This window comes from Cryobacterium sp. TMT1-19 (genome assembly GCF_004403055.1).
GTDB lineage: Bacteria > Actinomycetota > Actinomycetes > Actinomycetales > Microbacteriaceae > Cryobacterium > Cryobacterium sandaracinum.
In genome coordinates this window covers 1-56,461 of sequence record NZ_SOHB01000032.1, presented here as the reverse complement: position 1 = coordinate 56,461, position 56,461 = coordinate 1, and the positions used below count along the sequence as shown (strand labels likewise).

Below are 56,461 nucleotides of genomic sequence, written 5' to 3'. Positions count from 1 at the left end.
CGGCGTGCGCGTTGACGATCATCTGCACCATGAAGGACCCCCAGCTGTGGCCGAGCAGCACGAGCGGCAGATCAGGGTGAGTGGCGCGGATGATCCCACTCAGCTGGCGTACGCCGGCCACTGCCGCACGCAGTCCGCCGGGGCCGAGGCGGCCGAGGCGGGACAGGTCGCCGTCGTACTGGTGCACTCCGGTCTGGCCGTGGCCGCGGTGGTCGTCGGCGTAGACCGTGTAGCCGGCCGTGTTCAGTCGGGTGGCGAGCTCCGCATACCGCTGCGCATGCTCACCGACCCCGTGAACGAGCTGCACGATGGCCCGCGGGCGATCGACCGGCCAGGTGAAATACGTGATCGAGACGCCAAAGTCATCCGTGTAGGTAGGCACGAGGCCAGTCTGGCAGGACTCGCCCCGCGCGTCTCTGGATTCCGGTTCTTTGCCGTCGATCCTGAACTAGGCTGCGAGCAGGGAATACTTAGCAAGGCTAAGTGGTTAGGGTGGGTAGCTATGGAATCTTCACCGACATCTCACGTGCTTGCGCCGGAAGTCTCCCTTGGTCGACGTGCGACGGTAGCCGAGTTGAGTCACGATTTCCGGCTGGCCAACGGCCGGCTGGCCCGCCGCCTGCGGCAGGAGAAGGCCGACAATGAGCTCAGCTCGAGCCAGTTCTCGGCACTCGGCACCCTGTTTTTCCATGGCCCGTTCACCCTCCGCGAGCTCAGCGAACGCGAGCGGGTCACGCCGCCGTCGATGAACCGCACGGTCAACGCGCTGGTCGAGGCTGGCCTCGTGAACCGGGCCGGCTCTGCCGACGACGGCCGCAAGGTGGTGCTCACGGTGACCGACCAGGGGCGCACCCTGATGCGGGAGACGCGCAAACGCCGGGATGCCTGGCTCGCCCAGCGCATCGTCACGCTCAGCCCCGACCAGCGCCGGATCCTCACCGAGGCCGTCGACATCATGAAGGAACTCGCCAACAGTTGAACAACATGTTCCGCTCCCTGAGCATCCCGAACTATCGAATCTGGTTCGCGGGGGCCCTCGTGTCGAACATCGGAACCTGGATGCAGCGCACGGCCCAGGACTGGATCGTGCTGACCGAACTGACCGATTACAACGCCACCGCGGTGGGCATCGTGATGGCTTTGCAATTCGGGCCCCAGCTCGTGCTGATGCCCTGGTCCGGCCTCATCGCGGACCGGTTCAACCGGCGCAGACTGCTCATCCTGACGCAGACCCTGATGGGCCTGCTCGCCCTCGGCCTCGGTGTGATCACCGTCACCGGCGTCGCGGAGCTGTGGCACGTCTACCTCTTCGCCCTGGGCCTCGGGATCGTCGCGGCGATCGACGCCCCCGCTCGCCAGACCTTCGTGTCGGAGCTGGTCTCCGACAACGACCTCCCGAACGCCGTGGCCCTCAACTCCGCATCGTTCAACGGCGCCCGGCTGATCGGGCCGGCCGCCGCGGGGCTGCTCACGGTCGCCGTCGGCGCCGGCTGGGTCTTCATGATCAACTCGGCGACGTTCGCGGCGACGGTGCTCGCGATGACTCTTCTGCGCACCGTTCAGCTGAGGCCGCAGCCGCGGGCCTCCCGCGAGCGGGGACAGCTGATGGCTGGCTTCCGGTACGTGTCCCGCCGGCCAGACATCATCGTCGTGTTGATCACCGTCTTCCTGGTGGGCACCTTCGGCTTCAACTTCGCGATCTTCACGGCGACGATGGCCACGGTCGAGTTCGGCATGGGTGCCAGCGAGTTCGGGCTGCTCAGTTCGATCATGGCCATCGGCTCCGTCGCGGGGGCGCTGATGGCCGCCCGTCGCGGCCGGCCGCGGCTGCGTCTGGTCATCGTCGGATCCTTCGCGTTCGGCCTGTCCTGCGCTGTGGCCGCGGTGATGCCCAACTACCTGACCTTCGCGATCTCCCTGACCTTCGTCGGCCTGTCCTCGCTGACCCTGATGACCACCGCGAACGCCTACGTGCAGACCACGACGCGGCCGGCCATGCGCGGCCGGGTGATGGCGCTCTACATGGCGATCTTCGCCGGCGGCACGCCACTCGGGGCGCCCCTGGTGGGCTGGGTAGCCGACCAGTTCGGCCCGCGCTGGGCGCTCGGCGTGGCCGCGCTCTCGGGCCTCCTCGCGGCCGGGGCGGTGCTCTTCTGGATGGTGCGCTACCGCAGCCTGCGGGTACGGTTCCGCCGGGGCGTGACCCCACGAGTGCGGGTGCACCACGACGGAGACGGCCGCACCGCCGAGACCGCCACCCGCGAAATCGCGATCGTCGAGGCCACGGCGACGCGCTAGCGGAGTGAGACCTGACGGGCACGGCGGCAGTTCTCCCCGAACGAATTCGACGGAGATTCTGCCCAAATCGTTGCCATAAGGCCCGAAAAAGCAGGTTTCGCTCAGATTCTCCGTCGAATTGGTTCAACACCGGACACCGCCCCCCCCCCCCTGCTGAACAGAGTCCGCGCGGTGCAGCCAGCTCTGAACCTGTGGGGCGCAACACAACGAATCGCTTGGCACCCACTCGGCTGACGGATGCCGGTCAGCGCACGCCGTTCATCAGCCGCAGGATCGGTCGGGCGATCAGTGCGAGCAACAGCCCGAGCACGATCGCGACCCCGCCGATCACGCTGAAGTAGACCGTCTCCGACACCGATGTGTACCACTCGGCGAGCCAGCCGGACACCGCGGTGCCCAGGGCGATCGAGAGGAAGAACAGCGCGACCATCTGGGTCTTGAAGGGTTCCGGGGCGAGCCGCGTCGTGACGGCCAGGCCGACCGGCCCGATCAGAAGCTCCGCCACCGTGAGCACGAACAGGATCGCGATCATCGCGATCAGTGGCGTCGAATTCGCGCCGCCGTCGACGAACGGGAGGAACAGCAGGAACGCGGAACCCATCAGCACGGTGCCGAACGCGAACTTGACCGGGGTGGACGGCTGACGCGAACCCCAGCGCGTCCACAGCGCGGCGAAGGCACCCGAGAGCAGGATGATGAAGACCGGGTTGAACGACTGCACCCACGACACCGGCAGCTCCCAGCCGAACACGTCGCGGTTGAGCCGTTCGTCGGTGTAGATGGTCACCACCGTGAACTGCTGCTGGGAGAGGGACCAGAACGCGGCACTGGCCACGAACAGCGGCATGAACGCGTAGACGCGCTTGCGCTCGAGGGCGGTGATCTGACGGTTACGCAGGATGACCACGAAGTAGGAGACCGTGGCGATCAGGGTCAGCGCGATAACGATGCTGACCAGGCCGGATGCCGTGATCACGCCGAGCAGGACCAGCACCACGATCACGACGATCGTTGAGATCGCGGCCCAGAGGTAGCCGGCGTGGCGCGACGCCGGCAGCGGATTCGGCACCTCGTGCACGATGGCCGGCAGGCGCTTGCGGCCGAAGGAGTACTGCACCAGGCCGATCGCCATTCCCACGGCGGCGAGCCCGAACCCGTAGTGGAAGCCGAGGGTCGTCTGCAGCAGGCCGGTCAGGACCGGCCCGAAGAAGGCACCCAGGTTGATGCCGAGGTAGAAGAGCGAGAAGCCCGCGTCGAGCCGAGGGTCGTTCTTGGCGTAGAGCGCGCCCACGACGCTGGTCGCGTTGGCCTTGAGCCCGCCGCTGCCCAGTGCGATCAGGATGAGCCCGGTCGCCACGCCGCCGAGGCCCGGCAGGAGCGCGAGCGCCACGTGCCCCACCGCGATCACGATGGCGCTGAAGAAGAGCACCCGCTCCGAGCCCACCAGGCGGTCGGCCACCCAGGCGCCCAGGATGGTCGACAGGTAGACGCCGCCGCCGTAGGCGCCCACGATGCCTGCCGCGGTGGCCTGCGGGATCCCGAGGCCGCCGTCGGCCGCGGAGTAGTACAAATAGAGCAGCAGGATGCCCTGCATCCCGTAGAACGAAAACCGCTCCCACATCTCGACGCCGAACACGTTGGCGAGGGCGCGAGGCTGTCCGAGGAAGCTTCGGTCGTCACGGGTGGGGGATCGTTCAACAGCCGAGCTCATTGCTTGACCTTACCGTGTGCCCCCAGACCTGGGGGCATCGGCCGGGTCGCGGCATCCGGCCCGGTGGCGCGGTACGATTTTGCCCGTACCGTTACGACGACCGGGAAGGGGCCACGTGGACGCCTACTCGCTCATTTCCCTCCTCAGCGAGGTGCTGACCCTGGTCGGCCTGGCCGTCGGCGGGGCACTCTTCGCGGCCGGTCTCGTCGCGCGCGGCGTGAAGGGTCGCTGGGTACTGACGGATGGCGTCATCGCGTCCTCCCGGGCCGGAACGGTCATCCGCTGGTTCGACCGTGACGGCGAGGTGCACGAGTGCCCGGCGAACACACACGAGACGCACGGGCTCGCGCCCGGCGACGACGTGCCGGTCTGGTTCAACCGCCGCACCCCCTCCCGGTGCCGCACCCACACCCCGGAGGCCGAGGGCCGGGCACTGCGCCTGACCGGCCTGATCCTGCTCGGCATCGGTGCCGCGTCCGGCGTGCTCGGCATCGTGCTGCTCTTCATCTGAGATCCTCTGCGTTCGCACGGAGCCCGCCGCCGTGACCAGGCCCGGTCAGCGCTCGGAACGACCTCTCCACCCCGGCCACGTCCGGTTCACAGCGTGGAGAACCGGAGGCAGACTGCCGCCGGTTCACGCAACTCCAGGGGAACCACGCAATGTGCACAATCCTGATCTCGGCGGCCGCCGCCGCCATCCTCGCCGGGGCCGTCGCCGGGACGTTCGGGGCCTCGCCGGCCCGGGCCGCTTCCTCCGATCCGGGCACGCCGGCCGCCACAACCGCCGATCCGTCCGGCTCCGAAACGACCGGCACGGTGAACGCCCTTCGGTCCAACCAGCGCAATGGATCATTCGATCTGCAGTCGCACCGCGGTGGCCGCGGCCAGTGGACCGAGGAATCACTGACCGCCTTCGCCGGGTCTCTCGAGTTGGGTGTGAGCACACTCGAGCTGGACACCCATTCGTCCAGTGACAACCAGGTGGTGGTGTGGCACGACGACGTGATGACGTCCAGCAAATGCGCCGACGCCGCGCCCGCGTTCCCCGGCGACCCGGCCTTTCCCTATGCCGACGACCGGGTGCGCGACCTGAGCCTGGCCGAAATCCGCACCCTGGACTGCGGCTACCAGCAGTTGCCTGGCTTCCCTGAGCAGGCGAACACCCCCGGCAGTCGGATCGGTCAGTCCTGCAGAGCTTCGACTGGGCGTCACTGAACCTCACCCGGCAAATCGCCCCGGATCTGACCCTGGGGGCCCGATCGAGCGGGGATTCCTGGCCGAGCGTCGGGCAGCCCGGATCCAGCCCGAACCTGGGCGGCATCGGCCTCCCGGTCGTCCCGTGGACGGCGAACGAGACCGCGAACTTGACCACCCTGATGGAGGAGGGAGTGGACGGCATCATCACCGACTACCCCGACCGCCTCCGCACGGTCCTCGAGGAGCGCGGCCTGAAGGTGCCGGCGGCGTACACCCGGTGACGGATGCGCCCCGGGCGCTGGTGCGCACCGGGCGCGTCGTGTAGCGTGTGGTCAGACCACACCGCCCGACGCGTGATCCCCCGTCGGGCACACCGCATGCCACCCCAACGTCGAGGAGGAGCCCGTGAGCATTGAACGCCGTGCCTGGGAAGTCGTGTTGCAGAGCATCGAGCTGGATCTCCTCAGTGGGCGACTACGCCCGGGTGACCATCTTCCGCCCGAGCGGGCCCTCGCCGCCGAGCTGGGCGTCGGACGGTCCAGCGTGCGCGAGGCCATCCGGGTGCTCGAAGTGCTCGGGCTGCTTCGCACGTCCGCCGGGTCGGGGCCCACGGCGGGTGCGATCATCGTGGCCCTGCCCGGCGGCGGCATGTCGGCGCTGATGCGTCTGCAGGTGGCGGCGCAGGGGTTCCCCGTCGCTGACGTGGTCAAGACCCGGCTGGTGCTCGAGGCCTCGGTCGTGACCGAGCTGGCGGAGGCATCCGCCCAGGCCAGTTCCACCATGGACGCCAACGCCTCCCTGCACCCCGACCTGACGACGCCCGAGCTGCTGCTCTGCGCCATGGAGTCTCCCGCGCTGACCGAGGGGGAATTCCTGGCCCTCGACGCCGCGTTCCACCTGGCCCTGGCCACCGCATCGGGCAACCAGGTCGTGACCGCCACGATGGCGGGGCTGCGCAGTGCCATCGAGGGCTATGTGCGGGCGGGCGCGACCAGCCTCGCTTCCTGGCCCGACACCTCCGCCCGGCTCCGCACCGAACACCGCGCGATCCTCGGCGCGATCGAGGCCGGCGATCCCCCGGCCGCCCGCAGCCTCGTGCAGTCCCATATCGCCAGTTACTACGCCGAAACCCACCTTGCCAACCACCTGCCCGACCTCTTCGCCAACGACCACACGGATGCCAACGGGCACCCGGTGGCCCGATAGAAAGGACCCTTCGACCATGGTTCAACGACGCATCCCGAAGATCAAAGACCTTGCCCCGCTGATGCACTTCAAGACCCCCGAGCTGAACGCGAAGAGGCGCCGCCTCGAGGGCGCGCTCACCATCTACGACCTGCGCGACATCGCCAAGAAGCGCACCCCCAAGGCCGCGTTCGACTACACCGACGGCGCCGCCGAGGCCGAGCTGTCGCTGGGCCGTGCCCGCCAGGCCTTCGAGGACATCGAGTTCAACCCGTCGATCCTGCGGGACGTGTCGGCCGTGTCGACGGGCTGGGACGTGCTCGGCGCCCCCGTGGCCCAGCCCTTCGGAATCGCCCCGACCGGGTTCACCCGGATGATGCAGACCGAGGGTGAGATCGCGGGCGCTCACGTCGCGGCCCGGGCCGGCATCCCCTTCTCCCTGTCGACCATGGGCACCACGTCGATCGAGGACGTCAAGGCCGCGAACCCCCACGGGCGCAACTGGTTCCAGCTCTACATGTGGAAGGACCGCGACCGCTCGATGGCGCTCGTGGACCGGGCCGCGAAGGCCGGCTACGACACCCTGCTGGTGACTGTGGACGTGCCCGTAGCGGGCGCGCGCCTGCGCGACAAGCGCAACGGTTTCTCGATCCCGCCGGCCCTGACCGCCGGAACGGTCATCAACGCACTGCCGCGGCCGGAATGGTGGATCAACTTCCTCACCACCGAACCGCTCGCCTTCGCCAGCCTCGACCGCTGGAGCGGCACAGTCGCCGACCTGCTCGACACCATGTTCGACCCCACCGTCACCTTCGAGGACCTGGCCTGGATCAAGGCGCAGTGGCCCGGCAAGATCGTCGTCAAGGGCGTACAGAGCCTGGCGGATGCGCGCACGCTCGCCGACCTCGGCGTGGACGGCATCATCCTCTCCAACCACGGCGGGCGCCAGCTCGACCGCGCCCCGATCCCGTTCCACCTGCTGCCGAACGTCGTGCGCGAGGTCGGCAGCGAATACGAGGTGCATCTGGACACGGGCATCATGAGCGGCGCCGACATCGTCGCGTCCGTCGCCCTCGGTGCCCGCTTCACCCTGGTCGGCCGCGCCTACCTCTACGGCCTGATGGCCGGCGGCGAGGCCGGCGTCGACCGGGCCGTCCAGATCCTCTCCGAGCAGGTCTCCCGCACCATGCGACTGCTCGGCGTGAACAGCCTGGAGGAGCTCGAGCCGGGCCACGTCACCCAGCTCGCACGCCTCGGCCGCATCGCGCAGCCGGTGGCGGCATCCGTCGGCGTGTAGCGCCGTGGCCGCCCGGCCGGTCGGACCTCGCCGAGTGTCGCCGTTTGTGCCGAGCTGACCCGTTCCAACGGGTCAACTCGGCACAAACGGGACAACTCGGCGGCTCGGCTACGTGGCGGCGAGCTCCGCGAGCACGGCGGCCAATTGCTCGACCGCCCAGTCGAGGTCGGCCTCGGAGACCACGATCGGCGGGGCCAACCGGATGGTGAAGCCGTGGGTGTCCTTCGCGAGCACGCCGCGGGCCAGGAGGGCCTCGCAGACCACCCGGCCGGGGGCGAGCGTCGGGTCGATGTCGATGCCGGCCCAGAGGCCGGCGCCACGCACGGCCACGACGCCCTGGCCGATCAACCCGGTCAGACCGTCGTGCAGGCGGGCGCCGAGAACGCGCGCGCGCTCCTGCTGCTCGCCGGTGGCCAGCAGTTTCACCACGGCGAGGCCGACGGCCGCCGCCAGCGGGTTGCCGCCGAAGGTCGAGCCGTGCTCGCCGGGGCGGAGCACGCCGAGGATGTCCCGATTGCCGACGACCGCCGAGACCGGCACGATGCCGCCGCCGAGTGCCTTGCCGAGCAGGTAGAGGTCAGGAACGACGCCCACCAGGTCGCAAGCGAAGGTCGCTCCCGTGCGGCCGAGGCCGGACTGGATCTCGTCGGCGATGAACAGCACATTGTGGCGGTTCGTGATCTCGCGCACGGCCGGCAGGTAGTCGGCCGGCGGCACGACGATGCCGGCCTCGCCCTGGATGGGCTCGAGCAGCACCGCGACCGTGTTCGCGTCGATCGCAGCCTCGAGGGCCGCGGCGTCTCCGTAGGGAACCGTGCGGAACCCCGGCGTGAACGGCCCGAAATCCTTACGGGCCGACTCGTCGTCGGAGAAGCTGATGATCGTGGTGGTGCGGCCGTGGAAGTTCTCCCCGGCCACGATGATGTTCGCCATCCCGGCGGCGACGCCCTTGACCCGATAGCCCCAGGCGCGGGCCACCTTGATGCCGGACTCCACCGCCTCGGCGCCCGTGTTCATCGGCAGGACCATGTCCTTGCCGGAGAGCTCGGCGAGCGCGGTCACGAACGGGCCGAGCTGGTCGTTGTGGAAGGCGCGGCTGGTGAGCGTGATGCGGCCCAGTTGCTCGCGAGCGGCGTCCAACAGGAGCGGGTTGGAGTGGCCGAAGTTGACCGCGGAGTACGCGGCCAGACAGTCCAGGTAGCGGCGGCCGTCGACATCCGTCACCCAGGCGCCGTCGCCGGACGCGACGACCACGGGCAGCGGATGGTAGTTGTGGGCCGCGTGCTCGTCTTCCAGCGCGATATACGCGGCCTGTCCGAGCGCGACAACCGGGGCGGTGGCCCGGTCGGTCATCGGCGCAGCTCCAGGGTGCAGCACTTCACGCCTCCTCCACCGAGCAGCAGCTCGGACAGGTCGACCCCGATCGGGTTGAAGCCGCGGGCGCGCAGTTGGGCCTCGAAGCCCTTCGCCCGCGCGGCGATGACCACGTTGTAGCCGTCGGAATAGGAGTTGAGGCCGAGGATGGCCGCGTCCTTCTCGGCGACGATGATGGCGTCCGGGAATCGCTCGCGCAGGATGGCCAGGCTCGGCTCGTCGAACGCGCTCGGCAGGTAGGCGATCTCGCCGTTGCCCGTGGCCGGCGACGCGTCGAGCACGGCGATGGCCGTGTCGAGGTGGTAGAAGCTCGGATTGATCAGGTTGAGCGTGATCACGGGGCGGCCGTAGATCGCCGACACCTCTTCATGGCTGTTCGAGGCGCTGCGGAACCCGGTGCCCGCGAGGATCACGTCGCCCACGAGCAGGAAGTCGCCCTCGCCCTCGTTGATCTCCGCCGGCACGCGCACGTCGAATCCGTTGGCGCCGAACCAGTCCATGTAGGCCGGACCTTCCGGCTGGCGTTCGGCGTAGGTGAAGGCCGCGCCGTAGGAGATGTTGTCGATGACGAATCCGCCATTGGCCGCGTAGACCATGTCCGGCAGGCCGTCGACGGGGTCGATCAGGTGCACGTCGAAGCCGAGGCCGACATAGGTGTCGTGAAGCGTTTGCCACTGGGCGACGGCGAGCGCGGTGTCCGTCGGGATGGCGGGATCCATCCAGGGGTTGATGCGATAGACGACGGAGAAGAAGTCGGGCTTGCACATCAGCACGGTGCGCTTGACGGGCGTGCGCACGGGGAGGGCCGGCGAGACGAGCTCGTCCAGGTTCGGGGCGGTGAGGTTGGTCGACATGGTGACTCCTTCGGCGGCCATCCGCCCCCTTCGGGTGAGGTCGGCTGGCGGGGTGGATGGCGGACCAGGTCACTCACGAGAGCTCTGCCGGCACGAAACGCCTGGACAGAGACGCCATCTTTAGTCTTACACAGCACGAATCGGATGTGCACCCCACTCTGCGCCGAAAACGTGCGCGCGTCCGGCCCCTCACGCAGTTTTCCGCCACAACGGGCGATGACGGATGCCGCACGTCCGCCCGTTGGTCCGCTCGCCACGGCGCAGCTATCCAGTGAATTGCGCTATCGTGCGCGGGTTTTCTGCGTTCATGAGTGCGCCAGCGCAACGATGCCCCTTAGACTCTCGGCATGGACAACCTCGACCGTGGCATTCTCGACCTGCTCCGCCAGAACGCCCGGGCGGGCTACGGCGATATCGGCTCGGTCGTCGGACTCTCGGCGTCGGCCGTGAAACGCCGGGTCGACCGGCTCGTGGCCGACCGCGTCATCCGCGGTTTCACCATCCAGGTGGATCCGGCCATCGACGGCATGAGCACCGAGGCCTACGTCGAGCTGTTCTGCCGCGGCACCGTTGCGCCCGAGGAATTGCTGCGCATCCTGTCCGGGGTGCCGGAGGTCGTGGACGCCGGAACCGTCACGGGCAGCGCCGACGCCATCGTGCACATCCGGGCCCGGGACATCCCCGGTCTGGAGGCGGCGCTGGAAAAGGTGCGTTTGGCACCCAACGTGGACCACACCCGCAGCGCGATCGTGCTCTCCCGGCTGATTCACCGCTCCGCCGAGTAGCCGCCCGGCTCCCAGCAGGATCGGACCGGCCGGCGCCGAGGACATCAGCGCGGCGCGTGTCGCTAGCCCGGCACCGGGACGGGGCGCCGGGTCACGGGGGCGAGCAGGTGGATCAGGGCGACCGCCGCGATCGATCCGGCGCAGAGGATGCCGGCAAGCACCACGATCTGGAACCTCCCTGCCTCGAGCGGAGAGGCTCCACCGAAAATCGCTCCCACGAAGGCTCCGGGCAGCGTGACCAGCCCGGTGGTCTTCGTCTGGTCGGTCGAGGGGATCAGGGCGAAGTACACCGCGCGGCAGGCCAGTTCCCGGGTGGACTGGCGCGGGGTGGCGCCGAGGGCCAGCCAGCCCTCGACCTCCTCCCAGTGCTCGGTCACGCCCTCGGTGAAGCGCCGGCCGGAGAGCGTGGCGATCGACATGGCGTTGCCGATGATGATGCCGCCGAACGACAACACGTAGCGCGGCGTGAACTCGAGCGCGCCGGTGCCGAAGACCACGAGGAGGGTGACCATCACGCCCAGGCCCATCGAGGCGGCCACCCAGGTCGCGTGCCGCCGGGTGGCGCCGATCCGGCGGGTGACCGTGCCGACCGCAGCGGTGAACATGACCGCCAGACCCACGCCGACCCAGAACGGGTCGGAGATGATGCCGCTGAGGATCAGGCTGATCGCGGCGAGCTGCAGGGCGCCGCGCAGCACGGCGAGGGCCGGTGCGAACGGATGCGGCACCCGGTAGCCGTGCAGCACCAGCGTGACGATCGCGATGAGCAGCGCGATCCCGAGCAGGGTCGGCGCCAGTCCGGCCAGCTGGGCGGGGAGGTCGCGGGGCCAGGTCACGTGACGAGCCTAGCGAGCCGCCGCGCCCGGCAGGCCCCGGTGATCGGAATCCGTCAACGACTGGGCTCCGTCAGCACGCGGAAGGGGCGCTGGCGATCGCACGGACGGCCCTGGGCATCCGTTGAGGCCGCCAGTGCCCGAGAAAGCTAGCCGTCGTACGAGGCGGCGAGGCGGCGGAAGCCCTCATCGAGGCTCACCACGGGCGTCCACCGCAGCTCGGACCGGGTGCGGCGCTGGTCGAACCAGTGCGCGGTCGAGAGCTGCTCGGCCAGGAACCGGGTCATCGGCGGCTCGTCGGCGCCCGGACGGATGCGCCAGGCCGCCTCGATCAGCGCCCCCGCACCGCGGGCAACCCCGGCCGGGACCCGCCAGGCCGGCGCCGGCACGCCGGCGGCCCGGCACATGCCCGCGAGCAGTTCGGCGACCGGCCGCGGCTCCCCGTTCGTGATCACGTAGGAGCGGCCGTGCACGGCGTCGGCCTGATAGAGGGCTGCCGCGATGGCCGTGGCAGCGTTGTCGATGTAGGTGGTGTCGATCAGGGCGGCGCCGTGGCCGAGCAGCGGCAGGCGTCCGGCGCGGGCGCGCTCGACGATCCGGGCCACGAGCTGGGTGTCTCCCGGGCCCCAGACCAGGTGCGGCCGCACGGCGACCACGCGCAGGGCGGCCGAATCCGCGGCGAGGGCGACCAGTTCGGCCTCGGCCTTGGTGCGGGCGTAGGGACCGCGGGCCCCGGCCGGGTCGGCCGGCTCGGCGTCGCTGCCGACAATGGATGCCCCGGCGTGGGCGACCGAGGGCGACGACACGAAGACGAAGCGGGAGGCTCCGGCATCCGTGGCCGCGGCCAGCAGGGTGCGCGTGCCGCCCACGTTCACGGCGGCGAACTCGGCCGGGCTGCCGGCCAGGGACACCTTGGCGGCCAGGTGCACGACCGCGTCCATTCCGGCGACGGCGCGCCGGGCCTCGGCGGGCGCGGTGACCGAGCCGAGCAGGTCGGTCACGCCGGGCACGCCCGACGGGCGCCGCTGGAAGGCGCGCACCTCGTGTCCGGCGGCCGCGATCTCGGCCGCGACGGCGCGGCCGAGGAAGCCGCTGGCCCCGGTGACAAGCACCCTCACGGCAGCACCGTCGGCGAAAATGCGCTGCGCGGGTGCTGCGCCGCTGCGCGCGTGGCCTGCCGGCAGCGGAGGGGCGCAGCCTGCGCGTGACGCGAGAGGCGCCTCACGGGCGGGTCATCCGCGCGCCGGATAGGATGCCGCCGGCCCAGCGCCCCAGCCGGGTGCGGTCGATCTTCGAGTTGTGACGGATGTCCGTGGGCAGATGCGGCACGACCAGCACCGCGGCCAGCGGCAGCCCCGCGACGGCACGCACGGCGGCGGCCAGCCCGGGGTCGGCCAGCGCGACCCGGCGGGTCGGCGTGCGGGTCTCGACCACGGCGACCACCTGCTGGGTGCCGGTCGGCCCAACCCCGACGACGGCGGCCCGGGCCACCGCTGCGACGGACTCGATGCGCTGCTCGGGACCGACCGGGGTCACGACGCCGGTCGCCGTCGTGATCACGTGCGGCAGGCGCCCTTCCACCCAGAGGCGTCCGGCGGCGTCGAAGTGCCCGACGTCGCCCGTGCGGTGCCAGCGTTCACCGGGCACGGCGCCGCTGCGGGCGGCCCGGTCGGTCAGCCACAGGCGGTCGTAGTGGTCCTCGACGTGCGGCGCGGAGACCACGATCTCGCCGGTGACCCCGGCGGCCTCCGACAGCTCGCCGGTGGCGTGCCCCTGGGCGTCGAGGGCGCTCGTGCGGATGCGCGTGGTCGCCGTCGCGCGGCCGACGCAGACCCCGCCGGGGCCGGCCGGGGCATCCGTCGCCGTCGCGGCAGAGGACAAGGCAGACGGCGAGACCCCCGGCGTGGTCGCCGTGGCCATCGCCTCGCGGATGCCGTCGAGCGAGATGTCGGCCATCAGCAGCCCCTCGGTCATGCCGTAGGGCGTGTGTGCGGAGGCCGACGGCATCAGCCGGGCCGCGGCCGCGAGCAGCGGCTCGGAGACGGGGGCACCGGCGGAGAGAAAACTCGACACGCCGGCGAGGCTGACATGGTCGGCGGCGGTCAGGCTGCCGGCGGTGGCAACGACGTTGGCCAGCGCGGCCGGCGACAGGAATACCACGGTCGCGTCGATGGCGGCGACCGCGGCGGCGACGGATGCGGCGGTCAGGGTCTTCGGCTTCGTCACGTCCATGTCCGGGGTCACCGAGCGGGCGCCGAGGGCCGGGCCGAGCAGCGCGAACGGGGCGAAGCCGGCCACCAGGCCGGTGCCGCGGCCCACGCCGTACTGCGCGAACAGCGCGTCGCTGACCGCGGCGAGCTGGCCGTGCGTGTAGACGACGCCCTTGGCCGGCCCGGTCGAGCCGGAGGTGAACAGCACGGCGGCAGTGTCTCCGGGTTCCGGCGGCGACGGAAGCTGCTCGTCCACGCCGAGCGCGATCAGCTCGGCGAGGGTGGCGGAGATGTCGAGGGCGCGCATGGCGGCGCGGGGAAACCGCGCCACGGAGATCTTCTGGCCGGGCCAGTCGAGGGCCCGGGCGGCGAGCAGCCCGGGGGCGGCGCCGATCACGTGGTCGGGGCGCGCGCCGCGCACGGCGCGGGTCAGCCCGCGTAGGCCGAGGCCGGCATCCGCGACCACCACGATCGCGCCGATCCGCACGCAGGCGTAGAGCACCGCGGTCAGGTCGGCGCCGGGTGGAACGAGCAGCGAGACCCGGTCGCCTTTCCGCACGCCGATACGATCGAGGCCGCAGGCGAGCTGCCGCACCCGCCGGGAGAGCAGGCGCCAGCTGACGACGCGGGGTGCGCCGCCCCCGGGCGGGGCCATGTCGACCAGCGCGGTCTCGTCGCTGTTCTGCAGTTCGTCCAGGTAGTGCCAGAGCGGATGCCGCTCGCCGGCCGCCCAGCCGCCCACACCCTGTTCGACCGAAACGGCAACCTGAGGGGCAGCGGAGGAAGCGGCGGAGGCGACAGCAGCGATTGCAGCGGCAGGCACCGCGCGGTCGCCGAGCCAGGTCAGGGCGGCCGCGGCGTAGTCGACGTCTTCCATGACGAGATGCCCGGCACCCTCGAAGCGATGCACGTCCGCGTGCGGCAGGCGGTCCACGAGGTCGTCGAGGTAGCGATCGCTGAAGATCGGGTCGGTCGGGCCCCAGAGCATCAGGGCCGGTACGGTCAGGTCGCGGATGCCGCCGGAGATGCGGGCGATTTCGGCCGCGCTTTCGTGTGCGCCATGCACCGGGATGTCGGCGACGAACGCGCCGATCCCGCCGCGGCGGGCCGCGCCGCGGTAGGGCGCGCGATACGCCTGCTTCACCGCGGCCGGAAGCGGCGGGTGCGCCAGTGCCAGTGTCGTCTCCAGAAACGCCGGCGTGGCCACGGTGCCGGAGCCGAGCACGCTGCTCCGCAGTGCCAGCCGCAGCGGGGCAGGCACCGGCGCATCGCCCGGCTGGTGCACGGCCGTGTTCAGCAGCATGACCCCGGCAAGCACGTCCGGGTGGTCGACGGCCCAGCCGAGCGAGATCGACCCGCCCCAGTCGTGACCGAAGGTGACCACCGGGCCGGCCAGGCCGAGGGTGTCGGTCAGCTCGCCCAGGTCCCGCACGCGCGTGGCGAGCGGGCGCACCGCGCCGCTTCGCTCGGAGAAGCCCATCTCGAGCTGGTCGACGGCGATGACGCGCCAGGCCTCGCCGCCGTGACAGGCCGCATCCGTCGCCGCCGTGACGAACTCGCGCCACAGGTAGGACCAGGTGGGGTTACCGTGCACGCAGAGCACCGTGCCCACGGGGGTGACGCCCAGCTCGGCGAGACGCTCCGCGTTGTCGAGCAGGTGCCAGGTGCGGGTGACCGGATGCCCGGAGGCGGTCGACACGACCGGCACCAGGCGCGAGAACGCGGCATCGAGCCCCGACAGGCCGGCCGGCGGCAGGGACGCGGGCGCCGGCGTCGCCGCGGCGCGCGGGAGACGGTAGGACACGGGAGCAGAGCCGCGCTTCACCAGGCGAGTTCCATCATGGCCGTGTTCAGGCCACTGCCGACGCCCATCAGCAGCACCCGGTCGCCGGTCCTGAGCCGCGCGGCTTCCTCGGCCAGGGTGATCGGGATCGACGCGGGCCCCACATTGCCGTACAGCGGGTAGGTGAGCGGCACCCGGCTGCGGTCCAGCCCGGTCGCCTTCACGATCGCGTCGGTGTGCACATCCGACACCTGGTGCAGGATGTACCGGTCCATGCCCGACCAGTTCCAGTCGCGTTTGGCCTCGGTCCAGGCCGAAACGACGAGCTCCATGCCGCCCTTGAGCAGCGCCTTGGCGTCGGTGAACATGCCGTCGACGCTGCCGACGCAGAGGCCGTTGAACTCGGTGGCGGCGCGGGTCACGCCGCCGAGGATGCGGTGCCCTTCCGGATGCGCGTCGGCCCGACCGAGCACGGCCGCGGCCGCGCCGGAGCCGAGCGTCAGGCTCGCGAACTCGCTCATGAAGTCCTTGCGGTTGATGTCCGGGCGGCCGAGGCGCTCGATCGTGTTGGTCTGGATCTCGTCGGCGTCCTCCCCGTCGATGATCACGGCGTACTGCACCTGGCCGGAGTCGATCAGCTGTGCGGCCAGGGTCATGCCGTTGACGAAACCGAGGCAGGCGTTCGCGATGTCGAAGTTCGTGGCCGAGGAGGGCAGGCCGAGGCCGTGGTGGATGCGCACGGCCACCGAGGGCTCGAGGTGCTTGCGGGTCACCGAGGTGTTGATCATCAGGCCGACCTGGCCCGGCTGGATGCCGGCGGCGGCCAGGGCGCGCGTGCCGGCCGCGACGGCCGCGTCGTCGAAGGCCTGGCCGGGCGCCCAGTTACGGCGCTCGTGCACGCCCGCCACCCGCTGGAGCAGGCCGCTCGGCAGCTTCAGCCGTTTGAGGGCCGGCTGCAGGCGACGATCGATGTCCACCGAGGTCGTGACCTGCGGGGCGAGCTCGGTCGCCACCGACAGCAGGGCGACATTGCGGTGCGTCGTCGTTGCGTTACCGTCCAACTGTGGATCCCCTGTCGAATTGCAGCAGTGGTCAGCCGCGCCTCGATCATTGTGCACCAGAAGCCTGATCGTTGTCCGCACTCCTGCTGGTGCAGTCGACCGCAGACTGCGGCCACCAAAGACCTATTTTAGCCTTGTGGTCGGCCGCCGTCGCACGGGCCGCAGCCCGGCCCCTAGATGATCCCCTCGGAGAGTGTGCTCGGGTTGCCGAAGCGGTGCGCCGTGATCGAGATCGCCTGCTCGCGCAGGAACGGGAGCAGCTCGACCCGGCCGGCCTGGGTGACGGGGTGTGCGTACACCGCGATGTCCGGGCTGCCGCCGAGCGCGTGGGCCAGGCGGGAGGCCTCCGCCTGCGCCCCTGTCAGGCGGTCCCCGCCGATCAGGCGCACCCGGCTGGTGCGGATGCCACCGGCCTCGGCCCGCTGCAGCCATTCGTCGTCGCTCTCGACCGAAACCGCGATCTCGCGCTCGGCGAGCACGTTGCGCACCATCGGCGGCACCGGGATGGCACTGGAGACCTCGAACGACGCCGTCGACAGGGTCGCGGCAATGATCACGCGCAGCAGGTCGGCGAGGGTGCCGGCCTCGGTCAGGCGCACGGTGACGGGCAGCGGGCGGTAGCGGAACAGGTTGCGTTCGAGACCGAGGTCTGAGACGTCCCTGACCGCGCCGAACTCGTCGCGCCAGGCCAGCGCGTCACTCAGCGCCGACCGGCGCAGCACGTCGAAGTCCGCGTAGTCGAGCACGGTCTGCGCCGCCTCTATCAGGGCGGTGACGGTTTGGTCGAGGCCGCGCAGGTGGAGCGTCGAGCTGTTGCGGCCGGCTTCGCTCACCCAGCCGCCGAACCCGTACAGGTAGTTCGGGCCGCCGGCCTTGGTGCCCGGGCCCACGGCCGAGCGCTTCCAGCCGCCGAAGGGCTGGCGCTGCACGATCGCGCCGGTGATGCCGCGATTCACGTAGAGGTTTCCGGCCTCGATCGTGTCCAGCCATTCGGTCAGCTCGGCCGGGTCGAGCGAGTGCAGCCCCGAGGTGAGGCCGTAGTCGACCGCGTTCTGGAAACGGATGGCCTCCGCCAGGTTGCGGGCGTGCATCACTCCGAGCACGGGCCCGAAGAACTCGGTCAGGTGCACGTAGGAGCCGGGCAGCACCCCGGTGCGGATGCCCGGCGACCAGAGGGTGCCGGACTCGTCGAGCTGCTGGGGCTCGACCAGCCACTTTTCGCCGACGCCGAGCGTGGTGAGGGCGTGGCGCAGCTTGCCCTCGGCCGGCTCGATGATGGGGCCCATCTGGGTGACCGGGTCGGAGGGGCGGCCGACGCGCAGGGAGGTCGCGGCATCCGTCAACTGACTGATGAAGCGCTCCGATTTGGCGACCGATCCGACCAGGATGACCAGGCTCGCGGCCGAGCACTTCTGCCCGGCGTGCCCGAAGGCGCTCTTGATGACATCGGCGGCGGCGAGGTCGAGGTCGGCGGAGGGAGTGACGATGATGGCGTTCTTGCCGCTTGTCTCGGCCAGGAGGGGCAGGTCTTCGCGGAAGCTGCGGAACAGCTGCGCGGTCTCGTAGCCGCCGGTCAGGATGACGCGGTCGACGGCCGGGTGCGAGATCAGGCGGGTACCCAGTTCCCGGTCGGCGAGGTCCACGAGCACGAGCAGGTCGCGCGGCACGCCGGCTTCCCAGAGCGCCTCGACCATGACCGCGCCGGAACGCTGGGCGAGCTTGGCGGGCTTGACGATGACGCCGGAGCCGGCCGCGAGGGCGGCGAGCACGCCGCCGGCGGAGATGGCTACCGGGAAATTCCACGGCGGGGTGACCACGGTCAGCTTCGAGGGCACGAAGATCGCGCCCTGCACGGCGTCGAGGTCGCGGGCCCGTTCGGCGTAGTAGTGGGCGAAGTCGATCGCCTCGCTGACCTCGGGGTCACCCTCGGCGATGGTCTTACCGGTTTCGGCGGCCATCACCTCGATCAGGCGGTCGCGGTTCGCGGCGAGCGCGAGCCCGGCCCGGTGCAGCACTGCGGCGCGCTCCGCTCCGGTGCGCTGCCCCCAGGCGGCGCCGCAGGCCGCCGCGGCCTCAATCAGGCGGTCCAGCTCGGCCGGGTCGCTGACCCGGGCGTCACGGATGGCGTCCAGCCCGAGCGTGGAGGTCTCGACCCGGCTCAGGATGTGACGACCCCAGGCCCGGTTCGCGGGCAGGGACGGGTCTGTGTCGGGTTCGTTGTGGAAACCGGGGTGCGGCAGGCTCTCGACCGAGCCGCGGGTGAGCCCGAGCACGGCTGCGGTGAGCCCGACGCCGGACTCGTCGCCGACTTCATCCTCGTCATCGCCGGATTCGCTTGCGGGTACCTCGCCGCGGCCGGCTGCATCGAGCTGGGTGACCTGGATACGGTCCTGGCGGCGGTTCGGCTGTGGGACGACCGCGTCGAGGCCCGCGAGAGAGGCCAGGAACCGCTCCTTCTCGCGGTCGAAGAGCTGCGGGGAACTCGTCAGCTCGAACACCGCCGACATGAAGTTGTCCTGGCTGGCGTTCTCCTCGAGGCGGCGGATCAGGTAGCTGATGGCCACGTCGAATTCGGCCGGGTTCACGACGGGCGTGTAGAGCAGGAGGCGGCCGACGTCGCGGCTCACGGCCTCGGCCTGGCTGGTGGCCATGCCCAGCAGCATCTCGAACTCGACCCGGTCGTCCACGCCGCGCTTCGTGGCCAGGAGGTGGGCCCAGGCCACGTCGAAGAGGTTGTGGCCGGCGACGCCGATCTTGACGGCATCCGTGTTCTGCGGGGTGAAGGCCCAGTCGAGCACGCGCTTGTAGTTCGTGTCGCTGTCCTGCTTGGTGGAGTAGGTCGCCAGCGGCCAGTCGTGCACGGCCGAGTCGACGTGTTCCATGGCCAGGTTGGCGCCCTTGACGACACGCACCTTGATCGGGGCTCCACCCGCGGCCCGGCGGCCCTGTGCCCAGTGAGTAAGACCCTGCAGGGCCCCGAGGGCGTCGGGCAGGTAGGCCTGCAGCACGATGCCGGCCTCCAAGTGCAGCAGCTGAGGCTGGTCGAGGATGCGCTCGAACACCGCGATGGTGAGGTCGAGGTCGCGGTACTCCTCCATGTCGAGGTTGATGAACTTGGCCCCGGTGGTGGAGCCGCCCCCGGTGGTCGAACCGCCCCCGGTGGTCGAACCGCCCCCCGCCGCCAGCTCGTAGAGCGGGGTCAGGCGTTCGACGACGCGGTCGACGGCCTCGTCGAAGGACCACATCGACAGCTGGCTGGCGATGGAGGAGACCTTGATCGAGACGTAGTCCACGTCGTCGCGGGCCAGCAGGGCGCGGGTTCCCTCGAGGCGGCGCAGCGCCTCCTTCTCCCCGAGCACGGCCTCGCCGAGCAGGTTGATGTTGAGCCGGTTGCCGGACTCGCGCAGGTGGGCGATCGCCGGACCGAGCTTCTCGGGCGTGGCGTCCACGACCAGGTGCCCGACCATCTGGCGCAGCACCTTCCGCGCGGCGGGGATGACCACCCAGGGCACCACCGGGCCGAGCACGCCGCCGAGGCCGATGGCGCCGCGCAGGTAGGAGGGGAGGAAGCCGGGCGCCTGTTTCGCAACCTTCTGCAGGTTGTAGCCGGCGACCATGAGGTCTTCCGGGCGCATGACGCCGTCGACGAAGCCCACGGTGAAGTCGAGCCCGTTCGGGTCTTTCAGCACGCCGGCGAGGCGCTGGGCCGACAGGTCGGCGGGGATCGTGGCGCTCTCGGCGAGCCACTTCTGCACGAGGGCGACCACATCGGCGCTGAGATCGTGCTGCACGGATGGAGTGGAGTTGGTCATGGTCACGAGGCTAGTTCTTTCGTTCACGGCGGACGGCTGTTCTCAGTGTGAGGTTTTCGTTCCTTTAGCAAAAGCGAATCTTTATGATCGATATTGATTAGCATTTATGATCAGTATTGATACGATCGAGGAGGGTGACGGATGCTGGATGTGCGCCGACTGCGTCTGCTGCACGAGCTCAAGATCCGCGGCACCCTGGCGGGAGTCGCCGAAGCCCTCGCTTACAGCCCGTCCGCTGTGTCGCAGCAGCTCGCGCTACTGGAGAAAGAGGCCGGGGTTTCCCTGTTGCAGAAGGTCGGGCGCCGGGTGCGGCTCACCCCGCAGGCCGAGGTTCTGGTGCTGCACACGACCTACCTGCTCGAACGGCTGGAACTGGCCGAGGCGGAGATGACCGCGTCGCTGACGACCGTGTCCGGCACGGTGCGCGTGGCCCTGTTCCAGTCCGCGGCGCACGCCCTCATCCCTCAGGCCCTCACGTTGCTCGCCGAGGAGTTCCCCGAGCTGCGGGTCGAGGTCACCGAGCGCGAGCCGGAGCGCGGCCTGTTCGAGGTGTCTGCGCGCGATTTCGACCTCGTGCTCGCCGAACAGTATCCCGGGCACACCCGGGTGCACTGGCCTGACCTGGACCGTGTGAACCTGGCGACGGATGCGCTCCGGCTGGCCGTTCCGCCCTCGCGCGGCGGCCGCGCGGCGGCAGCGTCGCTCGCCGACGCCGCCGATCTGCCCTGGGTGATGGAGCCGGAGGGAACCGCCTCACGGCACTGGGCGACCCAGCTCTGCCGGTCGGCGGGATTCGAGCCCGACGTGAGGTTCGAGACGGCCGACCTGATCGCGCACATCCGCCTGATCGAATCCGGCAATGCCGTCGGCATCCTGCCGGACTTGATCTGGGCCGGGAAGATGCCGACCGTCCGCGGTGTCGAGCTGCCCGGCGGGCCGCTCCGCACCGTCTTCTCCTCGGCCCGGCGCTCGAGTGCCAGCCGACCGGGCGTGCTCGCCGTGCGCGACGCCCTGGCCCGCGCCGTGGAACTGGTCGCCGCCCCGGTGACAGGTTGACCTTCCCCGGCTTTGATCGTTGAACGGGCGCGTCCGGCGGCTCGCGTCGACACCCGTGAACGGAGCCCCACCATGACGAAGCCAACCGCTGTGCTCGCCTTCGCCGCCGTCGCCCTCGCGCTGGGCCTGACCGGATGCTCCACCGGCGCCGATAGCGCGGACGTGACGGGCACGTGGGGCACCCCCGACGCCAGCGGTACGCCCGGCCTCGAGCTGAAGGCCGACTCGTCCGTGACCGGCACCGACGGCTGCAACCGGCTCGTCGGCACCTGGTCGATGAGCGGCGACACCGTCGAGTTCGGCACGTTCGCGTCGACCCTGATGGCCTGTGAGGGCGTCGACACCTGGCTGGGCGGAGCGAGCACGGCCACCGTGGCCGGGTCGACCATGACCATCCAGGACGCCGACGGCGACGAGCTCGGCACGCTCGAACGTGCCGACTGACCCGGCCGGGCGGGCAAGCTGCGCGGGCCCGACGCCCCGGGCTGGTCTCGGTTCCTGAGTAGTCTCGGTGCATGAGCGAACCCACACACGATGTCGTGATCATCGGCGGCGGACACAACGGCCTGACGGCCGCCGCCTATCTGGCCCTGGCCGGCAAAAGCGTTCTCCTACTCGAGCAGGGCGAACACGTCGGAGGCGCGGCCATCTCAGCCCCGGCCTTCCCCGGCGTCGACGCGCGGCTCTCGCGCTACTCCTACCTGGTCAGCCTGCTGCCGCAGCGAATCATCGACGAGCTCGGTCTCGAGATCGGGCTGGCCCGGCGCCGGTACTCCTCGTACACCCCCGATCCGGCCGACACCCGAACCGGACTCCTGGTCGACCGCGGCGACGAGCCGGCCACCCGCGCCAGCTTCGACCGGGTCGGCGCGGCCGCCGATTTTTCCGCCTGGAATGCCTTCTACCGTGACACGGAGAGCGTTGCCCGGGCGCTCTTCCCCACCGTCTGCGAGCCGCTGCCCACGCGCTCGGAGGCCAGGACCCTGCTCGGAGACGACATGCTTTGGGAGCAGTTCTTCGAGCGGCCGCTCGGCGGCGCGCTCCGTGATCGCTTCCAGAACGACCTCGTGCGCGGGGTGGTCGCCACCGACGGCCTGATCGGCACCTTCACGTCGCTGGACAGCGCGGAGCTCGACGCGAACCGCTGCTTCCTGTACCACGTCATCGGCAACGGGACCGGGGACTGGGACGTGCCGGTCGGCGGCATGGGCGCCGTCTCCGGCGAGCTGGAGAAGGCCGCCCGGCAGGCCGGCGCCCGGATCGTGACGGAGGCCGAGGTCACCGGCGTCACGCCGGAGGGCGAGGTGAGCTACCGGCACGGCGGCGCCCTGCGGGTCGTTCAGGGCCGGCACGTGCTCGCCAACGTCGCCCCGTGGGTGCTGCGGGGTCTCCTCGGCGAGGCCGCGCCGGCATCCGTGCGCCCCGACGTCGAGCCGGGTGCCGGCCCGAGTGCCGGGCCGAGCGCGGGGCCCGACGCCAAACCGGAGGGCGCGCAGGTCAAGGTGAACCTGCTACTCCGCCGACTGCCGCTGCTGCGCGACGAGGACGTGTCCCCCGAGGCCGCGTTCGGCGGCACCTTCCACATCAACGAGACCCTGACCCAGCTGGAGAGCGCCTACAACCAGGCCGACCACGACGGCTTCCCCGAGCTGCTGCCCTGCGAGATCTACTGCCACTCGCTCAGCGACCCGAGCATCCTCTCCCCCGAGCTCGTCGCCGCCGGCGCGCAGACCCTCACGGTGTTCGCGCTGCACGCCCCGCACCGCTGGCTCACCGAGGAGAACAACGACGTCAGCCGCGACCGGCTGCAAGCCGCCGTTCTGGCGTCGCTGAATTCCGTTCTGGCCGAACCCATCGAGGACCTCTTGCTGAGCGATGCCGCCGGCCGGCCCTGCATCGAGACGAAGACCACGCTCGACCTGGAGCACGCCCTCAACCTCCCCGGCGGCAACATCTTCCACGGTCCTCTGGAATGGCCGTTCCTCGAGGACGACGCGCCGCGATCCACCGCGGCCGAGCGTTGGGGGGTGGCGACGGAGCATCCGCGGATTCTGATCTGTGGGGCGGGCGCCAGACGCGGCGGCGGCGTCAGCGGCATCGGCGGTCACAATGCGGCGATGGCGGTGCTCGAGGGGTAGGCGCCGGGTCCCGGCCGGAGGGCGTGGCTGTTGATCCCCGCCCGGAGAAGGGCATAGTTTTGTACTGAGGCCCGTGCCTCACTCACCGTGGAGGTTCGCATGTCATTCAAGCCAACCGGACGCCTTGCCTATCGCGAAGACGGTCTGTACCTCATGCTCGACCGGCTCTTCAGCGCGTCGAAGGACGACGTGTGGGCGAGCGTGAGCCGGTCCGCCGGCCTCCAGGGCTGGATCGGAACCTACACGGGCGCTCCCGAGACCGGCGCCGTGCGATTCAAGTTGGACGAAGCGGATGCCGAGTGGGAGTACGTGAGCATCATCAAGTGCATCCCGCCGAAGCGGTTCACCGCCGACATCGGCGAGGGTGCCGCCGCCCGGCACGTGATCCTGCACCTCGTCGAGGGGGCGGGGATGACCACCCTCACCTTCGGCCAGCGCCTGCACTCCGCCGCGGAGGCCGCCACCGTCGGCCCGTTCTGGGACTACTACTTCGACCGTCTCGTTGCGGCGCGCACCGGTCAGCCGATACCCGCCCGGACCCACTACAAGCCCCACGTCGAGTACTACAGTGAGCTCATCCCGCCCAAGAAGGCCACCGAACCCACCGTCTAGTCCTGATCGATTGGTTGTGTCGCTCGCGGAGGATCAGAGCTGATCGCCCCGCGTGGACGCTGGTCGCCCGCGTGGACGCTGGTCAGCACAGGCGCCACGCCATGCCCGGCGTCGAACCAATTCGACGGAGATTCTCGGGCAAAACTGCATTTCCGTACTGTTTCGGGTTGATTCGGGCAGAATCTCCGTCGAATTCGTTCGGGCTACGGGCGGGGGTGCCGCAGGACCCCGGACTCGGCTGACACGGCAGACACGGCGCGTGGCGCTCCCACTCAGGTCCAGTGGCTGGGGGCGGCGGCGCGGGTGGCGGGCATCGCGACATCCGCGCTCCACTCGAGCAGCCAGGCCGGCACCGTCACGTCCTCGGGCACCGCGCCCACGGCGTCGACGAGCTCGTCGATGCCCACGACCCCTCCGCTGCGCTTCAGGAACCGTCCGCGGATGAAGCCCTGCGCGTAGATCTCCGGGGTTCCGTCGGCGTCCGGCCGCACGAACCGCTGCTCCACGTAGACGGCCTTCTCGTCGAAGCCCAGGATGCGCGACTCCACCGTGAACTTCTGGCCGAGGGTCAGCGACTTGCGGAAACTGATCGTCTCCGACACCACCACCGGGTACCAGCCGCGCTTCAGGAAGATCGCCCAGATGCCGGTACGGTGCAGCATGTCGAAGCGGGCGATGTCCATGATCGACAGGTATACGCCGTTGTTCATATGCCGAAGGATGTCCTGGTCGGTCGGCAAAGTGATGAACCGGGTGCTGGCCACGTCGTAGTGGCCCAGGCGCGGGCCGAAGCGGGAGAAGACGGAGTGCAGGAGGGTGCGCCAGAGCATGTGCATCTTGAGAGGCTAGCCACCGGCGGTGCCGGGGCGCATTCTGCTGCCGCGAGCCACAAGCATCCGGGCCCGCACGACCGGAACCTGCACGATTACCACAGTGCCTCCGGTTGAGCGTGCCCGTTCCGTGGGTCACTCTCGACCGGACCAGGCACACTCGCGACAGCGGATGCCCCGGACTCCCGGCCGGGTTAACCTTTCGTATATGGTCCCGTTGCCCAACCTGCTGACGTTCGCGCTGGCATCCGTCGCCCTGATCGTGCTGCCCGGACCCACCGTGCTGTTCGTGATCGGGCGGTCCCTGGCGCTCGGACGCCTCGGCGGTCTGCTGAGCGTGCTCGGCAACGCCCTCGGGCTGATCCCGGTGGTCGCGGCCGTCGCGCTGGGCCTCGGCGCAATCGTGACCGGATCGATCGTGGTGTTCACGACGATCAAGTTCGCCGGCGCCGCGTACATCGTCTACCTCGGCGTGCAGGCCATCCGGCACCGGCACGCGGCCGCCCGGAGCCTCGGACTGAGCAGCGTGCCGAAGACGAAGTGGCGCCTGCTGGCCGAGGGATCGGTCGTGGGGATCAGCAACCCCAAGTCGATCGTGTTCTTCGTGGCCGTGCTGCCCCAGTTCGTGGACTACTCGGCCGGGGCCGTCCCGCTGCAGCTGCTGACTCTGGGCCTCGTGTTCGTGCTGCTTGCCCTGCTCGGCGACAGCGTGTGGGCCCTCGCGGCAGGCTCGGCCCGCGATTGGTTCGCCTCGTCCCCCCGCCGCATGGAGCACCTCTCCGCGGGCGGCGGTGTCATGATGATCGGCCTCGGCGGCGTGCTCGCCGCCACGGGCGCCCAAGCCTGACCTTGCCCCCGGTGGTCGACCGCGGTTCCGATATCGGCCCCGAAAGTCGGGCCTGTCGGACCCGGTGAGCCGATGTCCGAAGGTTTCTCTGCGGCCCGCATCCGTCGCGGCGCACCCGGTGGAAGCTGGCGGACCGTAGAACATGCGCCGGCTTCCACAGGGTGCGCCACGAACGTTCTAGGCGACGGTTGCGACGGCCGCGAGCGGCACCCCGGCGACGCGGCGCACGAAGGCACCCAGGCGGCGGTAGACCTCGTGCGATTCCGGATGCGCGGCGTCCTGCTGCCGGGTGTGGCGCGTGTTGGTCTGCTTCCGGTCGTAGATCAGCGCGTCGACCGCGATGGAGCGCCGGCGCAGCGCAGCGATGAAATTGAGGTTCGCCCGGTAGAAGTAGTCACGCTCCGAGGTGGTCACGAACACCGGCGGGAACCCGCGCTCGAGCCACTCGATCGGGGACATGAACCGGGCCGCGGTACGCAGCACGACCCCGCGGCCGCGCTCCGGCAGCAGCATCCGCAGAAAATTCAGGCTCAGCACGAATCCGTGCTCGAACATCACCGAGATGTCGGCGATCCCCGCCGAACTCCTCGATGTGGCGGGCCACCCAACGCAACACCTCGTTGCCGTCGTCCAACATGTGCTTCAGCTGGAAGCGCGTCGCCATCCGGTAGTTCGCGTTGACGACGATCATGCCGTCGACCGCCTGGCTGGCCGCGTACTCCGTCAGCGGCGCCTTGTCGCCCGAGGTCCAGCCGCCGCCGTGGAAGTAGACGTAGACCGGCAGCGGCCCCGGCGCGCGAATTGCGGGGCTGCGACGGGCGGTTCATCGGGTGGGGCTGCAGATCTGGATCACCCGAGAACCGGAGGAGAAACGCCCGTGGACAACCTGAGAAGACCTCGGCTCAGGGGTTGTGGGCGGCTCCTCCGTGCACACCCGTGGCCTCGAGCACCGCGCGCGCCAGGGTGTGGAAGTGCAGGTTGAACCCCAGCACGGCCGGCGTGGAGTCCGGGTCGATGTCGAGCCGGGCCACGTCGACCGCGTGCACGATGAACTGGTACCGGTGCGTGCCGGTGCCGGCCGGAGGGCTCGCGCCGACGAAAGCCGACTGACGGCCTTCATTGGGCAGGGTCACGGCACCCCTCGGCAGCAGCCGGCCGCCCGGAGCGCCGGCGTCTGCGGGCAGGGCCACGCAGTCGGCCGGCAGGTTGACGACCGCCCAATGCCAGAATCCGGACCCGGTCGGAGCGTCCGGGTCGTACAGGGTCACCGCGAAACTCTTCGTGTCGGCCGGGAATCCCGACCACTCCAGGTGCGGGGACAGGTTCCGGCCGCCGGAGGCGGTGCCGTACTGCGCCGCGGTGAGGGGCACTCCGTCGGTCATGTCCGTGCTCGTCAGCGTGAATAGCGGTACAGCGCCGAACCGGGCGAGAGGATCGTTCTGGGCCATTGGGCCTCCAATTGGTTGCCAGAAGCTTAGCCAACCGGCCACCCGGCCCGCGCCCCCCCACCCAGGCACCCACCCGGATATCAGCCGAATACCAGCCGGCGAACTCGGTAAAATGGCGCGGTGGCTATTCCGAAGATCCTGCTCTACTACGTCTTCACCCCGCTGGCCGACCCCGAGGCCGTGCGTCTCTGGCAGCGAGACCTGTGCGAATCGCTGGGCCTGCGCGGGCGAATCCTGATCTCCACCGACGGCCTCAACGGCACCGTCGGCGGCGACCTTCCCGCGATCAAGCGCTATCTGCGCAAGACTCGGGACTACGCCCCGTTCAAGAATCTCGACGTCAAGTGGAGCGAGGGCACCGGGCTCGATGAGCAGGGCTTGAGCCTCGACTTCCCCCGGCTGGTCGTGAAGGTGCGGGATGAGATCGTGAGCTTCGGCGCACCCGGCGAGTTGCGCGTCGACGCCGGCGGCGTGGTCGGCGGCGGCGCCAAGCTCTCCCCGGCCGAGCTGCACGCCCTCATCGGTGAGCGCGGCGACGAGGTCGTTTTCTTTGACGGCCGCAACGCGTTCGAGGCCGAAATCGGCCGCTTCCAGAACGCGATCGTGCCGGATGTCGCCAACACCCGCGAGTTCGTGGCTGAGCTGGAGAGCGGCACGTACGACCACCTCAAGGACAAGCCCGTCGTCACCTACTGCACCGGCGGCATCCGCTGCGAGGTGCTCAGTTCCCTGATGAAGGAGCGCGGCTTCGGCGAGGTCTACCAGCTTGACGGCGGCGTCGTGCGCTACGGCGAGGCCTTCGGCGACGACGGCCTCTGGAACGGTTCGCTCTACGTTTTCGACCAGCGGATGTCGCTGGACTTCAGCGACCACACCGCCGTGATCGGGCGCTGCTTGGTGTGCGGTGAACCGACGAAGAACCTGCTCAACTGCCGAGATGCCTCCTGCCGGGAACAGCTCGTCGTCTGCCCGGGCTGCGTCGCTGCCAAGACCCCGGCGTGCGCGGCCCACGCCACCGCCCACGCTGACGCGCACACCGGGGCCTGACCGGCCGCGGTGCGCCCTTTCGCAGATGCCGACATGCTACTTCCCCGGGGCAGGAGGCGGGGCCGTGATTGGATGCACTGTGACCTTTGATGCGCAGACGATCCGACCCAGCTTTCCCGCCCTCGCCACCGGCACGGCCTTCTTCGACGGCCCGGGCGGCACCCAGACCCCGCTGGCGGTCGGTTCCGCGATCGCGTCGACCCTGACCGGGCCGCTCTCGATCCGGGGAACCGGAAGTACCTCCCAGCAGAACGCGGAGGACGCCGTCACCGGGTTCCGGAGCGCCATGGCGGATCTGCTCGGCGCCGAAGAACGCGGAATCGTCTACGGACGCAGCGCCACGCAGCTGACCTACGACCTGGCGAACGCCCTGTCCGCCGGATGGGGCCCGGGCGACGAGGTCGTGGTCACCCGGCTCGACCACGACGCGAACATCCGCCCGTGGATGCAGGCCGCCGACCGGGCCGGCGCCACGGTGCGTTGGGCGGACTTCGACCCGGCCACCGGTGAGCTGAGCGTCCCGGACATCGCCGCGGTCCTCAGCGAGCGCACCCGGCTGGTAGCCGTGACCGCCGCCTCCAACCTGATCGGCACCCGCCCGCCGGTGGCGGCGATCGCCCGGCTCGCACATTCCGTCGACGCGCTCCTCTACGTCGACGGCGTGCACTACACGCCGCACGCGTCGGTGGACGTCGTGGCGCTGGGAGCGGACTTCTTCGTCTGTTCGGCCTACAAGTTCTTCGGTCCGCACTGCGGGATTCTCGCTTCCGCGCCCGCGCTGCTCGAAACGATATATCCCGACAAGCTGGTGCCCTCGAGCGACCAGGTGCCCGAGCGTTTCGAGCTGGGCACGCTCCCCTACGAGACGATGGCGGGGGTCACGGCCGCCGTCGAATTCCTCGCCGGCCTCGGCGACTCCGCGCCGGCCGGGGCCTCTCGGCGGGAGCGCCTGATCCGCTCGTCCCAGGCTCTCGAACACCACGAGGAGACCCTGCGCGGCGAACTGGAGGCCGGCCTGGCGGAGCTGCCGGGGGCGCGACTGCACTCGAGGGCTGCCGTGCGCACACCCACCGTGCTGGTCACGTTCGCCGGCCACGACACCGCGGATGCGTCCCGCCACCTGTGCAAGCAGGGCATCCTCGCCCCCGCCGGCTCGTTCTACGCCCTCGAAGCCTCCCGGCACCTCGGACTCGGCGACCGTGGCGGCCTGCGGATCGGCCTCGCCCCCTACAACACCGTCGATGAGGTGGCCCGGCTGCTCGCCGCACTGCGCGTCTTCCTCCGCGTCACCTGACCCGGTCGTCTCCGCCCCTAGGCTGGAACCAGATCCCAGCGAACGACTATCAGCGAGGGACTACCAGCAACGAAGGGGGAACGGATGCCGGTCGGCGCGGTCATCGAGTTCAGCAACATCACCAAGACGTTCGGCAGCGTCACCGCGGTGGACAACCTGTCCTTCACCGTGGAGCCCGGCCGGGTCACCGGCTTTCTCGGCCCCAACGGCGCCGGAAAGACCACCACGCTGCGCATGCTGCTCGGGCTGGTCACGCCCACGTCCGGCACGGCCACCATCGACGGCATCCGCTACCGTGACCTGCCGCGCCCGCTGCAGACCGTCGGGGCCGCCCTGGAGGCAGCCAGCTTCCATCCCGGCCGCAGTGCCCGGAACCACCTGGCGGTCTACGCCATCGCGGCGGGGCTGCCCTCCGCCCACATCGACGCGGTGCTGCACACGGTCGGCCTCGGCGCACACGGCGCCCAGCGTGTCGGCGGCTTCTCGCTCGGCATGCGGCAGCGGCTCGGCCTGGCCTTCACCCTGCTCGGCGACCCCGGCGTGCTCGTGTTGGACGAGCCGATCAACGGGCTCGACCCGGAGGGGATCAAATGGATCCGCGGCTTCCTCCGCACCATGGCCGATGAGGGGCGCACGGTCCTGGTCAGCTCCCACCTGCTCTCCGAGGTGCAGCAGAGCGTCGACGACGTGATCATCATCGCCGACGGAGCTCTCGTGCACCGAGGCACCCTGTCGAGCCTCGAGACCGAGGCGGCGCCGCGCATCCTGGTCGACTCCCCCGACCGCACGGCTCTTGAGGCCGCCCTCAGCCAGGCCGGCATCGAGTTTTCCACCGGGCGCACCGGGTTGTTCGCCGCTGCGCCCGACCCGGCCCTGATCGGCCACATCGCGTTCTCGGCCGGCGTGGAACTCAGCGCTTTGCACCGGGAGAGGAAGGGGCTCGAGGAGGCCTTCCTCGCCCTCGTGAACGGCAACGCAAACGGAAACGGAGGCGAGTCGCGATGACGTCCTTCAGCCGCGCCCTCGGCGCCGAGTTCGCCAAGCTCGGCACAACGCGCCTGTGGTGGGTCCTCGCCGCGGTCATGTTCGGTTATATCGCCCTGCTCGCCGGCGGCCTCTCGGCGCTGTTCGCGGGGATCGAGAGCGGCGCGATCAGCCCGGATGCCGCCGGTACCGGATCCCAGGGACTCGCCGGGTTCGGCAGCCTCCCACCCCTGATCTACAGCTTCGCGTCATCCGTCGGCTATGTCTTCCCGGTTCTGCTCGGGGCCCTCGCCACCACGGGCGAATTCCGGCACCAGACCCTCACCCCCACGTTCCTCGCCAATCCCCGGCGGGCCCAGGTGCTCGGGGCCAAGACGATCACTCTCTTCGTGGTCGGCGCGGTCTTCGGGGTCGTCGCGCTGCTCGCATCCGTCGGCGTCGGCGCGCTCGTCATCAACGCGTTCGACGTCGACCCGCTGCTGGCCGATAGCGCTACCTGGGCGCTGATCGGCCGCACGGTGCTCGCCATGGCCATCTGGTCGACCATCGGTGTGGGCCTCGGCGTGCTCGTGCATAGCCAGGTGGCGTCGATCGTCATCGTGCTCGCCTTCACCCAGTTCGTCGAACCGCTGCTGCGCTTCGCATCCCTGTTCACCGACGTGACGCGAGGGATCGGCAACTACCTGCCGGGGGCCGCCTCCGATGCCCTGGTCGGCGCGAGCTTTTTCACCCTCGCCGCGCCGGGAGGCACCCCGGCGGCGCTGCTCGAGTGGTGGCAAGGCGGGCTCGTCCTCCTGGCCTACATGCTCGCCGCGACCGTGATCGGCTATGCGGTCAGCTGGAAGCGCGACGTCACCTGACCACCTGACCCGAGCGCCCGCGTAGTCTCGACGCATGGGTATTGAGACTGAGTTCCGGGCCATCGTCGTCGACCGCATCGAAAATGCCGAGGGCCGGAAGACGCAGAGCGCGGCCCTCCGCGTGGTTGACGACGGCTTCCTGATGGCCGGCGACGTCACCATCGCGGTCGAGTACTCAAGCATCAACTACAAGGACGGGCTCGCCCTGATGGGCCGCCCCGGGGTCGTGCGCGCCTGGCCCCTGATCGCCGGGATCGACCTGGTCGGAACGGTCGAGCAGAGCGCCGACCCGCGCTGGTCGGCCGGAGACCAGGTCATCCTCAACGGGGCCGGCCTGAGCGAGACGCACCACGGCGGGTTGGCCCAACGGGCCCGCGTGTCGGGGGGCTCCCTGGTGCGGCTGCCGAACGGTATCAACGCCGTACGGGCCGCCGCGATCGGCACGGCCGGGTTGACCGCCATGCTGTCCGTGCTTGGCCTCGAACGGGGTGGAGTCACACCGGAATCCGGTGCCGTGCTCGTGACCGGCGCGGCCGGCGGGGTCGGCAGTGTTGCCGTGGCACTGCTCGCCGCCCGCGGCTTCCAGGTGCACGCGTCAACCGGCCGCATCGACGAGCTCGGGGACTACCTGCGCGGGCTCGGCGCCGTCGAACTCGTCGATCGCCGCACCCTCAGCGAGGCCGGCAAACCGCTGCAGGGCCAGCGCTGGGCCGGGGCCGTCGATTCGGTCGGCAGCGCCACCCTCGCCAACGTCCTCGCCCAGACGAACTACGGCGGAGTGGTCACCTCCTGCGGCCTGGCCCAGGGGGCCGACCTTCCGGCCACGGTCATGCCCTTCATCCTGCGCGCCGTCAGCCTGATCGGGATCAATTCGGTCGAGGCTCCGCTCGCCCAGCGCGAAGAGGCCTGGCAGCGCCTCGCCACGGACCTCGACCTGAGCCTGCTCGACCAGCTCACCCAGGTGATCCCGCTGGAGGCGAGCTTCAGTGCCGCCGCGGGCATCCTCGCGGGCATCATGCACGGTCGCACCGTCGTCGACGTGCGCCGCTAGCACGCGTCTCCGAGGCTGCGGCTGCGGCTGCGGCTGCCGCTGCCGCTGCGGCTCAACGTCGTCCCGAACGAATTCGACGGAGATTTTGCTCAAAACAGGCCCTAAACATCCGTTTCAGTCCGGAATCGGTAAAATCTCCGTCGAATCGGTTCGACAGCGGACGTGCTCGACCAGTGGGACGGTCAACCGCCGAGCTTGAGCGACGCGATCAGGTCCGGGGCGTGGTTGGTGGTCAGGATCACCCGGGAGAACTCATCGTCAATGAGGTCGATCACGACCGCCTGGCGCTTGCGCTTGATCGCCAGGAAGTCCTTGCCGCCGCGGAACTTCCAGGTGCCCACCGCGACCACCAGCGGCAGGCCCACCCCGGGAGAACGGATCCCGCGGATCCAGATCCACGGGTCATCCGTGATCGTCACCGAACGGATGTTCCCCCGCGGTACGACGATGTCCTCGCGCCGCAGGGCGAGGGTCTTCTCCGCTTTCGTGAGGTGGATCTCAAGCCGGTCAGGGTGAACGCGGAGGGAAGCCATGCGTCTAGTCTGCCTGTTCCGGGACGAAATCCACCTGTCGGAACCTCACAAAGGAATAACTCCCGGGTGTACGGGTCACACCTGCGGGTCACACCTGCGGGTCACACCTGCGGGGTCGCGGCGGCCGCGGCCTTCGCTGCGGCAGGGAGGGCGTCGAGGATCCAGCCGACCGCGCTCTCGTCGTGGGCGTTGGAGACGAACCAGGCCTCGAACACGGACGGCGGCAGCGAAACGCCCTGATCCAGCATGGAGTGGAAGAACGGACCGTAGCGGAACGTCTCCTGGCGCTGCACCTGAGCGTAGTCCCGAGGCGCGCTGGCGGCGGCTTCGGCACCGAATACGAAGCTGAACAGGTTGCCGGCCCGCTGCACGCTGTGCGCGACGCCCTCGGCCGAGAAGGCGGCGGAGACGGCCTCGGAGAGCAGCAGCGCGGTGGCGTCGATGCGCTCGTAGACGCTCTCGTCCAGGGCCCGCAAGGTGGCGATGCCGGCGGCGACCGCCACCGGGTTCCCGGAGAGCGTGCCGGCCTGGTAGACCGGGCCATTCGGAGCCAGGAAGTCCATCACGTCGGCGCGACCACCGAGGGCCGCCACCGGCAGGCCTCCGCCGATGACCTTGCCGTAGGTGAACAGGTCCGGCGTGTAGTCCGCCTGCCCCTGGCCCATGGTGTCCAGTCCCCAGTAGCCGGCCGGATGCACCCGGAAGCCGGTGAGGACCTCGTCGATGATCAGGAGCGCGCCTTGCTCGTGCGCGAGGGCGGTGAGCGCGGCGTTGAAGCCGGCGTCGGGAGCCACGACACCCATGTTCGCCGCCGCCGCCTCGGTGATCACGGCGGCGATCCGGCCCGGGTGCGCCTCGAAGGCGACTCGTACGGCATCCAGGTCGTTGTACGGCAGCACGAGGGTCTGCGCGGCCGTCGCTGCCGTGACCCCGGCCGAGCCGGGCAGGGCCAACGTGGCCAGGCCGGACCCTGCCTGAGCCAGCAGTCCGTCCGAGTGACCGTGGTAATGCCCGGCGAACTTGATCAGCAGGTCACGACCGGTGAAACCGCGGGCCAGACGGATGGCCGTCATGGTGGCCTCGGTGCCGGTCGAGACCAGGCGCAGCTTCTCGACCGCGCCGACGCGTTCCTCGATCAGTTCGGCCAGGATGGTCTCGCCGGGCGTAGAGGCACCGAAGGACAGTCCGAGCGCGGCGGCATCCTGCACCGCCTGCACGACCTCCGGGTGGGCGTGGCCGAGGATGGCCGGGCCCCAGGAGCTGACCAGGTCGACGTATTCACGCCCGTCCGAGTCGGTGACGTAGGCGCCCTTCGCTTTAACCAGGAACAGCGGGGTTCCCCCGACCGACCGGAAGGCCCGAACGGGTGAGTTCACTCCGCCGGGGATGGCGCGCTGCGCGCGGGCGAAAAGATCGTCGTTGCGGGACATCATCGGGCCTGTCTTTCGTTGAACCAGGTGGCCAGTTCGACCGCCCAGTAGGTGAGCACGGCGTCCGCTCCGGCGCGACGGATGCTGAGCACGGACTCCTCGACGGCCCGGCGGCGGTCGATCCAGCCGTGGGCGGCTGCGGCCTCAATCATCGCGTATTCACCGGACACCTGGTAGGCCCAGACCGGAACGTCACTGACGGCGGCGACCTCGGCGAGCACGTCGAGATAGCTGCCGGCGGGCTTCACCATCACGATGTCGGCGCCCTCCTGGATGTCGAGCCGGGCCTCGCGCACGCCCTCCCGGCGGTTCGCCGGGTCGAGCTGGTAGCTGCGCCGGTCACCGTCGAGGGTTGACTCCACCGCGTCGCGGAAGGGACCGTAGAAGGCCGAGGCGTACTTGGCCGAGTAGGCGAGCACGGCCGTATCGACGTAGCCGTTCTGGTCGAGCGCTTGGCGCACGGCGGCAACCTGGCCGTCCATCATTCCGCTCAGGCCGAGCAGCTGCGAGCCGGAGGCCGCCTGCACGAGCGCCATGTCGCAGTAGCGCTCGAGGGTGGAATCGTTGTCGACGCTGCCGTCTGCGCCGACCAATCCGCAGTGGCCGTGGTCGGTGAACTCGTCGAGGCAGAGGTCGGTCTGCACGACGAGGGCGTCGCCGACCTCGTCGGCCAGCGCGCGGGTGGCGGCGTTGAGGATGCCGTCGGGATCGGTCGCCCCGGAGCCGACGGCGTCGCGCACGGTCGGCACCCCGAAGAGCATGACGCCGCCGATGCCCGCTTCCGCGGCCTCGGTCACCGCCCGTCGGGCGCTGTCAATGGTGTGCTGAACCACCCCGGGCATCGACTGGATCGGCATCGGGTCGCCGCTGCCCTCCCGCACGAACATCGGAAGAACCAATTCGGAGGGGTGCAGACGGATTTCGCTGGCCAGGCGGCGGAGCGCGGGAGTGGTGCGCAACCGTCGCGGGCGGATGACGGGGTTTATCACCCATCAACCCTACGTCGCCGGGCCGGGCGCGCGCGAACCGTCAGCGGGACTGGGCGACGTGCACCAGGGCCTGGATCAAGGACTCGGCGCTGGGCGAGTCGGCCACGACGTCTACGCGCAGGCCGATGGCCGCCGCATCCCGCGCCGTGCGCGGCCCGATGCAGGCCACCACGGTCGATTCGGGGATCGGCCCGAGTTGGTCCTGCACCTGCTGCGCCACGCTTCCGGAGGTGACGAGCAGGGCCTGGACAGTGCCGGCCGCGACGTCCGCGACGACGCTCTGGTCGACCGGGACGCCGATGGTGCGGTATGCGACGACCGATTCGACGTCGTGGCCGATCCGGCGCAGCCCCTCGGTCAGCAGCGGCTTGGCGATTTCCGAGCGGAGAGTGAGGATGCGCAGCGGCACCTGGCCCGAGGTGGCCGTTTCCCACTCCTCGAGGAGTCCGCGAGCCGAGTTGTCTTCGGAGGGGACGATGTCGACCCGGTAACCGGCCGCGATCAGGGCCGCGGCCGTTGTCTCGCCGACCGCCGCGATGCGCGTGGACGCGGCCACGACGGCACGGTGCGACGACAGAACGTCGACGGTCGTGGCGCTGGTCACGGTCATCCAGTCGAAGTCGCCCGCCGCGAGGCGTGCCAGGGCGGCCTCAAGCGCGGGGGCGTCGTCGGTCGGGGCGAAGTTGATCATGGGGGCCACGATCGGCTGGGCGCCCTTGGAACGCAGGTCGGCGGCGACGTGGTCGCCCCACGGGCCGCCGCGCGGCACGAGGACCCGCCAGCCGGTGAGCGGCTTGGCGAGGCTGGTTTTCGTCTTGTAGCGCGAGTTCATCACGAAGTCACCTTCATCGGGGCGAAGTCGGCAGCGCCGCCGGCGAGTAGGTCGCACGAAACACGGTTGGACACGTCTTGCGCGGCTTCGGCCAGGTGCGCAATGGAGTGGGAGTCGGGGGTGGCGGCATGGGAGCTCACGAGGCTGCGGGAGCCGTCCGGGCTGTACACCGTGGCGGTGAGGAACAGGAGCCCGTCGTCGATCGCGGCCATGGCGCCGATGGGCGCGGCGCAGCCGGCTTCGAGCCGCTCCAGCACCAGACGCTCGGCCATGACGGTGGTCTGGCTGGTCGAGTGATTGATCGCAGTGAGGGCCGTGGCGAGAGTACGGTCGAGCTTCCCGTCGCGCACCTCGAGCGCGAGCGCGCCCTGACCGGGTGCGGTCGGCCAATCCGACAGTTCCAGGTATTCGCCGTCCACGGACTCGAGCAGCGCCAGCCGGCTGAGGCCCGCGGCGGCGAGCACGACGGCGTCGAGGTCGCCCTCGGCCACACGGTTCAGACGGGTCTCCACGTTGCCACGGATGTCCACGACGTCCAGGTCCGGGCGCAGCGATCGCAGCTGGGCGGCCCGGCGCGGTGACCCTGTGCCGACTCGCGCGCCCTCGGGCAGCGTGGTCAGGTTCAGCCCATCGCGGGCGCACAGCACGTCGCGCGCATCCGCACGCTTCGGGGTGGCGCCGATTCGGAGGCCCGGGTAGGCGGCCGTCGGCAGATCCTTGAAGGAATGCACGACGACGTCGCATTCTTCGGCCAGGAGCGACTCCCGCAGGGCGCTGGCGAAGACGCCCGTGCCGCCCAGGCTTGACAAAGACTCGCGGGAGGTGTCGCCGTGCGTCGTGACCGTGACGATTTCGACCTCGGAGCCGGACGCGGTCGCGATGCGGTTCGCAATCGCAGTGGTCTGCGCCAGGGCGAGCGCGCTGCCACGGGTTCCGACGCGGATCAGGCTCACGGAGCCATCCCGGCGACGGCCGGCTTGAAGCCCAGGCGCACGTTCTCGCAGCAACCGGGGCGGCAGACGTCGTACCAGGGTCCGAGGTCGGTCTCGTGCGGACGAGCGTCGGCGGGGGTGTCGTTCATGCGCTCCTCAACCAGGTCGATGAGCCCGCTCACGAAGGCCGGGTCGACGCCGGGCGTCGGCACCCGCACGGACACCAGGCCGAGGTCCCCGGCGGTCTCGGTGGCCTCGTTGTCGAGGTCCCACATGACCTCCATGTGGTCACTGACGAAGCCGAGCGGCACGATGACGATGGCACGGATGCCCCGCTCCGGCAGCAACGCGATGGCGTCGTTGATGTCGGGCTCGAGCCACGGCATGGTGGGCGGCCCGCTGCGGGACTGGAAGACCAGCTGCCACGGGGTGTCCACCCCGACCATGACCTTCTGGGCGACGGCGAGGTGCTGCGCCGCATAGGCGCCGCCCTCGCCGAAGCCGCGCTCGGCCGGGCCGCTCTTGTTGGCGTCGGTCATCGGGATCGAGTGGGTCGAGAACAGGATTTCGACCTCGGTGGCCAGGTCGATTCCGGGGACCTGGGCCGCGACATCCGCGAGCCCCTTCTGGAGGGCGGTCACGAACGGGGTGACGAATCCGGGGTGGTCGAAGAACTGGCGCACCTTGTCGATGTGCACCACGCCCTCCAGCCCGGTCGCGGTCAGCGCGGCCGCGAAGTCCTCGCGGTACTGGCGGCAGCCGGAGTAGGAGCTGTAGGCGCTGGTGGCGATGGCCAGGAGCCGGGTCTGGCCGTTGTCGTTGGCCTCGCTGATGGTGTCGCGCAGGTAGGGTGCCCAGTTGCGGTTGCCCCAGAGCACGGGCAGGTCGATGCCGCGGCGTTCGAGTTCGGCCTGGAGCGCGGCGCGAAGCACACGGTTCTGGTCGTTGATCGGGCTGACCCCGCCGAAGTGGCGGTAGTGCTTGGCGACCTCTTCGAGGCGCTCCTCGGGGATGCCGCGCCCGCCGGTGACGTTGCGCAGGAACGGAATCACATCGTCCTGACCCTCGGGGCCGCCGAAGCCGGCGAGCAGGATGGCATCGTAGGTAGTCATTACTGCAGAACCTCCACCAGTTCGGCCGTCGAGATGCGGCGGCCGGTGTAGAACGGGACCTCTTCGCGCACGTGGCGGCGCGCCTCGGTGTTGCGCAGTTCGCGCATCAGGTCGACGAGCTCGGTGAGCTCGTCGCTTTCGATCGGCAGCAGCCACTCGTAGTCGCCGAGGGCGAACGAGGAGACGGTGTTGGCGATGGCTCCGCGGAAGGCCGCGCCCTTGCGGCCGTGGTCGGCGAGCATGGCGCTGCGCTCGGCCTCCGGCAGCAGGTACCACTCGTAGCTGCGCACGAACGGGTAGAGGGTCAGCCAGCCCTTCGGCTCCACTCCGCGCAGGAACCCAGGCACATGGCTCTTGTTGAACTCGGCGTCGCGGTGCACGCCCATGGCGTTCCAGGTCGGCAGGAGGCTCTTGAGGAGGCGGCTACGACGCAGCTGGCGGTGGGCCCACTGCAGGGTCTCGGCGTCCGGTGCGTGGGTCCAGATCATCACGTCGGCGTCGGCGCGGAGCCCGGAGACGTCGTAGAAGCCGCGGACGGTGACGCCCTCGGCCTCAACCAGACCGATGACGTCGTCGAGCTCCAGGACGGCTCGGGGCACATCGTGGCCGTCGAGGTCGTCCGGGTTGCTCGGATCTTTGCGCAGCACAGCGAAGAGCGTGAAACCCTGCGGCGACGCGTCTGGCGCGTCAGTCGTTCCGTGGGTCTCGGCAGAGGTGGTGGAGTGAGGTGGGTTTACTGCCTCTCCGGCAGCCGGGTGAGTCATAACTACTAGTCTCTACTCCTTTGCCGCGAGAGCCAAAACTGCGCGGTCGGGTACCGGCTTCCGTTGGCCTCAGCGGCGCTGCACGGCCCTGACACCGAGCCAGACGGCGCCCACCGCGACCGTGGCCGCGCCCAGGACGATGCCGGCCAGTGCGAGGGGATTCTTCTCGCCGAGTTCGCGCAGGCGCACGTTGACCAGGCGCGAGCGCACGCGCAACTGCCTCGGCACGTTGAGCCTGTACTCGATCGCGTCGAGCGTTTGCGCGAGTTCGACGCGGGCACGGGCGGCCTCGGCGCGCAACTCGGTCTTGGTGCGCGGAACGGCCTCAACCGTGACAGCTTCGACGCTCCCGCGGACGGCCTCATGTGTCGTCGTGTTCACTTCAGTGCTCATATTTGCCAACTCCCTTGAGGGCGTCGACGTCGCGACGGATGCTTTCCGTCACGCCGTCTGGATCCGATGACGTTCCGGCCTGCAGCCGGTTTCTGCCGATCAGCCCCAACAGGAGCGCGAGCAGCAACAGGGCGACCGCCACGATCAGGGTCGCGAGCCAGAGCGGCAGGACGAGGGCAAGCGCGATGACCGCGAGGGCGACCAGCACCAGAGCCGCGAAGAACGTGAACAGGGCCGCCCCGACGAAGAGCCCGATGCCCAGCCCGATGTTCTTGGCCTTACCGGCGAACTCCGCCTTAGCCGCCTCGAGTTCGGCCTTGACCAGAGCGATGATCTGACCGGGCAGCTCACCGAGAAGGTCGAACGTCGATTTCCGGCTCTTCGGGTTGAATTCGCTGTTTCTCACAGTTTCCCCTTCGTTCGGAGTGTCGCGGTGATTATTTCGTGATGGTGTCGTCGGCGACCGTCGTCGGTGCGGCCGGCGCTGCGGTCGCCGGCGTCGGCGTCGGCGTCGGCGTCGGCACGGTGTAACTGGTCCCGGACGTCTTGGACGCCTTGGACTGCAGGGCCGAGGCGATCTTCTTGCCGGTCTCGAGGAGTGCCGACGGCACATCCCCGACCCGCTCGAGCGCGAAGTCGCGGGCCTCGTCCACCCGGCGCTGAACGGGCGGCGCGTTCCATAGGTTGTCTGCCGCGGCCACGATCTGGTCGTAGCGCTTGCGCCCGGCGCGCGCGCCGAGGACGTATCCGACGAGTCCACCCGTGATGAACAGAAGTTTTCCCCGCATTGTCACTCCATTCCTCAAGGTGCACGTATCCCTCAGAGTATCCCCCATTAGGGATAAGAGCAGGTCGGCGCGGCCGGTGACCCGGTGATCAGATGCCGAGGGCCTCGTGCCGGGTGCGGGAGGCCGCGGCGACGGCATCCGGGATCACCGAGGCCAGGCCGGTGCCGGCGAGCCACGCACCCGTGAGTTCGAGTCCCGGGGTGGCGGCCACGACCTCGCGCACCTGGTCGACCCGCTCGGGCGCGCCGACGGTCGCGGGCGAGAGGGCATCGCCCCAGACCGTGCGCGCGAAACCCCGCACGGCGGTCGCGTCGAGGTCGACGCCCAGGATCGTGCGAGCGTCCGCCAGGGACAGCGCGAGGAGCTCGTCATCGCGGAGACCGGCGGTGGGGCTGTCCTGGCCGGCGCGACCGTAGGACAGACGGATGACGTGTCGGCCCGGTCCGGCGGCCTCGGCCAGCCACTCCCACTTCGCGGTCACGTGGGTGAGCGCCTTGGCGGTGACCCCGGGGGTCGCGGCCGCGACCAGCACGCCGGTGCCGCGCGGGTGCAGGTCGAGCTCCGGGGCGTCGATGACGATCGTGGCCAGCTCGATCGCCGTCGGCTGCGGCCAGTCGAGTTCGGCGAGCGCCGCATGGGCCGGGCTCAGGCCGGCCAGTAGGCCGAGCGCCTGCGCGCCTGGAGTCGCGATGATCACGAAGCGGGCGTCGAGGGTGGTCTCCGGCGCCGGGGCTGCCGGGGCGTCTGCGTCCGCCGCCGTGTCCGGTGCCGCGCAGGTGGCCGTCCAGGTGGGCGCGTCCTCGGTGCCGGAGCGCTGCAATGCGGTGACCGGGGCATCCGTCACGATCTCGGCGCCGAAGTGCGCGAGGTCGGCCACCAGAGCGGTCACGAGCCGGAACATGCCGCCGCGGAGCCCGGCCACGTTCGAGCCGGCCGGGGCGCCGGAGCGCAACGACAGCACGGCCCCGGAGAGCGAACCCGTCACCGTGAGGGCAGAGTTGAGGCCCGGGGCCACGACGTCAATCTCGAGATCGTCGGCCGCGGACGAGTACACCCCGGCGGTCACGGGTTCGACGAGCCGTTCGAGCACGCGGCGCCCCATGCGCTTGCGCACGAGTTCACCCAGGCTGTGTTCCCGGCCGATCGTCAACACCGGCATCAGCCGGTCCGCGTAGGCGCGCCAGGCGCCACTCCAGCCGATCACGCGGCGCACGTCGTCGGCGAGCGGAGAACCGGGGATGCCGAGCACGCCGGCCTTGGGCAGCGGAACGCTGACCGAACCATTCGGCACGCGGTCGTCGGGCAGGTGCAGCCACGCGCCGGCGGGGTTCGGCGCGACAACCTCGTCGGACAGGCCGAGGTCGGCGATGAACTCGGCCACCGCGTCGCGCCGCACGGCGAAGCTCTCGGCACCGCTGTCGAGGGTGAGGCCGGCAACTTGGTGGCTGCCGAGTGCTCCGCCCGGCACACCGGTGGCTTCGAGCACGGTCACGCTGAGTCCGACCCGGGCGCAGGCTCGGGCGGCGATCAGGCCCGCCACCCCTCCACCGATGACGATGACGTCTTTCATTCGCGCCCCCTGAGCCTGCGTGCGATTGTCAGGACGCGGACGGCGCGGCGACCGGGGCTTCCGGGACGGCGCCGGCCGAGCCGGCGGAGACCGCGGTGACCTCGTGCACGAAGGCCACCAGGCGAGTCAGCACGTTCGGGTCGGTCATCGGCGGAACGCCGTGGCCCAGGTTCAGCACGTGGGACGGTGCCGTGCGCCCACGCTCGAGCACGTCGAGGACATGCGCTTCGAGCACCGGCCACGGTGCCGCGAGGAGCGCCGGATCGACGTTGCCCTGCACCGGGACCAGTCCGCCGAGGCGACGGTTGGCTTCATCGAGCGGCACCCGGTAGTCGACTCCGACGACGTCGGCGCCCACCCCGTGCATCTCCCTGAGCAGCTCGCCCGTGCCCACTCCGAAGTGCACGACGGGCACGTTGCGGCGCACGGATGCGACGCCCTCGGCATCTGTGCCCGCGGCGCCCTCGCCATAGGTGAGGTCGCGCACGTGGGCGATCGCCGCGGTGGAGGCAGGAGCGACGAAGCGCGTGTAGTCGGCCAACGAGAGCGCGCCGGCCCAGGAGTCGAATAGCTGGGCGGCGCTGGCGCCGGCCAGAACCTGCGCGCGCAGGAATCGTCCGGTGACCTCGGCCGTCCACTCCATCAAGGTGGCCCAGGCGTCGGGGTCCGCATGCATGAGCGTGCGGGCGTTGATGTGGTCCTTCGACGGGCCGCCCTCCACGAGATAGGCCGCCAGCGTGAACGGGGCCCCGGCGAATCCGATCAGCGGCGTCGAGCCGAGCTCGGCGACGGTGCGCGCGACCGCCGCGGTGATCGGGGCGAGGTTCCCCTCAAGCACGGCAGGGTCGAGAGCAGTGAGCTCCGCGACATCCTTCGCCGTGCGCACGGCCGTGCCGAGGACGGGGCCGGTGCCTGCGACGATCTCGACGTCGACGCCCACGAGCTTGAGCGGGATGACGATGTCGCTGAAGAGGATGCCGGCGTCGACGTTGTGGCGGCGCACCGGCTGCAGCGTGATTTCGCTCGCCATCTCCGGGTCGAGGCAGGCGTCGAGCATGCGCGTACCGACACGCAGCGAGCGATATTCGGGCAGCGAACGGCCGGCCTGGCGCATGAACCAGACGGGGGTGACGTCTGGCCTGGTGCCCTGGTAGGCGCGGATGAGGCGTGAATCGGCTGTGAGTCCGGTTGCGAGTGGGTGTTGCGCGTCGAGGTTCATTATCTTGATTCTGTCAAACTTCCGACACTCGGGCGATTCGGGCCCTCAGCCACAGGTCGTAGACTCATCGAGTGTTAATCTGCCTGTCCGCCAGCCATAAGAACTCCAGCTTTGACGTGCTGGAGAAATTGTCTGTCGGTGCGAACGACACGGCGGGTGGCATCCTCGAGCGGCACCCGGCCCTGGTCGGTGCCGTTGTCGTTGCCACCTGCAACCGGTTCGAGGCCTACCTCGACCTCGACGAACCGCTCGGCTCCTCCCCACTTTCGGCCGTGCACGCCGCCATCGACGGCGTCAGTGCGAGCACCGGCGTGGCCGTCGACGTTCTGCGGAACACCCTGGACCTGGTGCACGGCAGCGGCGTCGCCGAGCACCTCTTCGCCGTGACGAGCGGCCTCGAATCGGTGGTCGTCGGCGAGGGCGAAATCGCCGGCCAGGTGCGCCGCTCCCTTGAGCAGGCCCGGCTCTCCCGCACCACCAGCCCCGAACTCGAACGCCTCTTCCAGCGTGCGTCGCAGACCTCGCGGGGCGTCAAGAACCGCACCGGCATCGGAGCCGCGGGGCGTTCACTCGTGCGCCTGGCCCTCGAACTGGCCGAAAGCCGCATCACGGACTGGGCCCAGACCCGCGTGCTCCTGGTCGGCACGGGCCGTTACGCGGGGGCTTCCCTCGCCGCGCTGCGGGACCTCGGCGCCGAGGACGTGCGGGTGTACTCCCCCTCGGGCCGCGCTCAGAAGTTCGCCACCTCGCATCAGATCACCGCCGTCGCCGAGTCGGCGTTCGCCATCGAAGCCGCCGAGGCCGACCTGATCCTCACCTGCACGACCGCCGACACCCACGTGATCGACGCGGCCCTGCTCCACTCGGGCCGCGCACTCTCCCTGCAGCTCCCGGCCGCCGAAGCGCGCACACTGCCCTCCTGCCCGATGACGGATGCCCCGACCGAGATCCCGCGCCGGCTCATCATCGACCTGGGTCTGCCGCGCAACGTCGACCCGGACGTCACCGACCTGGCCGGCGTCGAGCTGCTCGACCTCGAGACCATCCGCATCCACGCGCCGCTCGAGGAGCTCAACGCCACCAGCGACGCCCGACTGCTCGTGGGCCGCGCCGCCCGCAAGTTCTCCGCGGTTGCCGAGGAGCAGAGCCTCGCCCCGGCCGTCGTGGCCCTTCGCAGCTACGTCTTCGACCTCCTCGACGGTGAGATCGAACGGGCGCGCAACCGCGGCGACAACAGCGAGCAGACCGAGGCGGCCCTGCGCCACTTGGCCGGCGTGCTTCTGCACACCCCGATGGTGCGATCCCGCGAGCTGGCCCGAGCGGGCGAGCAGGCCGCATTCCTGACCGGACTCGATGCCCTGTTCGGCATCCAGGTTGAGCTGCCCGCCGCCGGGACCGCGGCCACGGTCGCCGATATCGGCCCCGTGGCATCCTGACGGTGGGCGGCCTGGCCCTGCACGGTGCGAGCGTGCACAGCACGGCCGGGATCTGCGGGTGAGAGCCGTCTGGTTCGACGCGTTCGGTGCCGTACCCGAGCTGCGGGAGGTTCCTGACCCGGTGCCGTCCGCGTCCGGGGTCGTCGTGCGAGTGGAGGCCACCGGCCTCTGTCGCAGCGACTGGCACGGCTGGCTCGGGCACGACGCCGGCATCGCCCTGGCGCACGTTCCGGGCCACGAGCTCGTCGGCGTGATCGACGCCGTGGGGCCCGAGGTGCGCCGCTTCGCCGTGGGCCAGCGCGTCACCGTGCCGTTCGTCTGCGCCTGCGGCGACTGCCCGGAGTGCCGGGACGGCAACGGCCAGGTCTGCCGCAACCAGACCCAGCCCGGCTTCACCCACTGGGGCTCCTATGCGGAGCGGGTGGCCCTGCACAACGCCGACGTCAACCTGATCGCGATTCCCGTGGGACTGGATGCCGGCGCCGCCGCACTGCTCGGCTGCCGCTTCGCCACCTCCTATCGCGGACTCGTGCATCAGGCCCGGTTGCAGGCGGGCGAGACCCTCGTCGTGGTCGGCTGCGGCGGCGTCGGTCTCTCCGCGGTCATGATCGGCGCGGCGCTCGGTGCGACCGTGATCGCCGTGGACATCAGTGCCGCGGCCCGTGAGACGGCCGCGCGAGTGGGCGCGACCTTCACGGTGGACTCCGCCGGGCTCTCGAACGATGAGGTGGTGGCGCGGATCCGCTCGGTGACGGGCAGGGGCACGGATGCGGGTGCGGGTGCGCAGGTCAGCGTCGAGGCGCTCGGCCGGGAGAGCACGGTGGGCATCGCCATCCGTTCACTGGCAACCCGGGGACGTCACGTCCAGATCGGATTGCTGGCGGAAGACCCACGGCTTCCGCTCGGCGACGTCATCGCCCGCGAACTGACCGTGATGGGCAGCCACGGGATGCCCGCGGGCGACTATCCGGCCCTGCTGGCCCTGGTCACCTCCGGCCGGCTGCGCCCGCAGGACCTGATCGGCCGCCGCCTCAGCCTGGCCGAGGCGCCCGCCGCCCTCGCCGCCATGAGCGACCCGGCCGCGCCGGGCGGCGTCACCCTGATCGAGCTCGCCCGCCCCTGAACTCGTGCGGCAGCGGTGGCGGCTCGCTAGGAATCCGTCTCCCTCCACCTGTGGGGCCAACTCAGGAAAACCGGTGTGTCCGGTCGCCGCGGTGCCGCCGTTCCGGGACCGCCGAAGCTCGCCCGCGGGACTTCTCCTGAGTTAGCACCCCACCGGTACCGCCAGCGGTATCCCCGGCCCCAGCACCCCACCGGTACCGCCAGCGGTACCCCCGGCCCCAGCCGGCCGGCCCCAGCCGGTAGCGCGCGGCCGGCAGACTCGGCTATGCGCCGCGGAGGCGCTCGGCCAGGTAGGCGTCGAGCTTGTCGAGCGGCACGCGCTCCTGCGCCATGGTGTCGCGGTCACGCACGGTGACGGCCTGGTCCTCGAGCGAGTCGAAGTCGACCGTGACGCAGTACGGGGTGCCGATCTCGTCCTGGCGGCGGTAGCGGCGGCCGATGGCGCCGGCGTCGTCGAAGTCCACGTTCCAGGACTCGCGCAGCCGCGCCGCGAGGGACTTGGCCATCGGCGAGAGCGCCTCGTTGCGGGACAACGGCAGCACGGCGACCTTGATCGGCGCCAGGCGCGGGTCGAGTTTCAGCACGGTGCGCTTGTCGACGCCGCCTTTCGCGTTGGGCACTTCCTCCTCGTGGTACGCGTCTACCAGGAACGCCATCAGAGAGCGGGTCAGTCCGGCCGCCGGCTCGATCACGTAGGGAACCCAGCGCTCATTCTTCGTCTGGTCGAAGTAGGACAGATCCTTGCCGGATGCCCCCGCGTGCGTCCTGAGGTCGAAGTCGGTTCGGTTGGCAACACCCTCGAGCTCGCCGAATTCGCTGCCGCTGAAACCGAAGCGGTACTCGATATCCACGGTGCGCTTGGAATAGTGCGAGAGCTTCTCGGCCGGGTGTTCGAACAGGCGCAGGTTGTCGACGTTGATGCCGAGGCCGGTGTACCACTTCAGGCGCTGGTCGATCCAGTACTGGTGCCACGTCTCATCCGTGCCCGGCTCGACGAAGAATTCCATCTCCATCTGCTCGAACTCGCGGGTACGGAAGATGAAATTTCCCGGGGTGATCTCGTTGCGGAAGCTCTTGCCGATCTGGCCGATGCCGAACGGCGGCTTCATGCGAGCAGCCTGCAGCACGTTGGCGAAGTTCACGAAGATGCCCTGCGCGGTCTCGGGGCGCAGGTAGTGCATGCCGGCCTCGTCGTCGACCGGGCCGAGGTAGGTCTTGAGCAGGCCGGAGAAAGCGCGCGGTTCGGTCCAAATATGACGGTTGCCGCAGTTCGGGCAGGGGATGCCGTCGATGCCGCCCTCGGGCGGGCGGCCCTTCTTCTCCTCGAATTCCTCCTCGAGGTGGTCTGCGCGGAAGCGCTTGTGGCAGCTCGTGCACTCGACCAGCGGGTCGCTGAAGACCTCGACGTGACCGGATGCCTCCCACACCTTGCGGGGAAGGATCACCGAGGAGTCGAGGCCCACCACGTCGTCGCGGCTGGTGACCATGAAGCGCCACCACTGCTTCTTGATGTTCTCCTTGAGCTCCACGCCCAGCGGCCCGTAGTCCCAGGCGGACCGGGACCCACCGTAGATTTCACCGGCCTGGAACACGAACCCGCGGTGGCGGGCAAGGGCGATGACGGAATCGAGGCGGGAGAGGGCGGCCACGGGGCTCCAATGGTCGAGAGGGCGGGGGATCTGGAAAGCACACAGGACAGGCAGAAGCCGCCCGGCGCTCCGTCCATTTTAGGCGTCCGTCCGGAAGGTGCCGCCAAGCTGTTAGCCTTGCTAAGGATTTCCGCAGTCCTTGCGGGTACCTCAAAGGAGAGATCATGGGCACCAAGCCCCGCACGCCACACGATTCAGCCAAGCGGGGTGAGGAGCTGGAGCGGGATCCCCTCCTGTTGCCCGTTGCTCTCGACCAGACCACCCACGACGCCGAGGAAGCCCACTGGACCCCCCTGAAGATCGGGATCTGGGGCGGCATCTCGCTGCTCGGCGGGCTGAGCTGGGTGATGCTCGCCGTCGTTCGCGGCGAGACCGTCAACGCCATCTGGTTCGTCTTCGCCGCCGTCTGCACGTACCTGATCGGTTACCGTTTCTACTCCAACTACATCCAGAAGCACCTGCTGCACCCCGATGACCGGCGCGCGACGCCGGCCGAGTACAAGGCCGATGGCAAAGACTTCGCGGCCACGGACCGCCGGGTTCTCTTCGGTCACCACTTCGCCGCGATCGCCGGCGCCGGACCGCTCGTCGGCCCCGTGCTGGCCGCCCAGATGGGCTACCTGCCCGGCACGATCTGGATCATCGTCGGTGTCGTGCTTGCCGGCGCGGTGCAGGACTACATGGTGCTGTTCTTTTCAATGCGCCGCGGCGGACGCTCCCTGGGTCAGATGGCCCGGGACGAGCTCGGCAAGGTGGGCGGCACGGCCGCCCTCGTCGCGACTCTGGCGATCATGGTCATCATCGTGGCCATCCTCGCCCTCGTCGTCGTCAACGCCCTCGCGGACAGCCCCTGGGGCGTCTTCTCGGTCTCGATGACCATTCCGATCGCCCTGTTCATGGGCGTCTACCTGCGCTTCTTCCGCCCGGGCCAGGTCACCGAGGTCTCGATCATCGGCTTCATCTTGCTGCTGGCCGCCATCATCGGCGGTGGCATGATCGCGGACACCGAGTGGGGCTCGACCTTCTTCGCCATTGAACCGCTGCCCCTCGCGATCGGCATCATCGTCTACGGCTTCGTGGCCGCCATCCTTCCGGTCTGGCTGCTCCTGGCCCCCCGGGACTACCTGTCCACCTTCATGAAAATCGGCACGATCGGGATGCTGGCAATCGCCATCATCATCGTCCGCCCCGAGATCTCGGCCCCGGCCGCCAGCGAGTTCGTGAATGGCGGCGGCCCCGTGGTGAGCGGCTCGCTCTTCCCGTTCCTCTTCGTCACCATCGCCTGCGGCGCCCTGTCCGGCTTTCACGCCCTGATCGCCTCCGGCACGACACCGAAGCTGATCGAGAAGGAACGCCAGACCCGGTTCATCGGTTACGGCGGAATGCTGATGGAATCATTCGTCGCCATCATGGCGCTCGTCGCCGCGCTGTCGATCGACCGCGGCATCTACTTCGCCATGAACTCCTCGCCGGCCCTGACCGGCGGCACCGTTGAGGGTGCTGTCACATTCGTGAACAGCCTCGGCCTGACCGGCGTCAACCTGACCCCCGAGATGCTCACCGAGACCGCGAAGAACGTGGGTGAGGAGACCATCGTGTCCCGCACCGGCGGCGCCCCGACCCTGTCGGTCGGCCTCGCCAACATCATGCACCAGCTTGTGGGCGGCTCGGGGATGATGGCGTTCTGGTACCACTTCGCCATCATGTTCGAGGCGCTGTTCATCCTGACCGCCGTCGATGCCGGAACCCGCGTGGCCCGGTTCATGCTGCAGGACAGCCTCGGCAACTTCTTCCCGAAGTTCAAGAACACCTCCTGGCGCCTGGGCGCCTGGGTCACGACCGGGATCATGGTCGCCGCCTGGGGTGCCGTGCTCGTGATGGGCGTCACCGACCCGCTCGGTGGCATCAACACCCTGTTCCCGCTGTTCGGAATCGCGAACCAGTTGCTGGCGGCCATCGCCCTGGCCGTCTGCCTGGCGATCGTGGCCAAGCGAGGGCTGTTCACGTACCTCTGGGTTGTGGCGCTGCCGCTGACCTTCGCCGCCGTCGTGACCATCTACGCGTCGTTCCTGAAGATCTTCTCGACCGTTCCCGCCGTGGGCTACTTCGCCCAGAATCGAGCGTTCTCCAACGCTCTGGATGAGGGACTCACCAGCTTCGGCACGGCGAAGACCGTCGAGGCGATGGAGGCGGTCGTGCGCAACACGATGGTGCAGGGCGTCCTTTCGATCCTGTTCGTCGTGCTGGCCATCATCGTGATGGTCACCGCCGTGCAAGCCACCTGGAAGTCCTACAAGACCCGCAGCTTCGGCACCAACGAGGATGACGCGGTGGCGTCGCAGATGTTCGCCCCGTCCGGCTTCGTGGCCACTCCGGAAGAGAAGAAGCTGGCCGCACGCTGGGACACCCAGATCGCCCAGGCCAAGCTGGACAAGGCAGGGAGGACGACCCGCCGATGAATCTGCTCGCTAGTGTTCGCCACGGCGCGAAGAGCTTCGCCTGGTTCATGAGGGGGGTCATGGGTGAAGACGCCTACGACAAGTACAAGGCCCACCATGAGGCCCATGACGAATCGATTCATGACCCGGATGCCGCCGCCTGCTCCGGACCAGTGATGATGACGGAACGCGAATTCTGGCGCGACCAGACTGACCGCCAGGACATCAACCCCCAGGGTCGGTGCTGCTGAGCGGGTGCGCCACCACCACCCAGGGCTGCCCCCGCGAAGGATTCCTTCGCGGGGGCAGCCCTGTTTTCCTGTTTTCACCGGCGACGCCGGTCAGTGCACGTATTCCAGCAGGTCGAGGCCGACCGCGCGCATCCCGTCGAGCACCGCGAGCCGGGACGAGAGGCGGGTGTCCGCGAAGGACATCGAGACCATGTAGGTCACCCCGGCGCGCGGGCCGCGCAGAATGCCGATCTCACTGCGCACGCCGGCATCCGTTCCGATCTTGTTGACCAGCAGGAGGCCGTGATCTCCGGACCGATGCGCGAGCGGGTCGAGCCCGAACGCGCTGGCGACCATGGACAGGTCGGCGCCGAGCGACAGCCAGCCGAGCACGCGCTCACTCGCCTCCGCATCGACGACCTCCCCCCGGGCCAGCGCCGTGAACAGCCAGGTGAGCTCCTTGGCGCTGCCGACCGAGAGCTGAGGCGCGTCATCGGGACCGCGCCGGTCGCGCACAAGGTCGAGCAGGGCGGTGCGGCTGAGTCCGAGCTGCTCGGCGCGGGACCGCACCGCGTCCAGGCCGACTGCGCGGAGCAGCACATTGGTGGCCAGGTTGTCGTTGATGGCACCGATCAGCGCAGCGAGGTCGGCGATAGGCAGCGAGGGAGCCTGCAGGTGCTGCCAGAGGCCGGATCCGGCGACCGAATCGGACACGGTGCGATCGAGGATCGTGTACGCGCCGAAGTCGGCGTCGCGGAGCCGGGCGGCGACCTCGATCAGCAGAAGCACCGTGCCGATGCCGGCGGTGGGCATGACCACGTGGTCGTCCACGGAGAACAGCACCCGGCCGGTGACCAAATCGGTGGCGCGGGCCGACACCTGCACCCCGTCGACCGCGAGGTCACCGAGCGCCTGGAACCCGCGGCCGAAGTTCGCCGTGGCGTCCACGCCGCCGTGCCTGCCGCGGCGCGCCGAGGAGTGGCGAGACCGGCGCTCTGAGTCCTGGGATGGCATGGCCACAGTGGGCAGGTCCTTACGTAGATTCGGGCTGCTCGACCCCGGTGACACGGGCTTACGGTCGCGCTGAGGTCACCAGATCGTAACGCGCTTTTCCGGGTCCAGCCAGAGAGCGTCGTCCGGGGTGACGCCGAACGCCGTATAGAACTCGTCGATGTTGCGCACGATCTGGTTGCAGCGGAATTCGTTGGGCGAGTGCGGGTCGATCGAGAGCAGGCGGACGGCCTCCTCGTCACGCATCTTGAGCTGCCAGGCCTGTGCCCAGGAGAGGAAGAAGCGCTGGGTGCCGGTGAGTCCGTCGATCACGGGCGGCGCCTGGCCGTCCAGCGAGATCAGGTAGGCCTTCCAAGCGATGGAGAGCCCGCCGAGGTCGCCGATATTCTCGCCGATGGTGAGTGCGCCGTTCACGTGGTGGTCGGGAACCTGATGCGGGGCGAGCGCGTTGAACTGCTCGATCAGGGAGCCGGTGCGCTCTTCGAAGGCCGTGCGGTCATCTTCGGTCCACCAATCGGTGAGTAGCCCGGTGCCGTCGTATTTCGAGCCCTGGTCGTCGAAGCCGTGGCCGATCTCGTGCCCGATGACGGCGCCGATCGCGCCGTAGTTGGCGGCGGAATCGCGGGCATCGTCGAAGAACGGCGGCTGCAGGATGGCGGCCGGGAAGACGATCTCGTTGAAGCCCGGGTTGTAGTACGCGTTGATCGTCTGCGGGGTCATGAACCACTCGTCGCGGTCGAGCGGGTTGCCGATCTTGCCCAATTCCCGCTGAAACTCGAACTCGCTCGTGGCGCGCACGTTCTTGATCAGGTCGGCCGGGTCGACCGAAAGGGTCGAGTAGTCCCGCCACTTGACCGGGTAGCCGATCTTGGGGGTGAACTTCTCGAGCTTGTCGAGCGCACGGGCGCGCGTCTCCGCGGTCATCCAGTCGAGTTCGGTGATGCTCCGGCGGTAGGCCTCGACCAGGTTGGCCACGAGTATGTCCATGCTCGCCTTCGCGCTGGGCTTGAAGTGCCGCTCGACGTAGATGCGCCCGACGGCCTCGCCGAGCGCCCCCTCGACGAGCGAGACGCCACGCTTCCAGCGCTCGCGCAACTGGGGAGTGCCGGTCAGGGTGCGACCGTAGAAGTCAAAGCTGGACTCGACGAAATCGCTCGACAGGAACGCGGCGCTGGAACGGATGATCTGCCACCGTAGCCAGTCCTTCCAACCCTCGAGCTGGTCCTCGGTGAGCATCTCCGCCAGACCGGTCACGAAGCTGGGCTGGCGCACGACAACCTCGTCGAGAGCACCGGCCGGGCCGTCGAGCCCGTCAAGCCAAAGGTGCAGGTCGGCGCCGGCGGCCAGCGCGGTGACCTGACCCCAGGTCTTGAGGTTGTAGGTCTTCTCGCTGTCGCGCGAGCGCACCTTGTCCCAGTGGTGGGTGGCGAGCTCGGTTTCGAGAAGGAACACGCGCTCGGCGCGACCGGCGGCATCCGGGGTGCCGACGAGGCCGAACATCCGGGTCAGGAACGCCTGGTAGGCCTCCCGGATCGCGGCGAACTTCTCGTCGCGGTAGTAGGACTCGTCGGGGAGGCCGAGCCCGCCCTGCTCGACGAAGACGAGGTAGCGCTCGGGGTCCCCCGGATCGTTGTCGACGAAGAGACCGAAGGCGCCGGACACACCCGCGCGCTCGAGGCGGCCGAGGGTGCCGAGCAGCTCGGGGACGGAGGTGACGGCGTCGACGATGGCGAGATCGGCCGCGAGCGGGGTCGCTCCGAGCTCTTCGACGCGGTCCTCGTCCAGGAAGCTGGCATAGAGGTCACCGAATTTGCGCTCCTCGGTGCCGGGGGCGGCGGTCTGGGCTTCGAGGATGATTTCCCGGACGGCCTTCTCCGATTCCTCGGCGAGCAGGTAGAACGAGCCCCAGCGGGCCTTGTCGGCCGGGATCTCACTGCGGGCGATCCACTTGCCGTTCACATGGCGGAAGAGGTCGTCCTGCGGACGCACCTCGAGGTCAAGTTCGTCGCGGTCGATTCCGGATGCGGTCCCCTGGTCAGTCATACCTCCACCCTATTCGCTGTGACAGTGGCCGAGCTGGTAGAGACCCGTCGGGTGTGCACACGGATGGCGGTGGACCTCCCGGCCCGCTGGTCGAGCCCGCCGAGACCCGGAGCTACAGCCCCACCGCCTTGCTCGGCAGTGCGATCAGTGTCTGCTCCGGATCGTTCTCCACCGGTGGCCTGAGCCAGTATTGCGTTCTCGTGCGGGTGATCTTCCAGTGCTGGTTGTGCAGCAGTAGATGGTGCGGGTGGCAGAGCAGTACTCCGTCGGCGAGGTTGGTGTCTCCGCTGTCTGTGAGCCATTCGTTGATGTGGTGGGCTTCGCTCCAGGCCGGTGATCGGTCGCAGTCGACCCACCGGCATCCACCGTCGCGCACTCCCATCGCGGCGCGCTGTGCCTCGGTGAAGAGTCGTTCGTCACGGCCGACGTCGATGATTTGGCCGATGTCGTCGAATTTGATGCCGCGGGTGCCGGTGTCGCAGAGCAACCGGTCGATGGTTTCCTGCGAGATCGGGACCGGGTTGCCCTCGATCTGCCCGTGAGCGGCGGGTTCGGCGGCACCCGGCTCGCCGGGTTCGGCTGTGAGAGCTTTCTCGGTCACGATCACGCGCACCGCCGGGCGGCGTCCGCCGAAGACCCGGCCGGGGTCGGCTTCGCCGGCGATCTTCAGCAGCTGCACGAGGGAGTCCGCGTTGATCTGCTCGGTGCTGCGCGGGTCGTCTGCATTTTCTGGGCCCAGGCGGCGCGTTCCGGGTCGACGAAGCGCACTCCGCCGCGGCGGGGTCCGGTGATGGAGTCGAAGGTGGAGAGCACGAACTCGCCGTCTTCGGGGGCGAAGAGCCCGTCGGCAGAGCCTCATAGTCGGCGCTCGAGGAGCCCGGCAGGGCGACGGCATCGGCCGCCTACCTGAGGTCATCCGCGAGGTTCGTCAAACTACGAGGATACCTGATGTAGTACAGGTAGTTGAGAGTCTGTCACTTATTATGGACACTGTATAGCACTAGTTTCGAAGTCTTGTCTGGCAGCGCGGAGATTGGCTCGCCGGGTCTCGACAGGCTCGACCACCGGAAGCGGACACCGGGTGCGGAGGGGCTGAACTAGAGTTTTGGGATCACCATCACCGTGCTCCGCCCGCAGCCCATCGACCGCGAGATCCTGCGCCTCGCCATCCCCGCCGTCGGCGCGCTCATCGCCGAACCGCTCTTCCTGCTCGCCGACTCCGCCATGGTCGGGCACCTCGGCGCCGTTCCGCTGGCCGGACTCGGCCTGGCCGGCGCCGTGCTGCAAACGATCATCGGCCTGATGGTCTTCCTGGCCTACAGCACCACGCCCGCGGTGGCCCGCTGGCTGGGGGCCGGCGACCGCCGCCGTGCGGTCGCCGTCGGCATCGACGGACTCTGGCTGGCCCTCGGCCTCGGTGTGCTGCTCGCGATTGCGGGCTGGTTCGCCACCCCCCTGCTCGTCGGCGCGTTCGGCGCCGAGCCCGCCGTCACCGCCGCGGCCGTCAGCTACTTGGGCCCATCGATGTTCGGACTGCCTGCCATGCTGCTCGTCTTCGCGGCGACCGGGCTGCTCCGCGGGCTGCAGGACACCCGCACCCCGCTGTGGGTGGCCGGGATCGGGTTCTCGGTCAACATTCTGCTGAATGCGGTGTTCATCTACGGCCTGGGACTCGGCATCGTCGGATCCGCCCTCGGCACGGTCGTGGCACAGTGGGCGATGGTCGCGGTCTACCTTGCCGTCGTCGGCCGCCACGCCCGCCGCGAGAGTGCGCCGCTGCGCCCGCATCGGGTCGGGATGTTGCGGGGCGCGGCATCCGGCGGCTGGCTGTTCCTGCGCACGGTGAGCCTGCGTGCGGCCATGTTGCTCGCGGTTTTCGTGGCCACGAGCCTTGGTTCTCCCGAGCTCGCCGCCTTCCAGATCGCGATGACCCTGTTCGCCACGCTCGCGTTCGCCCTTGACGCCCTGGCGATTGCGGCACAGGCGCTGGTGGGCCGGGGCCTCGGCGCCGGAAACTTGGCCGAGGTGCGCGCGGTGCTCAGGCGCTGCCTCGAATGGGGCGTGCTCAGCGGGTCCGCGCTCGGGCTGCTGGTGATCGCCGCGAGCGGCGTGCTCGGCCGACTGTTCACGAACGCGACCGAGGTCAGCGACCTGCTGCCGGCGGCCCTGATCGTGCTCGGGCTATCCGTTCCGCTCGGCGGGGTGGTCTTTGTGCTCGACGGAGTGCTGATCGGTGCCGGCGACGCGCGCTACCTGGCCCTGACCGGATTGGTGAACCTGGCCGCGTTCGTGCCGCTGGCAGTCGCGGTGCTGCTGCTGGCGCCGTCGGGACCAGCGGGACTGGCCTGGCTGATGGCGGCGTTCGCGTTCGGCTACCTCGGCGCACGCGGGGTGACGCTCGGGCTGCGCGCCCGGGCGGCGAAGTGGATGGTCGTCGGCGCCCGCTGACACCGGGGCAGCCCCAGCGCTGACGGCCGCGGCGCAGCTCGGAAAGCGGGCGCAGGTTCTCCCGTGCGCCAGCCTCCGCGGCCGGCGCCGGAAGGCTAGGCACGGCGGCGGCGACTCTAGCTGAAGGAGTCGCCGCAGGCGCAGCTGCTGCCGGCGTTCGGGTTGTCGATCGTGAAGCCCTGCTTCGCGATGGTGTCCTCGAAGTCGATCGAGGCACCCTCGAGGTACGGCACACTCATCTTGTCGAGCACGACCCCGACGCCGTCGAAGTCCACGATGACGTCGCCCTCGAGAATGCGCTCGTCGAAGTAGAGCTGGTAGATCAGGCCGGAGCAGCCTCCGGGCTGCACGGCTACGCGCAGGTTCAGGTCTTCGCGACCCTCTTGGCTGAGCAGGCTGCGCACCTTCAGCGCGGCGGCGTCGGTCAGGCCGACGCCGTGGGCCGGTGCGATGGGGGCAATGGTGTCGGTCATGAGACTCCTCGGACTTCACGCTGCATGGACGCGTCGGGACCGCTCCGCTTGAGCGTTTCGCCTGCGCGAGTATCCAGACACTCTAAGCTCCCGCGGCCGTTCTGCGAACCTCGGAGGCTGCCGCCGGCATCCGCTGCGTGCCCGCGCCTCCCCGACGACCCCTCGACGACCTGCCGGTGACCCGCCAAAGCGAGCCGAAGTGTAGCCAGATGAAACCCTGAAGCCTAGGGTGAAGTGTTCCTGTTTTTTTTATGCGCGTGGTCCAGATGACCGCGACGCAGCACGGCGTGGCCCTGATTGTCTTTGATCTCTCAGCGGTGCGCACCTGAGCCGTCCTCACAACTCGTTCTCAGCCGGTCTCCTCACGGAGTCCGGCTCGGGATGACCGGACTAATATCCGGGTTGCCGGGGTGGCAGAAGAGGTAAATATGTCTGACGTCCTTCTTGACCGCCCCGAACTTGCGGGGCTCGGTGTCTACGAA

The 56,461-nt window shown here is 69.7% G+C and carries 52 protein-coding genes and 1 pseudogene (1 of these 53 cut by a window edge); 23 read left to right on the top strand and 30 right to left on the bottom strand.

What is annotated here, in order from left to right:
- Nucleotides 1–382, bottom strand: partial view of an alpha/beta fold hydrolase gene (locus E3T40_RS08510; RefSeq protein WP_134543135.1) — the 5' portion only. Its footprint begins 470 nt before the window's first position; only the first 382 of its 852 coding nucleotides appear in the window; the start codon lies at nucleotides 380–382; its stop codon lies beyond the left edge, outside the window.
- A gap of 192 nt (nucleotides 383–574) precedes the next feature.
- On the opposite strand from E3T40_RS08510, the gene E3T40_RS08505 reads away from it, so the two are divergent.
- Together E3T40_RS08505 and E3T40_RS08500 are read left to right on the top strand one after the other, a co-directional pair.
- Entirely contained in the window at nucleotides 575–979 is a 405-nt protein-coding gene (locus E3T40_RS08505; RefSeq protein WP_233191233.1) for a MarR family winged helix-turn-helix transcriptional regulator, read from the top strand.
- A 5-nt stretch (nucleotides 980–984) separates the two neighbouring features.
- Nucleotides 985–2,298 (top strand): MFS transporter, encoded by a 1,314-nt coding sequence (locus E3T40_RS08500; RefSeq protein WP_104170078.1) that lies wholly within the window; start codon nucleotides 985–987, stop codon nucleotides 2,296–2,298.
- A 244-nt stretch (nucleotides 2,299–2,542) separates the two neighbouring features.
- On the opposite strand, the gene E3T40_RS08495 is transcribed toward E3T40_RS08500, so the two are convergent.
- Complete coding sequence (locus E3T40_RS08495; RefSeq protein WP_134543133.1) at nucleotides 2,543–4,009, bottom strand: peptide MFS transporter; 1,467 nt, start codon at nucleotides 4,007–4,009, stop codon at nucleotides 2,543–2,545.
- 115 nt (nucleotides 4,010–4,124) lie between these two features.
- Between E3T40_RS08495 and E3T40_RS08490 the strand changes: the two genes are divergently transcribed.
- The 5 genes from E3T40_RS08490 to E3T40_RS08475 all read left to right on the top strand — a co-directional run bounded on the left by E3T40_RS08490 (nucleotide 4,125) and on the right by E3T40_RS08475 (nucleotide 7,688).
- Entirely contained in the window at nucleotides 4,125–4,520 is a 396-nt protein-coding gene (locus tag E3T40_RS08490; RefSeq protein ID WP_134543132.1) for a DUF3592 domain-containing protein, read from the top strand.
- A gap of 149 nt (nucleotides 4,521–4,669) precedes the next feature.
- On the top strand, nucleotides 4,670–5,224 hold the full coding sequence (locus E3T40_RS08485) for a glycerophosphodiester phosphodiesterase family protein (RefSeq protein ID WP_134543131.1): 555 nt from the start codon (nucleotides 4,670–4,672) through the stop codon (nucleotides 5,222–5,224).
- Between the two features lie 149 nt (nucleotides 5,225–5,373).
- Nucleotides 5,374–5,487: a hypothetical protein gene (locus E3T40_RS17560; protein WP_370287901.1), complete on the top strand. Its 114-nt coding sequence runs from the start codon at nucleotides 5,374–5,376 to the stop codon at nucleotides 5,485–5,487.
- 124 nt (nucleotides 5,488–5,611) lie between these two features.
- Complete coding sequence (locus E3T40_RS08480; protein WP_134543130.1) at nucleotides 5,612–6,412, top strand: FadR/GntR family transcriptional regulator; 801 nt, start codon at nucleotides 5,612–5,614, stop codon at nucleotides 6,410–6,412.
- 16 nt (nucleotides 6,413–6,428) lie between these two features.
- Entirely contained in the window at nucleotides 6,429–7,688 is a 1,260-nt protein-coding gene (locus E3T40_RS08475; RefSeq protein WP_104170049.1) for an alpha-hydroxy acid oxidase, read from the top strand.
- Between the two features lie 108 nt (nucleotides 7,689–7,796).
- On the opposite strand, the gene rocD is transcribed toward E3T40_RS08475, so the two are convergent.
- On the bottom strand, nucleotides 7,797–9,041 hold the full coding sequence (gene rocD / locus E3T40_RS08470) for an ornithine--oxo-acid transaminase (RefSeq protein WP_134543144.1): 1,245 nt from the start codon (nucleotides 9,039–9,041) through the stop codon (nucleotides 7,797–7,799).
- The gene (gene ddaH, locus E3T40_RS08465; protein WP_104170077.1) at nucleotides 9,038–9,916 is read right to left on the bottom strand and encodes a dimethylargininase; all 879 of its coding nucleotides are present in this window, start codon (nucleotides 9,914–9,916) and stop codon (nucleotides 9,038–9,040) included. Before ddaH ends, rocD begins: the two co-directional genes overlap by 4 nt.
- A 347-nt stretch (nucleotides 9,917–10,263) precedes the next feature.
- Here ddaH and E3T40_RS08460 point away from each other — a divergent pair, with 347 nt between their 5' ends.
- On the top strand, nucleotides 10,264–10,701 hold the full coding sequence (locus E3T40_RS08460; protein ID WP_104099917.1) for an Lrp/AsnC family transcriptional regulator: 438 nt from the start codon (nucleotides 10,264–10,266) through the stop codon (nucleotides 10,699–10,701).
- Between the two features lie 62 nt (nucleotides 10,702–10,763).
- Here E3T40_RS08460 and E3T40_RS08455 read toward each other — a convergent pair whose 3' ends face one another.
- The 5 genes from E3T40_RS08455 to E3T40_RS08435 form a co-directional block, all read right to left on the bottom strand.
- On the bottom strand, nucleotides 10,764–11,537 hold the full coding sequence (locus E3T40_RS08455; protein WP_174843657.1) for an ABC transporter permease: 774 nt from the start codon (nucleotides 11,535–11,537) through the stop codon (nucleotides 10,764–10,766).
- A gap of 146 nt (nucleotides 11,538–11,683) precedes the next feature.
- Nucleotides 11,684–12,652 carry an NAD(P)-dependent oxidoreductase gene (locus E3T40_RS08450; RefSeq protein WP_134543129.1) on the bottom strand — a complete coding sequence of 323 codons (969 nt, stop codon included), beginning with the start codon at nucleotides 12,650–12,652 and terminating at the stop codon, nucleotides 11,684–11,686.
- Nucleotides 12,653–12,755: 103 nt separating this feature from the next.
- Nucleotides 12,756–15,569 (bottom strand): alpha/beta fold hydrolase, encoded by a 2,814-nt coding sequence (locus E3T40_RS08445; RefSeq protein ID WP_241981717.1) that lies wholly within the window; start codon nucleotides 15,567–15,569, stop codon nucleotides 12,756–12,758.
- Complete coding sequence (locus tag E3T40_RS08440; RefSeq protein WP_104099919.1) at nucleotides 15,566–16,588, bottom strand: 3-oxoacyl-ACP synthase III; 1,023 nt, start codon at nucleotides 16,586–16,588, stop codon at nucleotides 15,566–15,568. The genes E3T40_RS08445 and E3T40_RS08440 overlap by 4 nt, the downstream gene beginning before the upstream one ends.
- 173 nt (nucleotides 16,589–16,761) lie before the next feature.
- Nucleotides 16,762–20,400 (bottom strand): bifunctional proline dehydrogenase/L-glutamate gamma-semialdehyde dehydrogenase, encoded by a 3,639-nt coding sequence (locus E3T40_RS08435; protein WP_134543128.1) that lies wholly within the window; start codon nucleotides 20,398–20,400, stop codon nucleotides 16,762–16,764.
- Nucleotides 20,401–20,541: 141 nt separating this feature from the next.
- Between E3T40_RS08435 and E3T40_RS08430 the strand changes: the two genes are divergently transcribed.
- The 4 genes from E3T40_RS08430 to E3T40_RS08415 all read left to right on the top strand — a co-directional run bounded on the left by E3T40_RS08430 (nucleotide 20,542) and on the right by E3T40_RS08415 (nucleotide 24,206).
- Nucleotides 20,542–21,456: a LysR family transcriptional regulator gene (locus E3T40_RS08430; protein ID WP_104099920.1), complete on the top strand. Its 915-nt coding sequence runs from the start codon at nucleotides 20,542–20,544 to the stop codon at nucleotides 21,454–21,456.
- Between the two features lie 72 nt (nucleotides 21,457–21,528).
- On the top strand, nucleotides 21,529–21,900 hold the full coding sequence (locus E3T40_RS08425; protein WP_134543127.1) for an META domain-containing protein: 372 nt from the start codon (nucleotides 21,529–21,531) through the stop codon (nucleotides 21,898–21,900).
- A gap of 71 nt (nucleotides 21,901–21,971) precedes the next feature.
- Nucleotides 21,972–23,594, top strand: a complete 1,623-nt coding sequence (locus E3T40_RS08420; RefSeq protein WP_104194363.1) for an NAD(P)/FAD-dependent oxidoreductase — start codon at nucleotides 21,972–21,974, stop codon at nucleotides 23,592–23,594.
- Between the two features lie 99 nt (nucleotides 23,595–23,693).
- Nucleotides 23,694–24,206: a hypothetical protein gene (locus tag E3T40_RS08415; protein WP_104170044.1), complete on the top strand. Its 513-nt coding sequence runs from the start codon at nucleotides 23,694–23,696 to the stop codon at nucleotides 24,204–24,206.
- A gap of 272 nt (nucleotides 24,207–24,478) precedes the next feature.
- On the opposite strand, the gene E3T40_RS08410 is transcribed toward E3T40_RS08415, so the two are convergent.
- Complete coding sequence (locus E3T40_RS08410; RefSeq protein ID WP_104170043.1) at nucleotides 24,479–25,042, bottom strand: thioesterase family protein; 564 nt, start codon at nucleotides 25,040–25,042, stop codon at nucleotides 24,479–24,481.
- Between the two features lie 202 nt (nucleotides 25,043–25,244).
- Between E3T40_RS08410 and E3T40_RS08405 the strand changes: the two genes are divergently transcribed.
- The gene (locus tag E3T40_RS08405) at nucleotides 25,245–25,883 is read left to right on the top strand and encodes a LysE family translocator (protein ID WP_104170042.1); all 639 of its coding nucleotides are present in this window, start codon (nucleotides 25,245–25,247) and stop codon (nucleotides 25,881–25,883) included.
- 177 nt (nucleotides 25,884–26,060) lie between these two features.
- On the opposite strand, the gene E3T40_RS17035 is transcribed toward E3T40_RS08405, so the two are convergent.
- The 3 genes and pseudogenes from E3T40_RS17035 to E3T40_RS08395 form a co-directional block, all read right to left on the bottom strand.
- Nucleotides 26,061–26,438 (bottom strand): hypothetical protein, encoded by a 378-nt coding sequence (locus tag E3T40_RS17035; protein WP_233194024.1) that lies wholly within the window; start codon nucleotides 26,436–26,438, stop codon nucleotides 26,061–26,063.
- A gap of 67 nt (nucleotides 26,439–26,505) precedes the next feature.
- Nucleotides 26,506–26,667 (bottom strand): annotated as a pseudogene (locus tag E3T40_RS17030) (alpha/beta hydrolase); the annotation flags it as partial.
- Between the two features lie 118 nt (nucleotides 26,668–26,785).
- Nucleotides 26,786–27,331, bottom strand: a complete 546-nt coding sequence (locus E3T40_RS08395) for a YbhB/YbcL family Raf kinase inhibitor-like protein (protein WP_134543126.1) — start codon at nucleotides 27,329–27,331, stop codon at nucleotides 26,786–26,788.
- A 120-nt stretch (nucleotides 27,332–27,451) separates the two neighbouring features.
- Between E3T40_RS08395 and E3T40_RS08390 the strand changes: the two genes are divergently transcribed.
- From E3T40_RS08390 to E3T40_RS08370, 5 genes are all read left to right on the top strand, one after another.
- Nucleotides 27,452–28,378 (top strand): rhodanese-related sulfurtransferase, encoded by a 927-nt coding sequence (locus E3T40_RS08390; protein WP_104170041.1) that lies wholly within the window; start codon nucleotides 27,452–27,454, stop codon nucleotides 28,376–28,378.
- Nucleotides 28,379–28,457: 79 nt separating this feature from the next.
- Nucleotides 28,458–29,672 carry a cysteine desulfurase-like protein gene (locus E3T40_RS08385; RefSeq protein ID WP_104170040.1) on the top strand — a complete coding sequence of 405 codons (1,215 nt, stop codon included), beginning with the start codon at nucleotides 28,458–28,460 and terminating at the stop codon, nucleotides 29,670–29,672.
- 84 nt (nucleotides 29,673–29,756) lie between these two features.
- Nucleotides 29,757–30,677 (top strand): ABC transporter ATP-binding protein, encoded by a 921-nt coding sequence (locus E3T40_RS08380; RefSeq protein WP_134543125.1) that lies wholly within the window; start codon nucleotides 29,757–29,759, stop codon nucleotides 30,675–30,677.
- On the top strand, nucleotides 30,674–31,516 hold the full coding sequence (locus E3T40_RS08375; protein WP_104170038.1) for an ABC transporter permease: 843 nt from the start codon (nucleotides 30,674–30,676) through the stop codon (nucleotides 31,514–31,516). The genes E3T40_RS08380 and E3T40_RS08375 overlap by 4 nt, the downstream gene beginning before the upstream one ends.
- A 34-nt stretch (nucleotides 31,517–31,550) precedes the next feature.
- Entirely contained in the window at nucleotides 31,551–32,567 is a 1,017-nt protein-coding gene (locus E3T40_RS08370) for an MDR family oxidoreductase (RefSeq protein ID WP_104170037.1), read from the top strand.
- A 182-nt stretch (nucleotides 32,568–32,749) separates the two neighbouring features.
- On the opposite strand, the gene E3T40_RS08365 is transcribed toward E3T40_RS08370, so the two are convergent.
- The 12 genes from E3T40_RS08365 to hemE all read right to left on the bottom strand — a co-directional run bounded on the left by E3T40_RS08365 (nucleotide 32,750) and on the right by hemE (nucleotide 43,129).
- Entirely contained in the window at nucleotides 32,750–33,100 is a 351-nt protein-coding gene (locus E3T40_RS08365; RefSeq protein WP_104099932.1) for a hypothetical protein, read from the bottom strand.
- A 101-nt stretch (nucleotides 33,101–33,201) separates the two neighbouring features.
- The gene (gene hemL, locus E3T40_RS08360) at nucleotides 33,202–34,530 is read right to left on the bottom strand and encodes a glutamate-1-semialdehyde 2,1-aminomutase (protein ID WP_134543142.1); all 1,329 of its coding nucleotides are present in this window, start codon (nucleotides 34,528–34,530) and stop codon (nucleotides 33,202–33,204) included.
- On the bottom strand, nucleotides 34,530–35,516 hold the full coding sequence (hemB, locus tag E3T40_RS08355; protein WP_369828346.1) for a porphobilinogen synthase: 987 nt from the start codon (nucleotides 35,514–35,516) through the stop codon (nucleotides 34,530–34,532). Before hemB ends, hemL begins: the two co-directional genes overlap by 1 nt.
- A gap of 43 nt (nucleotides 35,517–35,559) precedes the next feature.
- A complete protein-coding gene (locus E3T40_RS08350; protein WP_134543141.1) occupies nucleotides 35,560–36,351 on the bottom strand; it encodes a uroporphyrinogen-III synthase in 792 nt (263 codons plus the stop codon).
- Nucleotides 36,351–37,304, bottom strand: coding sequence for a hydroxymethylbilane synthase (gene hemC / locus E3T40_RS08345; protein ID WP_134543124.1), 954 nt, complete (start codon nucleotides 37,302–37,304; stop codon nucleotides 36,351–36,353). The genes E3T40_RS08350 and hemC overlap by 1 nt, the downstream gene beginning before the upstream one ends.
- Nucleotides 37,301–38,395, bottom strand: a complete 1,095-nt coding sequence (locus E3T40_RS08340) for a ferrochelatase (protein WP_104169349.1) — start codon at nucleotides 38,393–38,395, stop codon at nucleotides 37,301–37,303. Before E3T40_RS08340 ends, hemC begins: the two co-directional genes overlap by 4 nt.
- Nucleotides 38,395–39,159 (bottom strand): hydrogen peroxide-dependent heme synthase, encoded by a 765-nt coding sequence (gene hemQ, locus E3T40_RS08335; RefSeq protein ID WP_104194359.1) that lies wholly within the window; start codon nucleotides 39,157–39,159, stop codon nucleotides 38,395–38,397. The genes E3T40_RS08340 and hemQ overlap by 1 nt, the downstream gene beginning before the upstream one ends.
- Nucleotides 39,160–39,228: 69 nt before the next feature.
- A complete protein-coding gene (locus E3T40_RS08330; RefSeq protein WP_134543123.1) occupies nucleotides 39,229–39,552 on the bottom strand; it encodes a DUF3618 domain-containing protein in 324 nt (107 codons plus the stop codon).
- Nucleotides 39,542–39,958 carry a phage holin family protein gene (locus E3T40_RS08325; RefSeq protein ID WP_158252018.1) on the bottom strand — a complete coding sequence of 139 codons (417 nt, stop codon included), beginning with the start codon at nucleotides 39,956–39,958 and terminating at the stop codon, nucleotides 39,542–39,544. Before E3T40_RS08325 ends, E3T40_RS08330 begins: the two co-directional genes overlap by 11 nt.
- A 31-nt stretch (nucleotides 39,959–39,989) precedes the next feature.
- On the bottom strand, nucleotides 39,990–40,340 hold the full coding sequence (locus tag E3T40_RS16550) for a hypothetical protein (protein ID WP_174843656.1): 351 nt from the start codon (nucleotides 40,338–40,340) through the stop codon (nucleotides 39,990–39,992).
- 88 nt (nucleotides 40,341–40,428) lie between these two features.
- A complete protein-coding gene (hemG, locus tag E3T40_RS08315) occupies nucleotides 40,429–41,910 on the bottom strand; it encodes a protoporphyrinogen oxidase (protein ID WP_134543121.1) in 1,482 nt (493 codons plus the stop codon).
- Between the two features lie 28 nt (nucleotides 41,911–41,938).
- Complete coding sequence (hemE, locus tag E3T40_RS08310) at nucleotides 41,939–43,129, bottom strand: uroporphyrinogen decarboxylase (protein ID WP_104169344.1); 1,191 nt, start codon at nucleotides 43,127–43,129, stop codon at nucleotides 41,939–41,941.
- Nucleotides 43,130–43,200: 71 nt separating this feature from the next.
- Between hemE and E3T40_RS08305 the strand changes: the two genes are divergently transcribed.
- On the top strand, nucleotides 43,201–44,565 hold the full coding sequence (locus tag E3T40_RS08305) for a glutamyl-tRNA reductase (protein ID WP_104099943.1): 1,365 nt from the start codon (nucleotides 43,201–43,203) through the stop codon (nucleotides 44,563–44,565).
- 58 nt (nucleotides 44,566–44,623) lie between these two features.
- The gene (locus E3T40_RS08300; RefSeq protein ID WP_104169343.1) at nucleotides 44,624–45,688 is read left to right on the top strand and encodes an alcohol dehydrogenase catalytic domain-containing protein; all 1,065 of its coding nucleotides are present in this window, start codon (nucleotides 44,624–44,626) and stop codon (nucleotides 45,686–45,688) included.
- A gap of 262 nt (nucleotides 45,689–45,950) precedes the next feature.
- Here E3T40_RS08300 and E3T40_RS08295 read toward each other — a convergent pair whose 3' ends face one another.
- Nucleotides 45,951–47,336, bottom strand: a complete 1,386-nt coding sequence (locus E3T40_RS08295) for a glycine--tRNA ligase (protein ID WP_104169342.1) — start codon at nucleotides 47,334–47,336, stop codon at nucleotides 45,951–45,953.
- Between the two features lie 164 nt (nucleotides 47,337–47,500).
- Here E3T40_RS08295 and E3T40_RS08290 point away from each other — a divergent pair, with 164 nt between their 5' ends.
- On the top strand, nucleotides 47,501–49,795 hold the full coding sequence (locus tag E3T40_RS08290) for a carbon starvation CstA family protein (RefSeq protein ID WP_104169341.1): 2,295 nt from the start codon (nucleotides 47,501–47,503) through the stop codon (nucleotides 49,793–49,795).
- Complete coding sequence (locus E3T40_RS08285; RefSeq protein ID WP_104099947.1) at nucleotides 49,792–50,025, top strand: YbdD/YjiX family protein; 234 nt, start codon at nucleotides 49,792–49,794, stop codon at nucleotides 50,023–50,025. The genes E3T40_RS08290 and E3T40_RS08285 overlap by 4 nt, the downstream gene beginning before the upstream one ends.
- 90 nt (nucleotides 50,026–50,115) lie before the next feature.
- On the opposite strand, the gene E3T40_RS08280 is transcribed toward E3T40_RS08285, so the two are convergent.
- From E3T40_RS08280 to E3T40_RS08270, 3 genes are all read right to left on the bottom strand, one after another.
- The gene (locus tag E3T40_RS08280) at nucleotides 50,116–51,018 is read right to left on the bottom strand and encodes a serine hydrolase (protein WP_166786606.1); all 903 of its coding nucleotides are present in this window, start codon (nucleotides 51,016–51,018) and stop codon (nucleotides 50,116–50,118) included.
- 75 nt (nucleotides 51,019–51,093) lie between these two features.
- Nucleotides 51,094–53,058 (bottom strand): M13 family metallopeptidase, encoded by a 1,965-nt coding sequence (locus E3T40_RS08275; protein ID WP_104194352.1) that lies wholly within the window; start codon nucleotides 53,056–53,058, stop codon nucleotides 51,094–51,096.
- Nucleotides 53,059–53,170: 112 nt separating this feature from the next.
- Nucleotides 53,171–53,917, bottom strand: a complete 747-nt coding sequence (locus E3T40_RS08270; protein WP_166786605.1) for a DUF222 domain-containing protein — start codon at nucleotides 53,915–53,917, stop codon at nucleotides 53,171–53,173.
- Nucleotides 53,918–54,174: 257 nt separating this feature from the next.
- Between E3T40_RS08270 and E3T40_RS08265 the strand changes: the two genes are divergently transcribed.
- Nucleotides 54,175–55,506: an MATE family efflux transporter gene (locus tag E3T40_RS08265; RefSeq protein WP_233191240.1), complete on the top strand. Its 1,332-nt coding sequence runs from the start codon at nucleotides 54,175–54,177 to the stop codon at nucleotides 55,504–55,506.
- Between the two features lie 116 nt (nucleotides 55,507–55,622).
- Here E3T40_RS08265 and erpA read toward each other — a convergent pair whose 3' ends face one another.
- Entirely contained in the window at nucleotides 55,623–55,979 is a 357-nt protein-coding gene (erpA, locus tag E3T40_RS08260; RefSeq protein ID WP_104169336.1) for an iron-sulfur cluster insertion protein ErpA, read from the bottom strand.
- Nucleotides 55,980–56,461: the final 482 nt, after the last annotated feature.

Excerpts from the sequence above, each read along its gene's own strand:
- E3T40_RS08435 (WP_134543128.1), bottom strand. The coding sequence starts at position 20,400 with ATGACCAACTCCACTCCATCCGTGCAGCACGATCTCAGCGCCGATGTG.
- E3T40_RS08500 (WP_104170078.1), top strand. The coding sequence starts at position 985 with ATGTTCCGCTCCCTGAGCATCCCGAACTATCGAATCTGGTTCGCGGGG.
- E3T40_RS08425 (WP_134543127.1), top strand. The coding sequence starts at position 21,529 with ATGACGAAGCCAACCGCTGTGCTCGCCTTCGCCGCCGTCGCCCTCGCG.
- E3T40_RS17035 (WP_233194024.1), bottom strand. The coding sequence starts at position 26,438 with ATGTTCGAGCACGGATTCGTGCTGAGCCTGAATTTTCTGCGGATGCTG.
- E3T40_RS08370 (WP_104170037.1), top strand. The coding sequence starts at position 31,551 with ATGGGTATTGAGACTGAGTTCCGGGCCATCGTCGTCGACCGCATCGAA.
- E3T40_RS08380 (WP_134543125.1), top strand. The coding sequence starts at position 29,757 with ATGCCGGTCGGCGCGGTCATCGAGTTCAGCAACATCACCAAGACGTTC.
- E3T40_RS08330 (WP_134543123.1), bottom strand. The coding sequence starts at position 39,552 with ATGAGCACTGAAGTGAACACGACGACACATGAGGCCGTCCGCGGGAGC.
- E3T40_RS08365 (WP_104099932.1), bottom strand. The coding sequence starts at position 33,100 with ATGGCTTCCCTCCGCGTTCACCCTGACCGGCTTGAGATCCACCTCACG.
- E3T40_RS08475 (WP_104170049.1), top strand. The coding sequence starts at position 6,429 with ATGGTTCAACGACGCATCCCGAAGATCAAAGACCTTGCCCCGCTGATG.
- E3T40_RS08340 (WP_104169349.1), bottom strand. The coding sequence starts at position 38,395 with ATGACTACCTACGATGCCATCCTGCTCGCCGGCTTCGGCGGCCCCGAG.
- E3T40_RS08350 (WP_134543141.1), bottom strand. The coding sequence starts at position 36,351 with ATGAACTCGCGCTACAAGACGAAAACCAGCCTCGCCAAGCCGCTCACC.
- rocD (WP_134543144.1), bottom strand. The coding sequence starts at position 9,041 with ATGACCGACCGGGCCACCGCCCCGGTTGTCGCGCTCGGACAGGCCGCG.
- E3T40_RS08430 (WP_104099920.1), top strand. The coding sequence starts at position 20,542 with ATGCTGGATGTGCGCCGACTGCGTCTGCTGCACGAGCTCAAGATCCGC.
- E3T40_RS08485 (WP_134543131.1), top strand. The coding sequence starts at position 4,670 with ATGTGCACAATCCTGATCTCGGCGGCCGCCGCCGCCATCCTCGCCGGG.
- E3T40_RS08405 (WP_104170042.1), top strand. The coding sequence starts at position 25,245 with ATGGTCCCGTTGCCCAACCTGCTGACGTTCGCGCTGGCATCCGTCGCC.
- hemG (WP_134543121.1), bottom strand. The coding sequence starts at position 41,910 with ATGAAAGACGTCATCGTCATCGGTGGAGGGGTGGCGGGCCTGATCGCC.
- E3T40_RS08285 (WP_104099947.1), top strand. The coding sequence starts at position 49,792 with ATGAATCTGCTCGCTAGTGTTCGCCACGGCGCGAAGAGCTTCGCCTGG.
- E3T40_RS08275 (WP_104194352.1), bottom strand. The coding sequence starts at position 53,058 with ATGACTGACCAGGGGACCGCATCCGGAATCGACCGCGACGAACTTGAC.
- E3T40_RS08415 (WP_104170044.1), top strand. The coding sequence starts at position 23,694 with ATGTCATTCAAGCCAACCGGACGCCTTGCCTATCGCGAAGACGGTCTG.
- ddaH (WP_104170077.1), bottom strand. The coding sequence starts at position 9,916 with ATGTCGACCAACCTCACCGCCCCGAACCTGGACGAGCTCGTCTCGCCG.
- erpA (WP_104169336.1), bottom strand. The coding sequence starts at position 55,979 with ATGACCGACACCATTGCCCCCATCGCACCGGCCCACGGCGTCGGCCTG.
- E3T40_RS08410 (WP_104170043.1), bottom strand. The coding sequence starts at position 25,042 with ATGCACATGCTCTGGCGCACCCTCCTGCACTCCGTCTTCTCCCGCTTC.
- hemQ (WP_104194359.1), bottom strand. The coding sequence starts at position 39,159 with ATGACTCACCCGGCTGCCGGAGAGGCAGTAAACCCACCTCACTCCACC.
- E3T40_RS16550 (WP_174843656.1), bottom strand. The coding sequence starts at position 40,340 with ATGCGGGGAAAACTTCTGTTCATCACGGGTGGACTCGTCGGATACGTC.
- hemE (WP_104169344.1), bottom strand. The coding sequence starts at position 43,129 with ATGAACCTCGACGCGCAACACCCACTCGCAACCGGACTCACAGCCGAT.
- E3T40_RS08420 (WP_104194363.1), top strand. The coding sequence starts at position 21,972 with ATGAGCGAACCCACACACGATGTCGTGATCATCGGCGGCGGACACAAC.
- E3T40_RS08280 (WP_166786606.1), bottom strand. The coding sequence starts at position 51,018 with ATGCCATCCCAGGACTCAGAGCGCCGGTCTCGCCACTCCTCGGCGCGC.
- E3T40_RS08460 (WP_104099917.1), top strand. The coding sequence starts at position 10,264 with ATGGACAACCTCGACCGTGGCATTCTCGACCTGCTCCGCCAGAACGCC.
- hemL (WP_134543142.1), bottom strand. The coding sequence starts at position 34,530 with ATGTCCCGCAACGACGATCTTTTCGCCCGCGCGCAGCGCGCCATCCCC.
- E3T40_RS08290 (WP_104169341.1), top strand. The coding sequence starts at position 47,501 with ATGGGCACCAAGCCCCGCACGCCACACGATTCAGCCAAGCGGGGTGAG.
- E3T40_RS08375 (WP_104170038.1), top strand. The coding sequence starts at position 30,674 with ATGACGTCCTTCAGCCGCGCCCTCGGCGCCGAGTTCGCCAAGCTCGGC.
- E3T40_RS08270 (WP_166786605.1), bottom strand. The coding sequence starts at position 53,917 with ATGAGGCTCTGCCGACGGGCTCTTCGCCCCCGAAGACGGCGAGTTCGT.
- E3T40_RS08395 (WP_134543126.1), bottom strand. The coding sequence starts at position 27,331 with ATGGCCCAGAACGATCCTCTCGCCCGGTTCGGCGCTGTACCGCTATTC.
- E3T40_RS08495 (WP_134543133.1), bottom strand. The coding sequence starts at position 4,009 with ATGAGCTCGGCTGTTGAACGATCCCCCACCCGTGACGACCGAAGCTTC.